The organism is Shewanella sp. Isolate8 (assembly GCF_022398495.1).
GTDB classification, from domain to species: domain Bacteria; phylum Pseudomonadota; class Gammaproteobacteria; order Enterobacterales; family Shewanellaceae; genus Shewanella; species Shewanella aquimarina.
The window spans coordinates 1-57,671 of sequence record NZ_JAKEVI010000004.1; the positions used below are offsets into that span (position 1 = coordinate 1).

Consider the following 57,671-nt stretch of genomic DNA (forward strand, 5'->3'; position numbering starts at 1 on the left):
ACCTAGGTACATCCAATCGCAGAAGGTCCGAAGATCCCCTCTTTTCCCCCGTAGGGCGTATGCGGTATTAGCAGTCGTTTCCAACTGTTATCCCCCTCGACTGGGCAGTTCCCTAGGCATTACTCACCCGTCCGCCGCTCGTCAGCAAAGTAGCAAGCTACTTTCTGTTACCGCTCGACTTGCATGTGTTAGGCCTGCCGCCAGCGTTCAATCTGAGCCATGATCAAACTCTTCAATTAAAAGTTTTTTGTGGACCTAAGTCCGACTCAATGAATTCTGATTCATCACTTAGACTCGGAAGAATCTAAGGATGCTTGTACATATTGCTATGGACTCTCATCATTGCATTGAGATTTAAATCGTTTTCGATTAACTCAATACCTGTGAGTGTCCACACAGATTACTTGATAAATTGTTAAAGAGCATTTGCACATCTCGGTAGTTCCGAGTGGCTAGGGCTGCGTATTCTACGCAATCCCTTGTTCGCGTCAAGCAGTTTTTGCAAACTTTTTGAGGCTTCACTTTTCAGTGACTGACCACCCTATCGCCTTAGCTACCAAGTGTTTCGACGCCGCGTTATCTGCTTTGCCGTGTCAGTGGATGCGCATTATAGGCAGTTCTGANTCAATACCTGTGAGTGTCCACACAGATTACTTGATAAATTGTTAAAGAGCATTTGCACATCTCGGTAGTTCCGAGTGGCTAGGGCTGCGTATTCTACGCAATCCCTTGTTCGCGTCAAGCAGTTTTTGCAAACTTTTTGAGGCTTCACTTTTCAGTGACTGACCACCCTATCGCCTTAGCTACCAAGTGTTTCGACGCCGCGTTATCTGCTTTGCCGTGTCAGTGGATGCGCATTATAGGCAGTTCTGATTTGGGCGCAAGGGCTTTTTTAAGAAAAATCAGACTTTTTTCGATCTTTTTAGATAGTCACATCATACACACCATTTACCCCCAAAGTTATCCACAAGTGTCGCTATTTAGGCGCCATCTTCGCCTTAGAGGAAACGGATTTCGGGGATCAAAAAAGCCATCCTAAGGATGGCTTTTTAATATGCATGGCTAAGTTCAGCTAACCACTTACTATACTATTAGCTTAACTTGCCGTGGCACTGCTTATACTTGCGACCCGAACCACAAGGACAAGGATCGTTACGGCCAACCTTCTCACCTTCACGTACTACAGGCTGAGTCGCGGCCAAGGCTTGTGCCTCTTCTGCACCGACGAGGGCTTCCGCTTCTGCGTGCTGATAGTCGCGACGCATCTTAGCTTCTTCCTGGCGACGACGCTCTTCCATCTCTTCGACATCAGACTGAGCCTGAACCTGTACCTTAGAGAGAATGCTGATCACATCATGCTTCAAAGATTCCAACATCTGCTGGAATAGCTCGAACGACTCACGCTTATATTCCTGCTTAGGATTCTTCTGCGCATAGCCACGCAGGTGGATGCCCTGACGCAGATGATCCATTGCCGCCAGATGCTCTTTCCAGAGACCATCTAGCGTTTGCAGCATGACGGCTTTCTCGAACTGACGTAGCACCTGAGCGCCAACCATCTCTTCTTTTGCCTTATATGCCTTCACCCACATCTCGACGATACGCTCACGCAACGTCTCTTCGTGTAGATCGTCTTCCTTATCCAACCACTCCTGGACAGGCATTCTTAGGGCGTACTCTTGCTCGAGACGCGTCTCGAGACCGGCGACATCCCATAGCTCTTCGACAGACTGTGGTGGAATGTACTGGTCGATGAGACCGTTAACCACATCAGCCTGGATATTAACGATAGTATCTTGAATGCTCTCGGCATCCATCAACTCGTTACGCTGGGCATAGACTACCTGACGCTGATCGTTTGCCACATCATCGAATTCAAGCAGCTGCTTACGAATATCGAAGTTACGGGCCTCAACCTTACGCTGAGCATTCTCGATAGCACGTGATACCCAAGGGTGCTCGATAGCCTCGCCCTTCTCCATACCAAGCTTCTTCATCATAGATGAAACACGCTCAGAGGCGAAAATACGCATCAGGCTGTCTTCCATCGACAGATAGAAGCGTGATGAACCGGCATCACCCTGACGACCTGAACGGCCACGAAGCTGGTTATCGATACGACGCGACTCATGACGCTCGGTGCCTAGGATATGCAGACCGCCCGCGGCAACCACTTCGTCGTGGCGCACTTGCCAATCGGCCTTAATCTTAGCCTTCTGTTCGGCGGTTGGATTGTCGAGCGCGTCGATCTCCATGTTCCAGTTACCACCTAACACGATATCGGTACCACGACCGGCCATGTTAGTTGCGATGGTTACTGCACCACTGCGACCCGCCTGAGCAACGATCTCTGCTTCGCGCTCGTGGAACTTAGCATTAAGTACCTCGTGAGGGATCTTAGCCTTCTTCAGCAGGCTATGAAGCAGTTCAGACTGTTCGATAGATACAGTACCTACCAATACTGGTTGGCCACGGTCACGACAATCTATGATGTCTTTAATGATGGCATCGTATTTCTCTTCCGCCGTCAAATAGACAAGATCCGCGTGATCTTTACGCACCATAGGACGGTTAGTCGGGATCACCACGGTATCCAGACCATAGATGTGTTGGAATTCGAACGCTTCGGTATCGGCGGTACCCGTCATACCGGCCAGTTTCTCATACTGACGGAAGAAGTTCTGGAAGGTGATAGACGCCAGCGTCTGGTTTTCATTTTGAATATGAACCCCTTCTTTGGCTTCTACCGCCTGGTGCAGACCTTCTGACCAACGACGACCCGGCATAGTACGACCCGTATGTTCATCGACGATGATCACTTCGTTGTCTTGAACTATGTAGTCAACATCTTTTTCAAATAGGGTATGAGCACGTAGCGCCGCGTTAACATGGTGCAGCAACGAGATGTTAGTTGCCGAATAGAGTGAGTCACCCTCGGCCAGCATACCGCGCTCGGTCAGCAGAACTTCAACTTTCTCCTGACCACGCTCTGTCATGTGGACCTGCTTGGCCTTCTCATCGATAGAGTAATCGCCATCGCCGATCTCTTCCTCGGTATCTTCCTTCTCCTGACGGATAAGGTGAGGGATAAGAGTGTTGATCTTGATATACAGCTCAGAGCTGTCTTCGGCGGCGCCCGAGATGATCAGTGGCGTACGCGCCTCATCGATCAGAATCGAGTCGACCTCATCGATCAGTGCATAATGCAGTGGACGTTGCACGCGCTCATTAGGTGAGAACGCCATGTTGTCACGCAGGTAATCGAAGCCAAACTCGTTGTTAGTACCATAGGTAATATCTGACGCGTAGGCCATCTTCTTCTCGGCCTGACCCATACCGGCGATATTCACGCCGACAGTCATGCCCAGAAACTCAAATAGGGGACGGTTGTTTTCCGCATCGCGACGGGCAAGGTAGTCGTTCACTGTGATCACGTGAACCCCTTTGCCGGTCAGGGCGTTCAAATAGGCGGGGAGTGTTGCGGTCAGCGTCTTACCTTCACCGGTACGCATCTCTGCGATGCGGTTACTGTCGAGCACCATACCACCAAGCAGCTGCACGTCGAAGTGGCGCATCTCAAACACACGCTTAGAGGCTTCGCGTACCACGGCAAAGGCTTCCGGCATGACATCGTCCAGCGTCTGGCCCGATTCCAATCGCTCCTTAAACTCGGCCGTCTTGGCCTTGAGTTCCTCGTCGGATAACTTCTCAAAATCCGCTTCGAGGGCATTAATCTTTGTGACAATCTTACCGAGAGTTTTTAGGGTGCGATCGTTACGACTACCAAATATTTTTGTCAGTAATTTACCAAACATCTGAACCACTTTTATGTTGTTGGCTAAGTCCCTGTCGAGTCTAAAAGCCTATTTTAGTTTAACCTGCCTTGCGGTAGACATACTTCTTAGGATCTATCTGCTGTCCACCACGCAACACTTCATAATGCACATGGGGACCGGTCGAACGACCCGTACTCCCCATTTTGGCAATACTTTCGCCTTTTGCGACCACATCACCTACAGCTACTGACAAAGACTTATTGTGTCCATAGCGAGTTCGCAGACCATTGCCATGATCTATCTCGACCAACTCACCATAACCAAACATATTGCCTGCCCATGTTACGACGCCGCCCGCGGTGGCGACAACATCGGCTCCCTCTTTGCCGGCAAAGTCTATGCCTTTGTGCATGGTTCTGCGGCCGTTAAAGGGATCATTGCGTAAACCGTAGGGCGAAGATAACCAACCTTTCTGGATGGGACGCCCCGAGATATAACGTTCTTCATCTATATGGAGATTAGATGTCACCGTTTCAAGTAGTGATAATTGAACATTATTGTTATCTATTCGTGACACTAGCCTATCCATGTCCTGGATAAGCTGATCGAGTTCGATGTTGCTGCCCAGTTCGCTCAGGCCGCCAACACCGACTTCAGAAGAGAAATCGAATTGATCTTCGAGTTTGTAATCTTTTGCAACTTGCTGGCCCAAGGCCTCGAGACGAGCCACCTTAGCCTGCATCTTTGCTACATGGGTAACCAAAATCGCCAATTGCGATTCGGTCGCGCCTTTAAGTTCGATAAGCTCGTTTTTCTGCTCTTCACGAGCGACACGTTCGTTATCGACGCTGGCCTGCTGTTGCTGAATTTGTTTGGCGTTATGCTGATATAAGCCAGTGCCTGCGGCAATAAGCAAAACCGGTAATAATAGCCAACGCTTACCCGGCTGCCAGCGCGTCGCACCATTCCGACCTTGAATAAAAACTGTTACACTCATAGCCTCATTAAGCCATTTTATTATGTTATGAAAAAGCCCCCGCAGGACCTCAGTCAATTACTGCTTCAGCAGGGTCAATTGCCCTCTATCGCCGAAAAAGCAGAACTACTGCTTCACCTAGATCACTATGTTAAACAGGTGATCACCGGTCCTGTCTCGGAACAACTAAAAGTCGCCAACTTCCGTCAAGGTGTGCTCGTTATCGAAACCAGTACCGCCGCATGGGCTGCGAGAATAAACTTCCAAAAACCCAAACTTTTACAGCAGTTACAAGCCGAAACGCTCCCCATGCTGTCCGCTATCGAGGTTAAAGTCAACCCAAGCCTGAAAATGTATGAGACAAAATCAAAGCAGGCTCACAACCAGATAAGCGAAACCGCTGCGGCGCATATCGACGCCTTGGCCGAGCATATAGAAGGTTCCCTAGGCCAAAAACTAAAACGGCTGGCTGCTTTAGCCAGCCGTTCAAGGCAATCCAAATAGGCGTTACGCCAATACCGCACCGGCTGGCACAGCGAAACTGACTGGTACCTCTTCTTCCTTTTCGAAGCTTACCAATTCCCAAGCATCTTGCTCGGCTAACAGGGCACGAACCAGCTGATTGTTCAGCGCGTGGCCTGTCTTGAACGCACGGAATTCACCGACGATAGCGTGGCCGGCGACATAGAGATCACCGAACGCATCGAGAATTTTGTGCTTAACAAACTCGTCCTCATAACGCAGACCATCGGGGTTGAGGACGCGATATTCATCAAGCACAACGGCGTTTTCCATGCTGCCACCTAATGCCAGGTTGTTGGCGCGCAGATATTCGATGTCGCGCATAAACCCGAAGGTTCTGGCACGGCTGATATCACGCACGAAGGCAGAAGAGGAAAAATCCATCACCATATGCTGCTGACTTCTGGCGATCTCAGGGTGGTTAAAATCGATCGCGAAATCGACTCTGAACCCCTTGAATGGACGCAGTTCGGCCCACTTATCACCGTCTTCAACACGCACGGGGCGCTTGATTCTTAGATATTTCTTTGCTGCGGTTTGCTCCTGAATACCGACTGATTGCAGCAGGAAGACCCATGGGCTGGCGCTGCCATCCATAATAGGGATCTCAGGGGCATCGACTTCGATTGTCGCGTTGTCTATGCCTAAACCTGCCAATGCGGCAAATAGATGCTCAATGGTCGAGATACGAACACCTTCGTCATTCACAAGCGCCGTACACATGGTCGTCTCACGCACTTGATCCGCCTTGGCGGCAATGGCCACGCTTGGCGTCAAGTCGGTACGTACCAACACGATCCCTGTATTAACTGGCGCGGGTTTGATCGTCAAAGTCACCTTGTTACCGGAATGCAATCCGACACCGGTGGTCTTAACCATTTCTTTAACAGTTCTTTGAAAAATCATTTAGTTACCCGTTATATCACAACAAAAAAGCGTTTATTTCTGCACAGCAAAGCGGCGCACAAGGGCGCAGCAGGTCGGACATGCTAGCATATCTTTGCCAATTCACCAAAATTTTACCGACGAAAATCGTCGTACCACATCCTGGTATATGGCGCCGACTAGCACGCTCGTACCCGAAGACTAGTCAGCTTGCTTACGCAAAAATGCCGGTATATCTAAGTAATCAAGGTCACTCTTAGGCGCGGCAGCCGCAGCAGGTTGTGCCACCTGCACAACATTGCCCGCTCCCATCGCCTGTGGGACAGCTTCTTCCACTGGAAGTTCAATCTTGACCTCAGGTGCTGGCGCTGGCTCAGGACGTGGCGCAGGCTTAGAAACCAATTGAATATCAGGCTTCTTCTCGGCGCCGATACCGGTTGCCACAACCGTTACACGCAGCTCATCGCTCATCTCTGGGTCGATGACCGCCCCCACAACCACAGTCGCATTGTCTGACGCATAAGCCTTAACATGGTTACCCACTGTCTCGAACTCTTCGATGCTCATGTCCATACCGGCTGTGATGTTCACCAATACGCCACGGGCACCAGCCAGGTCGATATCTTCCAGCAACGGGCTGGCCACGGCAGCTTCGGCGGCTTCTTCGGCGCGATCTTCACCGCTGGCGACGCCTGTACCCATCATGGCATTACCCATCTCAGACATCACAGTCTTAACGTCGGCGAAGTCGACGTTAATCAGACCCGGACGGGTGATAAGCTCGGCAATACCTTGTACCGCGCCGAGTAGCACGTTGTTGGCCGCCGCAAACGCATCTAACAGCGAAGTACCACGCCCCAGGACCTTGAGCAGCTTCTCGTTTGGAATGGTGATCAGCGAGTCCACATGCTTAGCCAGCATCTCGATGCCCTGGTCGGCATAAGCCATACGCTTCTTACCTTCGAATGGGAACGGCTTGGTCACCACGGCAACAGTCAGGATCCCCTCTTCACGGGCGATCTCGGCCACGACAGGTGCGGCACCTGTACCCGTACCACCACCCATACCGGCGGCGATAAAGATCATGTCCGAGCCCTTAATCGCGCTGCGGATGTTCTCTCTGTCTTCTTCAGCCGCCAGACGGCCGATCTCTGGGTTGGCGCCTGCGCCAAGGCCCTTGGTGACATCACGACCCAACTGAATGGTGGTGCCCGCCGCCGATTTGCGTAGCGCCTGGGCATCGGTATTGGTTGCAACGAACTCAACACCCTCGATATTGTGTTTCACCATATGCTCGACGGCGTTACCACCACCGCCACCGACGCCGATGACCTTGATCACCGCCTCATCGGAATGACTATCCATGATCTCAAACATGGTCTTTTCTCCGTTTTAGTCTGCGTTATTAACCTTAAAACTCACCCTTAAACCAGCTCTGGACCCGATTCCAAAGACTGGTCACCCCTTGGCGCTCTGGGCGCTCGAACTGTCGCTCGAGCACTCGTCTTGCACCATAATGTAACAACCCAACACCCGTGGAGTAGATGGGTTGGTTCACATATTCAAATAATCCTTTCACCGGCAACGGCTCAGCCACCCTAACCGGCATACCAAAGGTCGCCTCTGCGACGTCTACCGCCCCCTCGATAGAGGCTGTGCCACCTGTCAACACGATACCGGCGGCGACCTGATCTTCCAGGCCGCAGTCTCGCAACTCTTTACGCACCAGCTCGAACAGCTCCTGATACCTTGGCTCAACCACCTCGGCCAAGGTATGGCGCGACATGGTGCGCGATGGGCGTCCGCCCACTGATGGCACTTCGATGCTGTCTTCGCGGCTCACCATGGCGCTTCTGGCGCTGGCGTACTGCACCTTAATCTGCTCGGCGTGTGACAACGGCGTGCGGAAGATCTTGGCGATATCGCTGGTTACCTGATTACCCGCCACAGGCACCACGGCACAGTGACGCAGGGCGCCATTGGTGTAGATAGTGATATCTGTGGTGCCACCACCCATATCTACCAGACAGACACCCAGATCTTTCTCATCATCGGTGAGCACGGCATCTGCCGAGGCGATCGCCGAGAACACCAGGTCATCTACCTTCAGGCCGCAACGCTCGACGCTCTTGGTAATGTTCTTGGCCATATCATTGGCGCAGGTAACGATATGCACCTTGGCTTCCATACGCATACCCGACATACCTATTGGGCTGCGGATTCCGTCCTGAACATCGATGGCGTACTCTTGTGGCAAGACGTGCAGAATACGACGCTCCGTCGGGATCTTCACCGAGCGGGCGGTATGGATGACGTTGTCCACGTCTTCCTGAGTTACCTCTTCGTCGTTAATCGACACCATGCCGTTTTCGTTCTGACACTGGATATGCTTGCCCGAGATCCCCAGGTAGACCGAGGCTACCTGGCAGTCGGCCATCAACTCGGCCTGATCCAGTGCACGCTGCACACTACGCACGATAGAGTCGAGATCGTTCACCCCGCCCTTATCCATGCCGCGAGAGGGGTGACTGCCGAGGCCGACCACACTGATCTCGCCATCGGGTAATACCTCACCGATGATCACAGCAACTTTGGACGTTCCTATGTCTAATCCAACGATCAGATTTCTATCTTGATTCTTGGTCATTAATTAACGGCTCTCATCTTGTGCTTCATCCCAACCTACGGCCAATCCGGTATCGTAGCGCAAATCGACTCGGGCAACGGGCTTATCCTGTTTCACCAATGTGGGATACACATGGATAAAGCGCTGCACCCTTGCCATCTTATCTTCCCTTCCCAGCTTCAACTCTATGCCGTTGGCCAGCACGGCTAGCCAGGCATGTCTGGGGCTTAACTCTAAACGGGCCAAATCGAACCCGTTGATCTTCAATAATTCACTCACCTGGCGATAGTTAGTCAACACTGACTTCGCCTGGTCTTCCGGGCCGACCAGATTGGGTAACTGGCCTATACCCTCACGCAGCGGCGCCTTAAACACCTGCCCCTGCTCGTTGAGCCAATCTGTCTCGTTCCAGTGGGCGACCGGCGTCTGCTCCACCAGATACACCTTCAACTTTGCAGGCCACTCGCGCCGTACCGAGGCGTGGTAGACCCAGGGCAGATTCTCCAGCGCCTGCTGCACCTGGTTCACATCCGCCGAGAAGAAGCTTCTCTGCATCAGATCCTGCAGCGCACTGCGTATCTCGGCATCGCTGGTAAACTGCCTGTCACCCTTTATCGCCACCGCCTCGATAGGCAGGGCATCGGCATCGTTCAACACCAGGTGTAGCTTCCAGCCTCCCATCGACAAGCCACACAGCACCAGGAAAAGAAAAATCAAGCCGAAACACAGGTACCAATCGACCTGTCCCAACCTACTTTTCCAACGGCTACCTAGCTCTCTTAAGGACACTGCTTATCGCCCTAACGCATCATTTAATGTATAAAAATCAATCAACTTACTACCAGAGGGCAGTCGTAAGGAACCGGCCATTATAACTACCTCACCTCTAGCGTCAAAAGCTTCATCGAGGCCAGGGCAAGATGCCCTCAACCTCATTGGTTTTCCGACTCAAACTGCAACCCGGCATCGGCCAGTTGACGACTCACCGCGCCGATATTGCCGGCCCCTTGGGTCAGCAGCAGATCGCCCTCTTGCAACACACCAGGCAGAATGGTCTGCAGCTGCTCAGGTTCGGCCACGAAGATAGGATCTATCTGGCCACGCTGACGAATCGAGCGGCACAGGGCACGACTATCCGCCCCCGGCACAGGCGCCTCTCCGGCACTATAGACATCGAGTAACAGCAGGCAATCTACCTGGGCCAACACCTCGACAAAATCATCATAGAGATCTCGGGTGCGGCTATATCTGTGGGGCTGATAGATCATCACTAGACGTTTGTCTGGCCAGCCGGAACGTGCCGCCTTAATGGTTGCCGCCACCTCGCTAGGGTGATGACCATAGTCATCGACCAGCATCACCTCGCCTGCGGCCGTGGTAAATTCACCCAGCTGCTGGAAACGACGACCTATGCCCTGAAACTCATCCAGGGCACGGATGATCGCCTCATCTTCAATCTCATCTTCTGTCGCCACGGCAATCGCGGCCAGGGCGTTGAGCACATTGTGACGACCGGGCAGGTTAACCCGCAGTTCCAGATCCGTCATGCCTTCACGGCGCACGGTAAAGCGTGAACTGTAGCCCTGCTGCTCGAAGTTAAGCGCCTGCACATCGGCATCATCGCTGAAACCATAGGTCACGACCTTACGACCGATGCGTGGCAGTATCTCTCTCACCACAGGATCATCGATACAGGCCACGGCCACCCCATAGAAGGGCAGGTTATGCAGGAAATCGACAAAGGTGGATTTCAGCTTCTCGAAATCTCCCTCATAGGTATCCATGTGGTCGGCTTCTATGTTGGTCACCACGCTCACCATGGGCTGCAGATGCAGGAAGCTGGCATCGCTCTCGTCCGCCTCGGCGATTAGGTAACGGCTCTTACCCAGGCGGGCATTGGTACCGGCACTGTTAAGCAGGCCGCCGATCACGAAGGTAGGATCCCGCTCGGCCTGACCATAGACGCTGGCGATAAGGCTGGTCGTAGTCGTCTTGCCGTGAGTACCGGCCACCGCCACACCATGACGATAACGCATCAGCTCGGCCAACATCTCTGCCCGGCGCACGATAGGGATGCGTCGCTCCTGCGCCGCTAAAATTTCTGGGTTACTGGCATCGATAGCCGTGGAAACCACCACCACATCGGCACCCTCAACCTGATCGGCATGGTGACCGATGAAGATCGCCGCGCCGAGTCGTTTAAGACGCGCCGTCACGGCGTTCTCGGCGATGTCGGAACCACTAAGACGATAACCTTCGTTTACCAATACCTCGGCAATACCGCCCATACCCGCGCCGCCGATCCCCACAAAGTGGATCCGCTTGACGCGACGCATCTCTGGAATGATGGTTCTTAATTGGGCGTACTTCTCTTCGGTTTTAATCATCTTTTTCCTTACTTGCCAGCGCGATACACACATCGGCGACCCGCTCTGTGGCATCTAACACAGCAACACTCTTGGCCAGCTGCCCCATCTCGATGAGGGCCTTACGGTCTGATGCCAAGATCTGCAACTTGCTGATCAACTTCTCACTATCTAATACTGTCTGCGGCAGCAAAAATGCGCCGCCCGCTTCCACCAAGACCTGGGCGTTCTTGGTCTGGTGATCGTCTACCGCATGGGGGTAAGGCACCAAGAGACTCGGTAGCCCCACCGCCGCTACCTCTGACACCGTCAGGGCGCCCGCACGGCACAAGATCACGTCGGCCCAGCGATAGGCCGCTTCCATATCATCGATAAACTCGGCCACCTTGACGCTGCCGGACTGCCCCAGCTGCAGATATTCCGCCTCCACCTGCGCCTGGTTGCCCTTGCCCACCTGATGCCATACCGTCATCGAATGGTGCTGAGCCACCGCCGCCGTCACGCTCGGCATCAGGTCATTAAATACCTTGGCCCCCAGGCTGCCACCGACCACCAAGACCCGCAGCGCATCGTCTTGAACACTTGTCTGCTCGCTACGCCCCAGGGCAATCAGCTCGCTGCGGATCGGGTTACCCACCACCTCGGCACCGCCCTCGAAGGTGTTTTCGAAGGCGCACAGCACACGGCTGGCGATACGCGACAACAACTTGTTGGTCATGCCAGGGATGGCATTTTGCTCGTGCAGCACCAAGGGAATACCGCTTAGCTTGGCGGCAACCCCACCCGGGCCACTGGCAAAACCGCCCATGCCCAGCACCACATCGGGCTTAAACTCTTTGATCACCTCACGCGCCTGCATGATGGAACGCAAGATCTTAAAGGGCGCCGCGAGCTTACGGATAAGGCCGTTGCCACGCACCCCCTTGATATCGATGAATTCGATATCGAAACCATGTTGAGGCACCAGACGCGCCTCCATACGATCGGCGGTGCCCAGCCAGCGTACCTGCCAGCCCTGTTTGGCTAACGCTTTGGCCACGGCCAGCGCCGGGAACACGTGTCCACCCGTGCCGCCTGCCATGATCAAAATACGTTTCTCTAGCGCCATCTACTTCACCTTGCCTTGTACCGCCTGAATCAGGCTTAATCTTCTCTCATGATCGATACGGATCAATATCATTGCCGCCGCCGTCATCACCCACAGGCTACTACCACCGTAGCTGATAAAGGGCAGGGTCAAACCTTTAGTCGGCAACATGCCTATGCTGGCGCCTACGTTGACCACGGTCTGGAAACAGATCCAGATGCCGATGGCATAGGCCAGATAGCCCTCGAATGCCCTGTCACCGAGCAAGCACAAGTTGCCCAGCTTTATCGCCCTCAGGGCGACAAACAGCAAAACCGACAACACGGCAATAATGCCGAGGAATCCAAGTTCTTCACCGATCACGGCGAAGATAAAATCTGTGTGGGCCTCGGGCAGGTATTCCAGTTTCTGAATACTGTTACCCAAGCCCTGCCCTAACCAGTCGCCGCGGCCATAGGCCATCAGCGATTGGGTAAGCTGATAACCGCTACCGAAGGGATCCTGCCAGGGATCCAGAAACGAGGTCACCCGTCGCATACGGTAAGGCTCCAGTAATACCAGGCCGACGAAGGCCATGGCCCCGGTCAAGATCAGCGCGAAGAAGTCGAGCAATCTTGCACCGGCTAAAAACAACAGACCCACAGTCCCGACAAACAGCACCACCACAGTGCCAAGATCCGGCTGCAGCAGGATCAGGAAGGCATACACGGCAAACACGGCAATCGGCTTATAGAAACCCTTGGCGTTTTCCCGCACCTCCTGATGACGACGCACCAGATAGCCAGCCATATACACGGCAAAGACAAATTTGGCCAACTCGGCGACCTGAATACGAATAGGGCCAACCGACAACCAGCGGGTCGCGCCGTTTACCGTGGTCCCGACGATCGGCACCGCCACCAACATGATTCCCACGACCAGCAGCATGATCGGGCTCAGCTGCTGCCAGCTATGCATCTCTATCTGTAACACCACGGCGGCAATCAGGGCGCAGCCCACCAGGTAGGCCACATGGCGCCACACGAAGTGATAGGGATTCCCCGTCAGACTCGTGGCCTCGGGCATAGAGGCCGACATCACCATGATGAAGCCGAAACTTATCAGAGAGATGACCGCAAACAGCAGGGCTCTGTCATAGAGCTGCATGCCCGGCGCCTCGCGTTGACTAAACAGGTTCGGCAGCGACCAGCTAAGGGAGCTACCAAACAGGCTTAGTTGACGCTCGTCGCTACGCATGCATCACCTCTTGGGCCAACGCGGCTACCTGGGCACGAAAATCATCGCCCCTGGCCATGAAATTGGCGTACATATCTAAACTGGCGCAGGCCGGTGACAGCAACACGAGGTCGCCAGCCTTGGCCAAGCTGGCCGCCTGAGTCACCGCCTCTTGCATCGACTCGACGCGAATGGCGCCATCAAACTGCTCGGCGATCCTGTCACCATCCTTGCCCAAGGTGATCACCTGAGCCACATCCAGCAGCACGCCATGCAGCGCCGAGAAGTCGGCGCCCTTGCCGTCACCGCCGGCGATTAAAATAATCTGCCCCTGATGCTCACTCAGCCCCTGCAGGGCCGCTATGGTCGCGCCCACATTGGTCGCCTTGGAATCGTTGACATAACTTACGCCCAGGTGTTTGCCCACCAATTCGCAGCGATGTGCCAGCCCCTTAAACTGTTTTGCCACCTCGACCATGGCCGCCTTCTCCACGCCAGCGCTATCGGCCAACGCCATGGCAACCAGCAAGTTGGCCTGATTGTGACTACCTACCAGCGCGACCTGATCGGCGGCGACATATTCGGTCGAGCCATGGACTAAGATGCCATGATTAACACCCCACTCGTCGCCCTCGGGCAGAGAGAGGCCGAAACTGTTCTGGTTCATCGGCTCGTTGGGGCGGGTCAGCAGATCGTCACGATTGAAGATGGCCAGCTTGGTCTGGTCATACAGACGCAGCTTGGCCTGACGATAGCTCTCGAGATCCGAATACCTGTCCATATGATCTTCGCTGATGTTCAGACAGGTGGCACTGATGCAGTTGAGGCTAGCCGTGGTCTCAAGCTGAAAACTCGACAGCTCAAGCACGAACAGCTCATTATCACCCTCGAGCAGATCCAGCACAGGCACACCGATATTGCCGCCCACGGCCACCTTGATGCCCGCCTTAGCCGCCATCTCACCCACGAGCGTGGTCACGGTCGACTTGCCGTTAGAGCCGGTAATGCCTATGACGCAGGGCTCACGGCCCTGCAAGGCTCTGGCAAATAGCTCGACATCGCCGACGATATCTATCCCCATGTCCACTGCCGCGCGCACCTCGGCGGTATCCAGCGGGATGCCTGGGCTAACGACTATCTGACTGGCCTGCACCAGGTAGCGACAATCGAAACCGCCGGTGAGCAGTAGCACCTCGGGAAACTCCTGACTCAGGGTCTCGCGACCCGGCGGATTCTCGCGGCTGTCCATCACCAGTGGCGTGATCCCCTGCTTAATGAGATAACGCACCACCGAGAGCCCTGTGGCCCCCAATCCTAATACTATGTGCGTGTACTGACTCGCCATGGCGTATTACCTTAACTTTAAGGTTGCTAGGCCTAGCAACACCAGGAAGAGGGAGATGATCCAGAAACGCACGATCACTCTAGGCTCAGGCCAACCTTTCAGCTCGTAGTGGTGATGAATAGGCGCCATCCTGAAGATACGTTGACCGCGCAGCTTATATGAGCCGACCTGCAGGATCACAGAAACTGTCTCCATCACAAATACGCCGCCCATGATCACCAGTAAGATCTCCTGACGCACTAACACGGCGATGGTGCCCAGCGCCGCGCCCAGAGACAGCGACCCCACGTCGCCCATGAAGACCTGAGCCGGATAGGTGTTGAACCACAAGAAACCTAAGCCTGCGCCGACGATGGCGGTGCAGACGATCACCAGCTCACCCGAGCCTGGCAGATAAGGAATATGCAGATAGTTAGCAAACTGCACATGGCCCGACAGATAGGCAATCAGCGCAAAGGCCGCCGCAACCATCACGGTAGGCATAATAGCCAGACCATCCAGACCGTCGGTCAGGTTCACCGCGTTGCTCGAGCCGACAATGGTGAAGTAGGCCAGCAGAATGAAGAAGGCACCCAGCTGCGGCATCACATCTTTGAAGAAGGGCAGCACCAGTTGGGTCTCACCTTCACTGCCCGCCGAGGCATACAGATAGAAGGCGATCGCCAGAGCCGCCAGGGACTGCAAGATATACTTCCAGCGCGCAATAAGCCCCTTGGTGTCCTTGCGCACCACCTTGCGGTAATCGTCGATAAAGCCGATCAGGCCAAAGGCGCCCAGCACGAAGAGCATGACCCACACATAGCGGCTACCCAAGTCGCCCCACAGCAACACGCTGATGAAGACGCCAGCCAAGATCAACAGGCCGCCCATGGTTGGCGTGCCGCGCTTGGCAAAATGCGACTCGGGCCCTTCGTTGCGGACCACCTGACCTATCTGCAGCAGTTGCAGACGCTCGATCATCTTAGGCCCCCACCACAGGCTAAACACCATGGCGGTCAACAGCCCCAGGATAGCCCTGAAGGTCACATAAGAGAAAACGTTAAACCCAGAATAAAACTGGGTTAGATAATCAGCCAGATAAACCAGCATTAAAACAACTCCTTGCGCTCAAAGGCGGCAATGAGGGCCTCGACAACCCGCTCCATCTTGGCGCTTCGAGACCCCTTAACTAACACAGTCACCTTGCCGGTTAACTGGTTAAAATAACTAACTAAATCAACAACCAATGCATCTAAGTCGGTGAAGTGCTTGCCGGCGAAAGCCTCGCTACTCGCCCGACTCAACTCTCCCAGTGAATACAAGGCATCGATCCCCTGCTGCTTGGCCTTCTCGCCCAGCTGCCGATGTAAAAGGGACGCATTGTCACCTAATTCGCCTAAATCGCCCAGCACTAAACAGCGATTTCCTTCAATTTCTTGAAGCCAGTCGATTGCCGCCCCCACAGAGGCCGGATTGGCGTTATAGGTATCGTCAATCAGCAAGAAGCGTCCCAGACGGGTCGGCTGCATACGGCCCTTCACGGGTTGCAGCTGCATCAGTCCTTGAACTATCTCATCCAGTGACAATCCCAGCGCCAAACAGATGCTGGTTGCCGCCAGGGCATTGCTCACCTGATGACGACCAGACAGCGGCAGGCTGACCTGACGCCGCTCGCCTCGGTAACTGAGCCAAAAGCGATAACAGCCCAAGGCATCAGCTCTGAGCTCGTCGGCGCTGACATCTGCTGGATTCCCCTGGGATGAAAAACTCAACTGGGTATGGCTAGCGGCCGCGCGGCGCATCACATCGGCAAATGCGTCGTCGGCATTGATCACGGCGACACCATCCTTAGCCAGGTGGAGGAAGATCTCCGACTTGGCCTTAGCCACGCCTTCCAGCGAGCCAAATCCCTCGAGATGCGCCGAGGCGACATTATTAACCATCGCCACATCGGGTTGCACTAAAGATGAAGTGTAATTAATCTCACCGAGATGATTGGCGCCTAATTCGAACACCCCGTATTCGTGTTGCGGCTCGAGACGCAGCAGGGTTAAAGGCACGCCCACTTCGTTGTTGAAGTTGCCTGCGGTATAAAGCACCTGATGCTGGGTCGACAATATGGTCGCCACCATCTCCTTGACGCTGGTCTTGCCATTGGAGCCGGTGAGGGCCACGCTCTTAGGCGCGACACACTGCTTCACATAGGCACCTATCTGGCCCATGGCCTTCTGGCTGTTGGTGACAACAAGCTGAGGCGCCGCGATCGGCAGCTCACGCTCGACCAGTAGGGCGCTGGCGCCATCAGCCACCGCCTTGCTGGCAAAATCATGGGCATCGAAACGCTCACCCTTGAGGGCGACGAACAGGGTTTGAGAGTCCACCACACGGCTATCGCTAGAGACCTTGCTTACGCTAAGATCGTCGCCGATATGCTTGGCATTCAGTACCTTGGCGAGCTCTGACAGTCGCAGTGGAATCATTTGCCGCCCCTCGCAATGGCTGCCGCTAGGGCACGTTCATCATAATCCAGGCGTTTGCCGGCGATCTCCTGATAGGTCTCATGGCCCTTGCCGGCCAGCAAAATTAGATCGCCGCTGGATGCCAGGGTCACCACCTCGCGGATCGCCTTTTGTCTATCGACTTGAGTCAAGGCTACCTGCGGCTTGTTTAGACCGGCCAGCACATCATTGATGATCACCATGGGATCTTCGCTACGTGCATTATCGCTGGTGACCATGACGCAATCGGCATTGTCTTCGGCGGCGCGGGCCATCAGGGGACGCTTGCCCTTGTCACGGTCACCACCACAACCGAAGACGCACCACAACTTACCGCGGCAATGACCGCGCAGGGCCTTAAGCGCCTGCTCTATGGCATCCGGCGTATGGGCATAGTCCACCACCAGGGTGACGCCGTCTTGAGTGGTGAAACGCTCCATGCGTCCCGCCACAGGTTTAAGGCTGGATACCTGAGTCAGCAGCTGCGCCATCGAATATCCGCTCAGATAGAGTGCCCCCAGGGCCGCCACCAGATTAGACAGGTTAAAGGTGCCCAGTAGCGGCGAGTCGATTTTCGCCTCGCCTTCGGGCCAGACCAGCGTCGCGCTGACGCCCTGAGCATGTTGCCTGACCGCTTTGGTATAGATAGAGGCGTCTTCCTGGCCCTGAATGCTAAAGCCCACCAAGCCCTTGCAGCGTTTATCCTGGATCCACTGACGCCCAACAGGATCGTCTAGGTTGATCAGGCCGTGGCTCAGTGAGCTGAATCTAAACAGGCGCTGCTTGGCCGCACCATAGGCATCCATAGAGCCGTGATAATCCAGATGATCCCGGCTTAGGTTAGTAAACACGGCCACGTCAAAGGGCACGGCATCGACACGTCCCTGCACCAGGCCATGACTGGAGACCTCCATGGCACAGACAGCCGCGCCCTGTTGGTCAAATTCGTTGAGCTGACGCATCACAGTGATCGGGTCGGCCGTGGTGTTGCCGCTATCGACCAGCTGACCCCACATGCCGTTGCCCAGGGTGCCCATGACGGCGCTCGGCTGGCTCAAACCTTGGCTCAACTGAGCGATCAGTTGGGTCACCGATGTCTTACCATTGGTGCCCGTCACGCCGATCAGCTTGATTCTGTCCCGCCCCAGCACATAGAGTTGGGAGGCGAGTGCCGACAGCTGCCGTTGCAGCTGAAAAAAGTAGATCCTTAGGCCGTTTTCTTGACTCACCTTGCCATGCAGCGCCGGATCGTCGGTATGAATCAGCGCCGCCACGGCTCCCTGTGAAAGGGCGGCATCGACAAAGTCCCGTCCATCGACGCTGTGGCCCGGCACGGCAACAAACACGCTGCCTTGGCCTATCTCTCGACTATCCAGCGTCAGATGACTGAGTGAATCACCGCCGGCGTAGTGAAACCAGGGGGCAAGGAGATCGCACAGCTGCATTATTCGCCCCTCCTGACATTACCGGCCAATTGAACTTTTTCTCGAGCACTGATCGGCTCAACATTTAACATCTGTAGTGCCCCTGACATCACTTTGGCAAACACGGGAGCGGCCACATCGCCGCCATAATAACGATCGCCCTTAGGCTCATTGACCACCACAACCATGGCGAGTCTTGGATTGTGCACAGGCGCGACCCCAGCAAACAGGGCGACATAATCTTCGCCATAGCCACCGGCCACGGCCTTACGGGCGGTACCCGTCTTCCCCGCAACCGGATAGCCGTCGATATGGGCCTTCTTGGCGGTACCGCCAGGCTCGGTGACACCGATCAGCATCTGCATCACGCTGCGAGCCACCTCGGGCGAGATCACCTGATCCCCCTCGGGCGCCTTCTTAAGCTTGAGAATCGAAGAGGGATACAACACACCACCACTGCCCAGCATGGCGTACATGCGGGCGATCTGCAGCGGTGTCACCGTCAGGGCATAACCAAACGACAAAGTGGCCCGCTCGAAATCGGACCAACGACGACGATCATGGATGAGACCGGCACTCTCACCTGGCAGGTTGATGCCCGAATAGTTACCCAGTCCCATGGCCTGGTAGTAACCCAGCAGCTCCTGTACCGGCATCGACAGGGCGATCTGCGTCATCCCCACGTTACTGGAATGCACCAATACATCACCCAGGGACATATCGCCGTAGTTACGGCCGTCACGCACTATCTTGCCGCCGATACGCACGCGGCCCGGATGTGTCTTAAAGATCTGATCTTCCTTGATGGTGCCGGCCTCGAGCGCCGCGGCGACCACGAAGGGCTTGATGGTGGATCCCGGCTCATAGGCGTCGGTCAGGGCACGGTTACGCATACGATAGCTTTGCAGGTTATCGCGGGAGTTGGGGTTATAGCTTGGGGTGTTCGCCATGGCCAACACCTCGCCCGTATGCACGTCCAGCACCACGATTGAGGCTGAGGTGGCCTGGTTGATCTCTGTGGCACGCTTAATCTCGCGATAGGCCAACTGCTGGATGCGCTGATCGATACTCAGCACCAGATCGTTAGAGCTCTCGCCGGTTTGCACCGTATCCAGGCGCTCCACCACGTGACCATCGCGGGACTTACGCACCTTGTGTTTGGTCGGCGTACCGGTGAGCCAGTCGTTATAGGTGTTCTCGATCCCCTCGATACCCACGTCATCGATATTGGTCAGGCCCACCAGCTGGGCGCTGATCTCACTGGTAGGATAGTAGCGACGTGATTCGGCCTTAAGATAGACGCCGGGCAGCTTAAGCTGCTTGATATACTCGGCCACCGCCGGAGTAACCTGGCGCTTGAGGTAGGTAAAACGTTTCTTGGGGTTAGACTGCACCCGCGCCAGGATCTCCTCCTTGGGCTCGTGCAGCACATCGGCCAGCGCCTGCCAGCGACGCATATCGGCGAAACCGTTGCGATCATGCACCACCTTAGGATCGGCATACACAGCCTTGACCGGCACACTGACCGCCAGCATCTCACCGTTGCGATCGGTGATCATGCCGCGATGCACCTCGTTACTCGTGGTGCGCAGGGTGCGCATGTCACTCTCGTGACGCAGCTTTTCCGGCTCGATGATCTGAATATAAGCGGCTCGGCCCACCAGGCTGGTAAACAGCAGACACACGAAACCAACCACGACGTAGAGACGCCAGTGGATCAGCTGTGGTTTCTGTTTACGTTTCGCCTGCTTGCTCATGGTACTCTCACCACCACTTCTTCATTGGGTAACGGCCGCTTCATGTCCAACTCTTTCGTGGCAATCCGTGTCACCCGACTGTGTTCCGACTGCGACTGCTCTTCCAGCAACAGGTTGCGCCATTCGATATCCAAGCGGTCGCGCTCTTGCAGCAACTGATCCCACTGGCTGGTGTATTTGCGACTGGAATGGCTGGTGTAAACCACCAAAACTGCATTCGCGATCACAATAAAAGCCATCAAGAGCACCCACTTGTGATGCCAAAGATCGAGTAATACGATACGAGTCAGGTTAAGTTGTGACTTACTCACTAGCGTTCCCCTAGTCTCTCACGTCTGCTCGACAGGATTAGTACTCTAATCGCTCGGCAATCCGCAACACTGAGCTACGCGCCCTGGCATTACGGTCAATTTCTTCGGCCGATGGCTTAATCGCCTTACCCACGGCCTTGAGTAATCGTGTCTTATTAATTTCCGCCTCGGTGAGCGGCAACCCATGGGGTACCGACTCACCTTGGCTATGGCGGCGAATGAAGCGCTTCACCATGCGATCTTCCAGCGAATGGAAGCTGATCACCGACAGGCGTCCATGAGGAGCCAACACGGTCACCGCGCCTTCCAGCGCCTGATCGATCTGCTCCAGCTCGCTGTTGATATAGATACGGATCGCCTGAAATACGCGGGTGGCCGGATGCTTGTTGCGCTCCTTGCTCTTGCTCACCCTGGCAATCAGATCCGCCAGCTCCTTGGTACGCAGGAAAGGCGTCTTGTCTCTGTCGGCGGCGATGCAGCGGGCAATATGGCGAGCGTTCTTCTCCTCGCCATAGGTCTTAAATACCCAGGCCATATCTTCTATCTCGGCGCGTGCCAGCCACTCGGCGGCCGTCTCCCCCTGGGAGTTATCCATGCGCATGTCCAGCGGACCGTCACGCAGGAAGCTAAAGCCACGCTCGGCATCGTCTAGCTGAGGGGAAGAGACACCGAAATCGAACAGTATGCCGTCGATCTTGCCTCTCAGGCCCAGATCGTCGACATATTGGGCCAACTGGCCAAATCCACCGTGAACGATAGAGAAACGCGCATCATCGGCAAATTGCTCTGCGGCAGCGATCGCCTGAGGATCGCGATCTATGGCAACCAGGCGGCCATTGGGGCCAAGTTGCTTGAGCACTTCGCGCGAGTGCCCGCCGCGACCGAAGGTGCCATCGATATAGATGCCGTCAGGCTTGATGTTGAGTCCGGCTACCGTTTCCGTCAGCAGCACGGATAAATGCGCAAATTCTTGAGTCATCGCTCTCTTCTTTAACTTATGGTTATTCTCTTATCACAAAGAGAAGTCCGCCAAACGCTCGCTGTTGGCAAAGGCATCGCTTTGAATCGTTTCACGGCTAAGTTCAATCTGTTGCTGCCAGGCCGCCTCATCCCACAGCTCAAACTTATTCAACTGGCCCACCAGCATCGCATGCTTTTCCAGGTTGGCGTATTGACGTAGCGGTGGGGGAAGTAAAATGCGACCATTGCTATCTAACTCGCACTCATGGGCATAACCGAGTAGCAACCGCTTCATGGCGCGCTCGGGTCCCTGGGTATCTGACAGCAATAACAGCTTGGCTTCTATCTGCTTCCAAGCCTCGAGTGGATAGATGAGTAAACAGGCGGCATCGAAGTCGACCGTGATCACCAGCTGGCTATTAAATTCGACGTGCAGGCTTTCGCGGTATCGCTTGGGGATCGCGATCCGGCCTTTGGCGTCAAGATTAATAGCACTCGCTCCACGAAACACGTTAGCTCGTCCTTGTTTTTTTGGTTAATAGATCCACAAATATCCACAATTTCCCACAAATGCTAAGTTTAGAGATAGTGTGCAAGCATTGTCAAGGGATGCAACCATTTATAAAGCCAGTATTCAAGCGGGTTAGCAGCCAGTTTGTAAATTTGTAACTACAGTCAATCCAGGGGAGATTTGTGGGAATTTCGAGGACAAATATGTTGAAAAAACAAACAGAAGTGGAGGACCTACAGGCTTTAGTGGATCGATAAGTGGATCGCCGTCCCAAATTAAGGCCATGATCGCCAAGATCCGTCTGGGCTGATGAAACGTGTATGCCTGTTCGACCCTAAACGATTGGACTCAGACCCATTATGGCTTGCTCAAACACCGCTTGATCCCTATGATGGCCAATAAAAACACAAAATTATGCTGACTCCTAAACAAGGCCGCTGGCTTCGAAAATCACACAAATGGTTGACCCTCTTTCTCGGGGCACAACTGCTCATCTGGTTAATTTCCGGTCTCTACATGGTGCTGATGGATATCGACTATATCCATGGCGATCATCTCGTCGATGATTCCAGACTCACGTTAGATGCCAGTCAGCTAACCATATCACCCGAGACGATCCTCTCGCGTTATCCCGAGGCAACCAGGCTAGAGCTGCTGCCTACCGCGCTCGGCCCCGTCTATAAACTCAATCTAACAGGTAAGCCCCTGTACCTCTCGGGACGAGATGGTGAGCCGCTTGAACCATTAAGCCAGCAGGCGGCCATGAAGATCGCCGCCCGCCTCTACCCTGGCAACTTATCCGGCGCCAGCGCTGAGCTGTTAACCGAATCGGCACCAGCCGAAGTCGGCGGGCGACACCTGCCTCTGTGGCAGATAAACCTAAACGATGCCTTCGACTCACGCCTCTATATCTCGGCCAGTAGCGGTGAGTTGGTCACCAAGCGCCACGACTTCTGGCGCCTGTTCGATGTCATGTGGATGCTACACATCATGGACTATGACACCCGAGAAGATGTGCATAATCCATTGCTGACCGGCTTTAGCCTGCTGGCGCTACTCACAGTGCTTTCCGGTGCCCTGCTTCTGCTCATCGCCTTTAAACGGGGCGAGGAGGAGTGCGCATGAGTCTAAATACGATTAACGCGAGAAGCATACATCGCATCCTGGGCCTCATCGTCGGTGCCCAGCTTCTCATCTGGACCCTGACCGGCCTGGCATTTAACCTGATCGACGATCCATTGCTAGATGCCAACGCCCTGCGCGCCAAGCCCGAAAAGGCCCTATTGATTTCCCCCAAAGTGACGCTTGCCGAGATAACGGCGCAGCTCACTGGCAGTGGCACCAAGCAGATAGACCTTAAACGGGTCGAGCTCAATACACTACTCGGTCGCCCCATCTATCGCATCAAGACAAGCAGCGGGAGCCACGCCTTTTGGGCCGATACCGGCGAGGCGGTAAATCTCAATAGGGAGCAATTGACGCGACTTGCCAAGCAGAGTTACCGGGGAGAGGCGGTCTTATCCGAGCCGATACTCGATGAGGCAGCGGCGCAGCGCTATGGGGGCAATCCGGCCTTCTACCGCATCGACACACATGATGAGCGGAGCACGCAGATCTTCATCGATGGTCAGAGCGGCCAGGTCAAGGCCCATGAGAATTTAGGCTCAGAATTCAAGCAGCTACTCTTCATGCTGCATTTTATCGACTATTACCCCGACAATGGCGTGAGCTTCAATCATCTCGCCACCCAGCTGATTGCCTTCGCCGCCCTGCTACTCGGACTCAGCGGCACCTGGGTACTGGTACGTAAACTTGCCGCAGGCGACTATATCAGTTGGCAGCTAATTAGCCGCGCAAGCAAGAAGGAGAGTAGATTGACGCTACTCTCCCCCGATGGAGAGCTACTTGAAAACATCATTCTGGCGCCAGGCAATCTGCTGGATAACCTCAATTACGACCGAAATCGGATCGCCAGTCAGTGCGGCGGTGGCGGTCATTGTGGCATGTGCCGCGTGCGCTTTGTGGACCAAGCTCCCAAGGCCACTCCAGAGGAGCGCGCGCGTCTCAAGGAAGAGCTATTGGCTCAGGGGATTCGCCTCAGCTGTCAGCATAACGGCCACCAAGGCAAACTCGCCCTCACCAGCCGCGCCCAGCTAAGATACTGGCAAAAAGCGCAGGCAGAGGCCAAACCCGCCTTAAATCCGGCCCAGGCCAAACAGCCCTCTTGAGTAAAAACGGCTCTCTGAACAAAAATAACAAACAGGTGTCTAAATTTTAAGCAAATGCAGCCGATAGATAGGTTAGAGGAGTTACACCTAACCTAAAAAGGAGGAGAGATGCTTTCCCTAGATAGCCTGTACGCCATGTTAGCCAGACCGGTACAACGTGTGGTAACACGTAAGCGCGTGGTGGATCAGACTGAGCACATAGATGCCATCCATGCCGACAGTCATGAGGCGCCCCAGTCGCAGCTGCCGCCCCATCTGGAGCGTCGTCGTCAAACTGATAGACGCATCAACCCCAGACCCGGACGCGACGATCGACGCGGCCAGGCGAGACGCCTACAGGCGCAGAAACAAGCCGAAGAAGAGGCCGAAAAAGAAGCACTAAACTCACCACTGCCCCATATCGATATCGACGTCTAATATTCCTAGCTCAGTGACTCGCTGGTCACCTGGGCAACCGCGCGTTTCCAGCCCAGATACAAGGCCTCACGTTCTTCTTCCGCAATAGCAGGATTAAAGCAGCGCTCGACACCCGCCTTGTGTTTTAATTCGGCCGTCGATTGCCAGAATCCTACGGCTAGGCCCGCCAGGAATGCCGCGCCCATGGCCGTGGTTTCCGTCACCTTAGGTCGCTGTACCTCGACATCGGTAATGTCCGCCTGGAACTGCATCAGAAAATCGTTGGCCACGGCACCACCATCGACCTTGAGCTGTTTCAACTCGACGCCACTGTCTTTGGTCATGGCATCGAGCAGATCCCGACTCTGGTAGGCGATCGCCTCGAGTGCGGCGCGAATGATATGGTTACGATTGGCGCCTCTGGAAAGGCCGACCAAGGCACCGCGGGCGCTGGCGTCCCAATAAGGCGCCCCGAGTCCCACGAAGGCCGGCACCAGATACACGCCATTGTTGTCATTGACCTTGAGGGCAAAGTATTCGGTGTCCTGGGCATCGCGAATCAGCCCCAGTTCATCCCGCAGCCACTGAATGGTAGCGCCCCCCATGAATACCGAGCCCTCTAGGGCATAATTAACCTCACCCTTAGGTCCCACGGCTATGGTGGTCAACAGGCCATGGTTAGACTGCACCGCCTGCAGACCTGTGTTCATCAACAGGAAACAGCCTGTGCCATAGGTATTCTTGGCCATCCCCTCGTCGATACACAGCTGGCCAAAGAGGGCCGATTGCTGATCCCCCGCCATGCCAGCCACGGGGATCTCGCCCCCCTCCCCGGCGATACGTGTCTTGCCATACACGGCGCAAGAAGGCTTCACCTCGGGCAGGATACTCGCGGGAATATCCAACGCCTCGAGCAGCACAGGATCCCAGGCCTGCTGGTGAATGTTATACAGCATAGTGCGCGAGGCATTGGTAGGGTCGGTGACATGCACCTTACCCTCGGTGAGTTTCCACACCAGCCAGGTATCTATGGTGCCAAATAGCAAGTCACCAGCCTCGGCCTTCTCTCTGGCGCCTTCGACATTGTCTAAGATCCAGCGGATCTTGGTGGCGGAGAAATAGGGATCTAATACCAGACCGGTATTTTGCCTGATGTACTCCTCATAACCCGCCTCTCTCAGAGACTCGCACAGAGGCTGACTGCGACGACACTGCCAGACGATGGCGTTATAGACAGGTTTGCCTGTGGTCTTGTCCCACAGGATGGTGGTTTCACGCTGATTGGTGATGCCGATGCCAGCCACCTCATCGCTGTGGATCCCCGCCCTGGCGAGAGCCTCGATCAGGGTCGAGCTTTGAGAGGCCCAGATCTCCATGGGATCGTGTTCCACCCATCCCGCCTTAGGGTAGATCTGAGAAAATTCTCGTTGGGAGATGGCCACGACATTGGCGTCATGATCGAAGATGATGGTACGTGAACTGGTCGTGCCCTGATCGAGCGCGATAACATACTTCTGCTGCACGAACGCCTCCGCTACTGCTGGCTAGGCTGATTCGGATCGACCATAGGTGCAGGCTCAACTTCCTGTACGGCCTCGAGCTGCTCGTCACAGGCGTGGGCGGGCAGATACCAGAATTCGGCGATCTTACCGTCCTGCACGCGGAAATTCCCTATGCTGCATTGACTGAGTTGCTCACCATCGTTTTCCCAGGTCACACGCTCTACCGTGCTGACAAAGTGAGACGATTCGATCAGCTCGATGATGCTGGCCTGGGCGCCGGTGAGGGTCTCGAAATAATCTGTCATGGCGGCGCCGAACTGCGCCTTATCCGAGGTTTCCACCTCTATCTTGCTGCCAGAGATATGCATCCAGCGCACATCGTCCGATACATGGGTCAGCATCTGCTCGACACTGTGTTGGTTGTAGGCGTCGATAAACCCTTTCACCACTTGCGTCGCACTCGGGTCGGCCAAGGCCGACAGTGGCAGTAACGCTATGCTTGCAGCCAGAAGATAGGGTTTCATGGGACACCTCTTATTGTTGGTTATCGCACCTATTGCCCCAAGAGCCTCAGCCGAGCGGCAATCAATGAATGCAATTAAGCTAAAAAAATGTTGATAATTAGACGAATATAATCCGATGAAGTTCAGATAGCCAATAAATATTCAGATAAAAAAATGCCTCACACAGGTGAGGCATTTCGGTTTTCGTTCTATAACCCGTAGGCGAGTTACATCTTATAGCTTAGCTGAGCACCTACCAGCCAGACATCGCCACCCGCGTCACCGCTAAAGCTCACCTGAGCAAGATTCATCAGGTTCATGGTCTCGTTGATCGGTGCATCGCCGTGGGCCTTGATGTAAGTCACGGCAAAATCCAGCGTCAGGTTCTTAGAGGCTTGGTAGCCAGCGCCTGCACTGAACCACAGACGATCAGAATCAGGGATGGTGATGGTGCGATACTCATCTTCTACCGCCGTCTTGTCCAGCGCTACACCGCCACGGACCAACCACTTATCGTTTAGCTGATAACTGGTACCCAGGGCGAAACGCCAGTTGTCTTTGAAGTTCTCGACTTTCACCAGGTCAGACTCCAGGCCACCCACTGGCTTCTGCTCGCCAGGGAAATAAGCCACCAAGCGATCGAACACGCTCCACTGGGTCCAGTTCACACTGGCATGCATGGCCCAGTTTTCGGTCAGCTGATGGAAAGAGGCAAGCTCGGCGAAGGCCGGTAGTTCGAGCGGCATGTAACCCTCGATCTCCACATCCTGACCACCGTTGTAGATCAGGCCAGAGGCGTGACCATCAAGCTCCAGCTCGACACCACTGTGATAGGCCAGACCGATACGGTGCGCCGGGTTGATCTGCCAGCTGGCACCCAACTGCCAACCATAGCCGATATCATCGCCTTCCATCGATTTCAGGCTAGTGCCACCCGGTGGTAGCGCGCCGGCCACCTCGGCGGGCAGCGTAGGTATCGCCTTGATACCATCAACCCAAGCCGGTGTCGAAGCGCCAATCTTACCTTCGCCATAGACGATACGCAGACCCGCGCCCACAGAGAAGGCGTCAGAGATCTTATAAGCCAGGTTAGGATTAAACTCGACTGTGGTTACAGAGGTCTCTTTACCGAAGATCGCGGTAGGATGTGTACTCGGCACCTCGGTCGCCAGACCATAGTTAGAGTTAACGGCTAAACCCCAGGTCCACTGATCGTTAAGCTGATTCGAGTAGTAGAAGTTGGGGACCAGCGCGTCGCCCGCCACGTCTAAGGCATCGGCGTTCATAGTGACAGGCTGTGGCCCGAGTACCGGCGAAGCCAGGGTGACGTCACCCTCGACATCGACGTTTGGCATGACATAGATACCACCCAGTGATAGCTGACGTCCCTCGAGGTAGGTCAACATCGCAGGGTTACGCGCCTGCGCGGCGGCGTTGTCGGCCATGGCCGCCTCACCCGCAAATGCACGGCCTAGACCCGTGGCAGAATATTCGGCAAGTTGAAATCCAGCGGCCTGAACTTGAGACAGCGGTGCAGCGATAGCGGCAACAACAGCTAAAGATAAAATATGCTTCTTCATCATGGCTCTCTTGTTATTATGACAACCTAGAGCAAAGGCTCCAGTCATTGAGTGAGCCGCAGTCTACTGATGCAGAATATCTTTACAAGCAAATAATCAATTTAAGCGAATTATGCTGACCGAGGCGCTTAAATAGCATACAAAAACCGACCGCAACCGATTTTTAAACACTCATCAAAGCGTAAAAATGTGATCAACGTTCACTTAATGGGATTCAAGCAAATCAAGAAAAACAGACAAATATAAATAAAAACAAACAACTAAGTACAAAACATTAAAATGACACTTGTACGCCTGAAAACAACAAAACCACCAGCATAAATCACTAGGCTGTTGAACACCTAGCAATCTCACGACAAAAGCCAAACATAAACACCTGAAATTTAAGTGCTTAATAAGATTCACCGCCGCTAATGTAAACAAAAAGCCGACCGCAGAAAACTGCGATCGGCTTGATTCATATCCTCTAAGGTACAGATGTACGCCAACTGGCATGAGCCCGCTATAACAGAAGCTATAACCGACTCACCTTTTCTGGTTTTAGGCACTAAACATTAGGCACCAGACACTAGAAGTTAGGCACGCCAGCTTGGGATCTCTGCCTCATAACCTGCTATTGCATCGGCATAACCCAGGCTGATGCCTATGGCATCTAGGCCGTTGAGCAAATTATGGCGCGCCGATGGAGCGATCTCGAAGCTAAAACTGGCTCCCGAGGGTGAGGTCACCGTCTGCGCCTGCAGATCAACGCTCACCTGCGCCCCCTCTTCGCCTTCAACTTCCTGCATTAGCTGCACCACCTCCGCCTCGGTCAGGCGAACCGGCAACAGGCCGTTGTTGATGGCGTTGCCATAGAAGATATCGGCAAAGCTAGGCGCGATAATCACCTTAAGGCCAAAATCCGCCAGCGCCCAGGGTGCATGCTCGCGGCTCGAGCCACAGCCAAAGTTCTCCTTGGCCAGCAAGATGGAGGCGCCCCGATAGCGCGGCTGATTCAGGCTGAACTCTGGGTTAGGCTGATCGCCGGCATCATCCAGATAACGCCAGTCATGGAACAGGTGAACCCCAAAACCGTCACGGGTGACCTTAGAGAGAAACTGCTTAGGGATGATCTGATCCGTATCGATATTGGCACTGTCGATGATCACCGCAAGCCCTGTGTGTGTAGTAAATGGTTGCATCGCTCCCTCCTAGTATGGCTTGCGAATATCGACAAAGTGACCGGCAATCGCCGCAGCGGCCGCCATCGCAGGACTCACCAGATGAGTGCGACTACCGCGTCCCTGACGCCCCTCGAAGTTACGGTTACTGGTGGAGGCACAGCGATCCCCCGCCTCCAGCCTGTCATCGTTCATCGCCAGACACATGGAGCAACCCGGCAGGCGCCATTCAAATCCGGCGTCGATGAAGATCTTATCCAGACCTTCCGCCTCCGCCTGCTCTTTTACCAGACCAGATCCGGGTACCACGATTGCCGTGACGCCCTCAGCCACCTTACGCCCCTTGGCTTGGTGAGCCGCCGAGCGCAGATCTTCGATTCGCGAGTTGGTACAGGAGCCGATAAACACCTTGTTGATGCTGACGTCTGTCATCTGAGTACCAGGAGTCAGCGCCACATAATCGAGCGCCTTCTCGATACTGGCCTTAACCGTAGGATTCGACTCATCTGCGGGGTTAGGCACACTCTCATCTATGGCCACCACCTGGCCCGGATTGGTACCCCAGGTCAGTTGCGGGGCGATATCGCTCGCCTCCAACACCACATGGGCATCGAACACGGCATCATCATCAGACTTCAGCGCCTGCCAGGCGGCGACCGCCTGCTGCCAAGCTTCGCCCTTAGGGGCAAACTCACGGCCTTCGAGGTAATCGATAGTGGTCTGATCCGGCGCTATCATACCCGCCTTGGCCCCCATCTCGATCGCCATGTTACAGACGGTCATGCGGCCCTCCATCGACAGGGCGGCAATCGCCTCGCCGCAGAACTCCACCACATAACCCGTGCCGCCATCCATGCCGATCTTGCCTATGATGGCCAGCACGATATCTTTGGCGGTGATCCCCTCGGCCACCTGGCCGCGCACCTCGATCTTCATGGTCTTGGCCTTGAGCTGACGCAGGGTTTGGGTGGCCATCACATGCTCCACCTCTGAGGTGCCGATGCCGAAGGCCAAGGCGCCGAAGGCGCCATGGGTCGCCGTGTGCGAGTCGCCGCAGACAATCACAGTGCCCGGCAATGTGATGCCAAGCTCGGGGCCCATCACATGGACAATCCCCTGATTCTTATGATGAATATCGTATAAACGCACACCAAACTCTTTACAGTTTTGTGCCAGCGTCTCCACCTGAGTGCGCGCCATGGGGCTGAGTGCATCCAGGCTGGCGCTCTTGGTCGAGGTGTTATGATCCATGGTGGCAAAGGTCTTCTCTGGCGCCCGTAATTTACGGCCGGCGACTTTCAGGCCGCTGAAGGCCTGAGGCGAAGTCACCTCATGCACCAGATGGCGATCCACATAGATAAGCGGCGCCTCCCCTTCGGGGGCGGCTACGATATGGCTGTCCCATACCTTTTCATACAGTGTCTTCGCCATTAGTTTGCCTCTCTGACTGCTTGGGCAATATAGTCGCCCATCTCGCGGGTTGATTTTGCCTTGTCACGCTGAGCTGCGGGCAAGAGTTCTCCAGTTAAATAGCCATCGCTCAATGCCTTGGCGACCGCATCTTCAATCGCCTTGGCTGCCGCTTCCTCCTTGAGGCTGTGGCGCAGTAACAGCGCCGCAGACAGGATCTGCGCAATCGGGTTGGCAATGCCTTTACCAGCGATATCCGGCGCACTGCCCCCGGCGGGTTCATAAAGGCCGAAGCCATCGCTGTTGAGGCTCACCGAAGAGAGCAAGCCCATGGAGCCGGTCAGCATGGCGATCTCATCTGAGATGATGTCGCCAAACAGGTTAGAGCAGAGCATCACATCGAAATCGAAGGGACGACGCAGCAGCTGCATGGTGGCGTTGTCGATATAGATGTGTTCCAGCTCCACATCGGGGAACTCCTTGGCCACCTCTTCGACCACCTCACGCCACAACACTGAGCAGGCCAGCACGTTGGCCTTATCCACAGAGGTCACCTTCTTACGACGACCGCGAGCCGCCTCGAAGGCTATCTTGGCGATGCGGCGCACCTCGCGGCGGCTATAACGCATGGTGTCGAAGGCTTCCTCTTGCTCTCCCTCGCCCTGACGCCCCTTTGGCTTGCCAAAATAGATGCCACCGGTTAGCTCGCGCACGCACAGCACGTCGAAGCCCTGGGCCGAAATATCGCTCCGTAGTGGCGACATATGCTCCAGTCCGCCATGCAGCTTGGCCGGACGCATGTTGCAGAACAGCTCAAAATGCCCCCGCAGCGGCAGCAAGGCACCACGCTCTGGCTGATCGTTAGGCGGCAAGTGTTCCCACTTAGGGCCACCTACCGAACCAAACAAGATGGCGTCGGCCGCCTCACAACCCTTTAGGGTCGACTCGGGTAACGGACAACCATGATTGTCGATGGCCGCACCGCCCACATCATACTCACTATACTCTATGTCCAACGAGAAACGCTCTTCTACCGCCTTTAGCACCTTACGTGCTTCGACCATGACCTCGGGACCTATCCCATCACCGGCCAATACCGCGACTTGATAACTCATACCTCAAGTAACTCCCTGCAATTAATTGTCTTTATACTGTTAAATTTGAAATTTGTTATACGCCGCCCAACTCGGTGCGCGCCTGTTTTAGCTTATGCTTGTTCTCGGCCACCTTGTCGGCACGCCAGGTGAGATTCATCACGTGAATAAGTGCTGCCGCCGAGGCCTCGACCACATCGGTCGCCAGGCCGACGCCGTGGAAACTCTGCTCATGGTAGTTGGCGGTGATATCCACCTGCCCCAGGGCGTCTTGGCCCTCGCCCTTGGCGCTGAGCTGATAGCTGCTGATGTTAACTTCACAGCCACTGGCGCGGGCAATCGCCTTGTAGGCCGCATCGACCGGGCCGTTACCTGTGGCGGCCTCGGTCACCGACTCGCCGTCGATGCTTAAGGTCACTGTGGCGGTTGCCTGCCCCTGGGTAGAATCCGAATGCACCACCAGCTGCTGCAAGCCATAGTGGTTTTCATCTTCCGCCTGAGCCTCCACATACACCAGTGCCTCTAAGTCATAATCGAATACCTGGCCCTTCTTGTCGGCCAACTTCAGGAAGGCCTCATACAGGGTGTCCATGTCGTAGTCTTGCTCGCCATAGCCCATCTCTTCCATGCGATGTTTGATCACGTGACGGCCGGAGCGGGAGGTCATGTTCAGGTTGTTGCGGTTAAGGCCGATACTCTCTGGCGTCATGATCTCGTAGGTGTTTTGCGACTTCAGCACGCCGTCTTGATGGATACCCGAGGAGTGCGTAAAGGCATTGGCGCCGACGATCGCCTTGTTGGCCTGGACCGGCATGTTACACAGCTGGCTCACCAGGTTAGAGGTACGGTGGATCTCTTTGGCATTGATTCCCGTCTCCAGCCCCAGGCTGGCCTTGCGGGTGGCGATGATCATGGCGATCTCTTCCAGGGAGCAGTTACCGGCGCGCTCGCCGATGCCGTTGACGGTACACTCAATCTGACGTGCCCCGTGCTGCACCGCGGTGATGGAGTTAGCCACTGACAAGCCTAAATCGTCATGACAGTGCACCGAGATCACCGCCTGGTCGATGTTAGGCACACGGTTAAATAAGTTTTGAATGATACCGCCAAACTCGCTCGGCACCGTATAGCCAACGGTGTCGGGAATGTTGATGGTCTTAGCGCCCGCCTTGATAGCGGCCTCGACCATGCGGCACAGGTTATCTATGGGGGTACGACCTGCGTCTTCACAGGAAAACTCCACATCGTCGGTAAAACGGCGGGCATATTTCACCGCGCCGACCGCCATATCCAACACCTGGTCGAAGGAGCGTTTCAACTTACTCTCCACATGTATGGTAGAGGTAGAGATGAAGGTATGGATACGGAACTGATCCGCCACAGACAGAGACTGGGCCGCGGCGTCGATATCCTTTTCCAATGCCCTGGCTAAGGCGCAGACTCGGCTATTCTTGATGGTGCGGGCAATGGTCTGCACCGACTCGAAATCACCCGGCGATGAGACGGGAAAACCCACCTCCATCACATCCACCCCCAGACGCTCGAGTGACAGTGCTATCTGTAGCTTCTCCTTAACCGTTAAACTCGCCGCTAATGCTTGCTCACCATCTCGTAAGGTCGTATCAAATATTATCACTCGGTTAGACATCTGGTTTCTCCATGGTACGTCTAGGCTCTAATTTTGGGTGTTCGTCGAATCCATAAACAAAAAAACCCCGCGTTGTTGGGCGCGGGGTTTATGAATGCTGGGTGTGTTATTAAGCGTGCAACACTACATTCTCCGCGCAGGACCTGCGAGAATGAGAATAAGGAGGCTGAGGAGTGCACGGTTAATAGTCGTCATTGTATTCAATAAAAGTAATTAATTATTCGTTTCGCTTCGAAAGATTGATTAATATTTAACGTGTGTCTGTTCAATAGTCAACCCCATATTTTTCATGTTTGCCACATTAGACCAGATAAAAATCTTGATTAACTGCGCAAATCTAACCATTAATTTGCTCACAAGAGTGACTAAGTGATTAAATTCAGCATACTAGGTCATTTGTCGAGCATTCCCTCTGATTCCAACCGCGGGTACTATTTTTTATGCAATTGCTGATGAAAAATCAGTATAATGCCGCCAATGGAAACAGATATAGCACACTCGTTCCGGAGCTTTTAAAAATGGATTTTCGTCTCATAGTGTTAAGTCTCAGCCTGTGGCTGATCCCCGCTTATGGGGACACTATGACAGAGTTAGATGAGTTGGCCCAAACCGTCTACCAATATCCCAACAAGACACTGACACAGATCTCGGCGCTGGAACAACGCCTGGATCAGGAAGACACGTCTGACGAAAATCGTCTCAGGCTCGCGCTGCTCAAGTGTGAGGCCTTCGTCCAGCTGGGCGAAAACGAGGCCGCCATCAACCTGGGCCGTATGAGCGAAGCCAAGGCTAAGTCCCTAAAGCTCAACCAGCTCAGCCCCTATTTTCTCAACTGTATGGCCGCGGCCTATATCGATTATGGCGACCTCAGACAGGCGCTGACTCTTCTGGACTCGGCCATCTACCTCTCTCGCGAACAGCAGCAGCCTCAGTCCTTAGTCAACGGCCTGATGCTACGCGGTAAGATAGATACTCATATCGAGAGCCAGAGCAGTGCCCTGGAAGATCTGCGCCTGGCCCAAGATATCTACCCCGATACCGAGAAGCAGAGGCCACAATGGCTTACCCCGCCAAGGCCCTATGTGCAACTGGCCATGGCCGAGTTGCTGAGAACCAAGGGGCTCTATAACCAGGCGTTCAACAATGCCAGAGTCGCGCTCGATAGCGAACAGACCACGGGCAAGGTGCGACTGACAGTGCTGCTCACCCTGGCCAAGATTGCCCACTACAACCAAGAGGTGAAGTTCAGGGATGACATGGTGCTCGAGGCCAAGATTTTACTGCCCGAATTAGCCACGGCGACCGAACTGGCAGAGAGTTACACCCAACTGGCGGAAATAGAGTTTCTCAGGGGAAATGACAAGAGCGCCATCCAGCTACTTAATATCGCCCTCAACACCTTCGACAAGCAGAAGAAGATCAACGACACCCTGAGGGCCAACCGTCTACTGGCCAATATTCAGTTAGCAAATGGCAATCAGGCCCTGGGGACCGAGCTGATGCAAAAGGCGATCGCCATCGGCGAGCGCACTAATCAGTTTGACGAGCTCGTCTACTGCTATGGCAGCCTGAGCCGCTATTTTGCCGACATCGGCCAGTACAAGGAGGCCTATCAGTATCAGCTGAAACGCTTCGAGATGGCCCAGCGCAGCTACGAATTTCTCAAAGACACCCGACTGCTGCAGATCAAGGCGCAGCTGGGACGTTACCAGCAACTTGCCCAGGCCAGTCAACCAAAGCCCATCAAGCTCGACGCCAACATTAGCGACAGCTATGGGTTAATCGGTATCCTGGTGCTCTTCCTGCTGCTGACGCTGTTTATTCTGCTCAACCGTATCAGAATGCCTAAGGCACCGCCGCCGGTGAGCCAGAGAGATGAACCCATGAGCACCCAGGAGAAGATGGAAGCCCTGCTGACCAGTGCCAAACAGATAGGTTTTCCTATCACCATCTTGCTGATCAACCCCAGTCATCTGGCCAAAGCCGATGTGGACAGGCTACTGACCCGCCTGTCACAGAAGATACGTCAGCAGGATATCTTGATGAGCACCAGCGCCGATCAGATACTGATCATGCTACCCTTCACCTCGCTGGCGGGGGCACAGCTCATCGCTCGTCAGCTAAGCGAGATCATCACGCCGCTCCAAAACGGTACCCGGGTCAACATGGGGATGGCAGTGATGCAGCATCACGACACCCTCTCCTCACTGGTTAAGCGGGCCAGTGTCGATCAGTTGAGTAAATACAGCGGCCAGCAGGCACACTGATCCGCGAGCCAGGCAGCGACTTACTTAGCCACGGGTGAGGTAATCGTTGATCTCGTCGAGGAAGTCGCCGCCGAAACGCTCAAGCTTGGTCTCTCCCACGCCGTTGACCGCCAGCATCTCGCCAGGACTGGTCGGCAGCATGCCCGCCATCTCGGCCAGGGTGGCATCGTTAAACACCAGATAGGGCGGTACATCCAACTCTTCTGCCAGGCTGCGACGTAGCTGCTTCAGGCGAGCAAACAGTTTCCTGTCGTAATTGATTGGCGCCCGGCTAGTGCTGCGACGCTTCACATGTGTGGTGATGCTAATACGCGGCTCGGCGAGCTGTAGCGGCAACTCGCCCTTGAGCACGGCCCGCGCCTGGGGATTGAGCTTTATGGCCGAGCCTCGGGTAATATCCTGACTGGCGAAGCCTAGGTGGATGATCTGACGAATGATACTGAGCCAGAACTCATGGCTCTTATCCTTGCCTATGCCCCAGGTCGACAACTTGTCATGGCCACGATCGACCACAGAGGCTGCCTTGGAACCCCGGAGCACCTCGATAAGATGATTCACGCCAAACTTCTGCTGCAGACGGAAGATGCAGGAGAGCACCTTCTGGGCATCTTCGACGCCATCATAGCGCTTAGGCGGATCCAGGCAGATATCGCAGTTACCGCAGGGCTCTGAGGCACTCTCATCGAAATAATGCAGCAGCACCTGACGACGACAGGTTTGCGCCTCGGCAAAGGCCGCCATGGTATTGAGCTTATGGTATTCCACCTGTTGCTGCGGCCCCGGCTCCTGCTGCTCGATAAGATGGCGCACGCGCCCAATATCGGCGGGGTCAAACAGCATGAAGGCCTCGGCATCCAGGCCATCTCGGCCGGCGCGACCTGTCTCCTGATAATAGGCCTCGACGCTCTTGGGAATATCGTAATGCACCACGAAACGCACGTTGGACTTGTTGATCCCCATGCCGAAGGCCACGGTCGCCACCACGATATCCAGTTGATCCTTAAGAAAACGCTCCTGAATATCGGCGCGCTCCTCCTGGGTCTTACCCGCATGGTAGGCATCGGCCTGATACCCCTGCATGCGCAGACGCTCGGCCACTTCATCCACCCTGCGCCGACTGCTGCAGTAGATGATGCCGCTGTTGCCATTCTGTGCCTGAATAAACTGCCTGAGCTGATTGGCGGCATTCAGCTTCTCCGCCACGGTATAACGAATGTTGGGCCGGTCGAAACTGGTGAGCAATTCGAAAGGCGCGATCCCCAGCCGCTGACAGATATCCACCCGGGTCGCCTTGTCTGCCGTGGCCGTCAGCGCCATCATGGGCACCTGAGGAAACAGCTGCTTCAGTCGACCAAGCGCCGCATATTCGGGCCTGAAGTCATGGCCCCACTGAGAGATACAGTGCGCCTCATCGATGGCAAAGAGGGAGAGCGGCAGATTGCGTAACCGCTCGATAAAGCTGTCGGTCAGCAGGCGCTCCGGGGAGACATAAAGCAGCTTGAGCTCGCCATTATGCAGCTGGCGATAGATGGTCAGCGCCTCTTCCCGCGACTGTGACGAGTTAAGATAAGCCGCCGCAACCCCCATCTGTTTCAGGCTATCGACCTGATCTTTCATTAAAGAGATAAGCGGTGACACCACCAGCGTCAGCCCGGGTAAGACGAGTGCCGGTAGTTGATAGCACAGGCTCTTCCCCCCGCCGGTTGGCATGATCACCAGGGCGTCCAGGCCACCACAGACAGTGTCTATCACCTCACGCTGACCCGTCCTGAAGGTGCGATAGCCAAACACCGTCTGCAGGCAGTCGGCGAGCGGATCGCTTTGGGTCACATCGGCAGAGGTTAAGGCTAAGTCCATGGTGCTCAGTAATCAATAATTTGGCCGCTTATTCTAATCAAGGCGGCTCGGCTTGTCTCATCTATCCGGGTATTAATTGTCACCTGGCCCCCATCGATTGCTGAAATTTTGTCCGCAGGCTTGCCTCACCCTGTGCATTAGCGATAGATTAAATGCTCTAGCCATCGTGCTAACGAGTGCCAAATTTAACCCTCTTGTACCCCGCAAGCGGCGTAGGACAAAACAAGGAGTGCCCCTATGACGACGCCCATACAAGCCCAGACCCTGGCTAGCGTAGCCGACATCTTCGATACCAAGGTCCCCTTTCACAACCTGCTAGGCATGGATATCAAACGCTATGATCTTCAGGGCGTCGAGGTCGAGGTAAAGATGCATAAAGACCTCATAGGTAATATCCATCAGCAGATCCTTCACGGCGGCGTGACGGCAACTGTACTGGATGTGGTGGGCGGACTGACGGCCTTCTCCGGCCTGGTCGCCAGCCGCGAAGACTGGCGTCTGGAAGATCTGCAGAAACGCCTGCAAACCTTGGGCACCATAGACTTGCGTATCGACTATCTCAGACCGGGACGCGGCGAGATCTTTACCGGCACGGGCACAGTGATAAGGGCCGGCAATCGGGTCTCCGTCTGCCGTATGGAGCTGCACAACGAGAAGGGCTCTCATATCGCCTTCGGCACGGGCACCTACATGGTGGGCTAGCAGCCTCACCGCCCTGTTTATCCCGTCAAGTTAGCGAGACGCCCTGGCAATGGACCGTACCAGTGCCGGGGCATAAAAGATTGGCGTTCGCCGCTTGAGTCATGCCGTTTAGGCGCCTACAATGCCTCTCCCGCTCTTTTTCTAAATCCTAAACTATGGCCGATATTGAGTATCGTAAAGGGGTAGCGCTCGCCATCTGCGCCTACTGCCTGTGGGGCTTCGCTCCCCTCTATTTTAAGCTGCTAAATCATGTGTCGGCGACTGAGATCCTGCTGCATCGTGTGATCTGGTCCTTCGTATTCATGCTGATCTTGATGCAATTTATCGGTGGCTTTGCCAAGCTGCGCGCCCTGTTTCGACAGCCCAAACAACTTGGCGTGCTGGTGATCACCTCGATTCTAATCGCCGGTAACTGGCTGCTGTTTATCTGGGCAATCAACAACGAGCATATGCTCGATGCCAGCCTGGGCTACTTCATCAATCCCTTGGTCAACGTGCTGCTGGGCATGGTGTTCTTACAGGAACGTCTGCGCAGGCTTCAATGGGTCGCCGTCTCTTTGGCCTGCGCCGGCGTGCTGATCCAATTGATCTCTTTCGGTTCGATTCCTGTGGTGTCGCTGGGGCTCGCCGCCTCATTCGGCGTCTATGGTTTGCTGCGCAAGAAGGTCAATGTCGACGCCAAGACGGGTCTGCTGGTCGAGACGGCCATCTTAGTGCCGGTAGCCCTACTCTACCTGATGACGAATCTTGACGGCACCAGCATCTTGGAAAACAGCTGGCAGATGAACCTGCTGCTGATGGCGGCCGGCATCGTCACCTCGGTTCCGCTGTTGTGCTTTGCCGGCGCAGCAACCCGTATCCCGCTGTCGATACTAGGCTTTTTTCAATATATCGGCCCCAGCATCATGTTTATCCTGGCCGTCAGCCTGTTTAACGAACCCTTCGATCTCGAGAAGGGAGTCACCTTCGCCTTTATCTGGAGTGCGCTGGTGATCTTTACCCTGGACTTAGCCTTAAAGAGTCGGCGTAAGCAGGCTGGCTAACAAGGCCTCCGGCTGCTCTAGGCTCAAGATCAACAGGTAACCCTCGGTGGTTGGCAACACCAGCACCCGCTCTCTGTGGGTGACAGACAGTAGGGCGCTGGCTATGTTTTCGCTGGCTATGTGTTCGCTAACTATGTGTTCACTAGCTACGCTTTCGCTGGCTTCGGCCAGCTTAAACCAGCCCAGGGAATAGCCCGGCATTCCCACACCGTTGCTGCGATAGCTCAGCTTGGGCGCACCGTCTTCATCTAGGTTGAGGATTTTGGCCTCGGACGTCAGTAAGCTCTCCCGTGATAATTCGACCCGATAAAGCGGGATATCGACAAGCATAGTCGTCGGCGAGAGGCGAATACTGGCATCATGGGCCTTGTAGAACACCCAGGAGAGCAATCCCAATACGGCGATAATCATCCCAGAGGCCGCGTATTTCGCCCCCTTAGGTAGAGGCTTCACCTTCAGCAGCAATAGCACCAAGGCCACACCGAGCAGCATAGACAGGAACATAGCGCTCGTCGTCGAATCAAAGGTGGTGAGTTGAAAGACTTGAGTATCCATCTCTATATATCCTCCAGAAAAGATAGGCTTACACCTTCGCTAACAGTTACCGCTTAGTATCTCGGCCTAACCAAGAAGACTCTAGCCGAAAAAAACCTAGTCGAGAAAACCTTGGCCGAGAAAGCCCTAGCCGTGAAGAGCAGGGTGGTTTGTGGACCGTAGCAAAAATCAACAGATAGAGTCTGGTTTTAACGACATATTATGTCAATCTGTTTTTTGACGTTAAAGGATTCATGTAACAAGCCTAATGTCATGAGAATGGTGCCATGAGACTGGTGCTATAAGGCTGATGCTATAAGACTGATGCTCCGAATCGAATGCTACTAGCCTAATGCTCGGTTTCTCTTGCTCTGTCGCTGACGCATTAAAAAGACCACCGCGAAGGTGGCCTTTTACCAGCACTCTCTATCCAGGCGGATTTAAAGATCTAAGGCGAGAATCTTAGATTTACGCTGATAGTTATACAGCTGCTTCTTCTTGTCAGGCAGGGCATCGACCTCGACTATCTGAAAACCATGCTCGAGGAACCAGTGAATGCTGCGGGTCGTCAGGGCAAACAGGCGGGCATAACCACGCACCTTGGCCTGGCCTATGATGTTCTTCAGCAAGATGCTGCCACGATCGGCGTCGCGATAATCGGGATGCACCACCAGGCAGGCAAACTCACCGGCATTGTCTTCCTCGAAGGGATACAGTGCCGCGCAGCCGATCACCAGGCCGTCACGCTCGATCAGCATAAACTGTTCGATCTCCATCTCCAGCTGCTCACGGGAGCGACGCACCAAGACCCCGGCCTGCTCCAGCGGGCGAATAAGATCCAACACACCACCGATATCGGCAATGGTTGCCCGGCGCAGCCGCTCGGCGCTCTCGGTCACTATCTGGGTGCCGATACCATCGCGGGAGAACAGCTCTTGTAGCAGGGCACCGTCATCGAGATAACTGACAAAGTGGCAGCGCGCCACCCCATTACGGCAGGCGTCTATGCTGGCCTGTAAGAAGGCGCGGGTACCCACGCACCAGTTGTCTTCCTCGGTCAGCTCTGAGAGGATCCGCTGGGCATCGGTCGGCATCAGCTCGGCAATCACCTCGCCATTGCCGTCGAGAATCCCCTCCTTGGCGCTGAAGCCTATCATCTTATCGGCCTTGAGCTTCACCGCAATCTGAGTCGCAACCTCTTCGGCGGTGAGGTTAAAGCACTCCCCCGTCACCGATGCCGCCACCGGGCCTAAGAGCACTATGCCGTGATTATCCAGCTGACGTCTGAGGCCCGCCACATCGATGCGTCTTACCTTGCCGCTCAGGCAGTAATCGACACCATTGTCGACCCCTAAGGGTTGGGCTATCACGAAGTTACCGCTCACCACGTTGATCTGCGCCCCCTGCATCGGGGTATTGCTCAGGCTCATCGACAGACGCGCGGTAATATCCAGTTGCAGACCGCCAACCACCTGTTTGATCACCTTGAAGGACTCTTCGTCGCTGATGCGTACCCCGTTGTAGTACTCGGGTGAGAGATTATGCGCCGCCAGCGCCTCATCGATCTGTGGCCTGGCACCATGCACCAGGACTATCTTGATCCCCAGACTGTGAAGCAGGGCGATATCGTTGATGATGGAGCGAAACTGATTCTGTGCCAGCGCCTCACCGCCCAACATGACCACAAATGTCTTCCCCCTGTGTGCATTCACATAGGAAGCAGAATGACGAAACCCCTCGACTAACTCAGTAGTGCGCACGCGCGTAACCCCAATAATAAATATGTAAAAATATCGCCACCAGACGAATAACAAAACGATTTTATTGCATTTAAATTCACATTAAAAGCATTTGTTGTCATCTGATGCGATATTTTTTCATCATGGCAAAGCAGTCTGATTAAGCATAGCAGAACAGCTTAAGATCAGTGGCTTAGGTATTCAGCTGGATGGGGAGAGGAAGTGATTAGCTGGCTAATCAAAAAAAACAGTAAGCAGGCTGACACGCCGCTAAACGAGAGGCAAAAAAAAGCCCCTGCAATGAGGGGCTTTTCAGAAACATCAACCAAGCATTACTTGATTTTTGATTCCTTGTAGATAACGTGCTGACGAATAACAGGATCAAACTTCTTGATCTCCATCTTTTCAGGCATGTTACGCTTGTTTTTCTCAGTCGTGTAGAAGTGACCTGTTTTAGCGCTAGAAACTAGCTTGATCTTCTCACGGTTACCTTTAGCTTTAGCCATGGTTTATTACACCTTCTCGCCGCGGGCACGAAGTTCTGCAACAACAACTTCGATACCTTTCTTATCGATAATACGCATACCTTTAGTAGATACACGTAGCTGTACGAAACGCTTTTCGTCTTCTAACCAGAAACGGTGGTTCTGTAGGTTAGGTAAAAAACGACGACGAGTCGCGTTCTTAGCGTGCGAACGGTTGTTACCAACCATCGGCTTCTTGCCAGTAACTTGGCATACTCTTGACATGTCAATCTTCTCCAAAAACAATTTAACGCTCGAGCATTAATGTACCTCGAATATGGCCGTCGCCCGAGGCACACAAAGAGGGCGCATTTTATACAGGATCTAAAATCAAAGATCAAGGGATATTCAATCTATCCATCCCCTCTCTGCAAACGAAACTATCTCACGATCGCCTACAACCATATGGTCTAGCAGCGAAACATCTATAGTCGCCAACGCGTATTTCAATCGCTCAGTAATTCGCCTATCAGCATGACTGGGCTCAGCCACCCCGGAAGGATGGTTGTGACACACAATGACAGCTGCGGCTTTTTTCTCAAGCACTAGGCTTACCACTTCTCGCGGATAAACCGAGGCTGAATCTATGGTGCCACGGAACAATTCGACGAACTGAATCACCCTATGCTGACTATCGAGCAATAAGATGGCAAACACTTCGTAGGCACGATCCGCTAATTGTCTCATTAAATAGTCCCGAGTTAAATCAGGATCTGACAAAATCTTTCCTCTTTGTAGATTTTCTTTCGCGATTCGCTTGCTTAACTCGATGGCCGCCTGCAATTGGGCATACTTCACTGGGCCAATTCCCTGAATATCACACAGTTCGCTCAAGGAGGCGCTAAAGAGCGGTCTGAGGCCACCAAAATGACTTAACATCACTCGGGCCAGCGACACGGCACTTTGCCCCTTGAGGCCGTTTCTTAGCAACACGGCCAGTAGTTCGGCGTCAGAGAGCTGGTCGACGCCACTACGCAAGAGTTTTTCGCGCGGTCCTTCACCCTGGGGCCAATCTTTAATCGCCATAAACACTCCTTGTCACGGCACTCAGTTCCTACTCAGGCTTTAGAGTATGGTCTAGTTTTTAAAAACTTGTATCCTCAATCCAGAGTCGAGTGTGATATGGTTAGCGGGCAAAATGAAATACTGTTAATGATCACCATGAGTCTAACCAATAAAAAGATACTGCTGGGAATTGGCGGAGGCATTGCCGCCTATAAGTCTGCCGATTTGGTCCGCCGCCTGAAAGAGCGTGGCGCGGATGTTCGCGTCGTCATGAGTCAGGGCGCTCAGGCCTTTATCACCCCTATGACCCTGCAAGCCTTGTCGGGCCATCCGGTTGCCACCGACCTGCTGGATCCGGCCGCCGAAGCGGCGATGGGCCACATCGAGCTCGCCCGCTGGGCAGACTTAGTCTTGATCGCCCCGGCGACCGCTAACCTGATTGCCCGCATCAATGCAGGCATGGCCGATGAGCTCATCACCACCACCTGCCTGGCGACAGAGGCCCCCGTGGTGCTATGCCCGGCGATGAACCAGCAGATGTATCGCAACGCTGCGACTCAGGACAACCTAGATAACCTCAGAAAACGTGGCCTCACCATCTGGGGACCGGCATCGGGCAGTCAGGCCTGCGGCGAGATTGGCCCGGGTCGCATGGAGGAGCCCTTGGTGATCGCCGAACGCGTCGAACACTTCTTTGCCCCCAAGCTACTTCAGGGTGTGTCACTACTGCTCACGGCGGGTCCCACCCGCGAGGCGATCGATCCCGTGCGGTACATCTCTAACCACAGCTCGGGCAAGATGGGCTTTGCCCTGGCCAGAGCCGCCGCCGAGATGGGCGCCAAGGTGACCCTGGTCTCTGGCCCGGTCAATCTCGAGACACCTATGAATGTTAATCGCCTCAATGTCAGCTCGACCCAAGAGATGCTCGACGCCGTGATGCAACAGGTGCATCACAGCGATATCTTTATCGGCTGCGCCGCGGTTTGCGACTATCGCACCATGGATATTGCCGACGAGAAAATCAAGAAATCTGCCACAGAGATGTCACTTGCGCTCATACGCAATCCTGATATCTTAGCCACGGTCGCGGCCTGTGATACACGCCCCTTTACCGTGGGCTTTGCCGCCGAAACCCAAGATGTAGAGCGATACGCCAAGGATAAGTTAACGCGCAAGAAACTGGATATGATTGCCGCCAACGATGTATCGGATCCCGCATTGGGCTTTAACAGCGACGCCAACGCCCTCAAGGTATTCTGGTCGAACGGCCAGTATGAACTCCCCGCGACCGATAAATATACCTTAGCGAAGCAATTACTCACCCTGATCGCACAGCAGATGAAGACAGCATGAAGACGCCCATAGAACTCAAAATCCTCGATTCGCGCATCGGCTCACAGTTCCCCCTGCCCGCCTATGCCACCCCTGGCAGCGCAGGCATGGATCTACGTGCCATGATAGAGACCACTATGGTGATTCAGCCGGGCGAAACCCAGCTAATCCCAACAGGGATCGCCGTGCATGTCGCCGACCCCAGCCTGGCCGCCGTCATCCTGCCACGCTCAGGCCTTGGCCACAAACATGGCATAGTGCTAGGTAATCTGGTTGGCCTGATCGACTCCGACTATCAGGGCCCCCTGATGGTCTCTTGCTGGAACCGCAGCAGCGAGCCCTTCACCTTGGAGATAGGAGATCGCCTGGCCCAGCTAGTGTTTGTGCCCGTAGTACAGGCCGAATTTAAGCTGGTCGATGAGTTCGACACCTCAGATCGAGGCGATGGCGGCTTCGGTCACTCAGGTACTCGATAGCCAGATACGCGAGCACCCGGCACTCACAACCTCGACACGCCACACAGAACAATTAGAGAGCCATGGGCAACACCAGCCCATCGGCTCCTGTAGTAATTAAGTAAAGGACACTTAGATGGCTGCAAGCCCTAAAATCAACCGACGCGAACATATTCTTCAATGTCTGGCCACCATGCTGGAAACCAGCCCTGGCCAGCGAATCACTACGGCAAAACTTGCCGCCGAGGTAGGCGTGTCTGAGGCGGCGCTGTATCGCCACTTCCCCAGCAAGGCGAGAATGTTCGAGGGGCTAATCGACTTTATCGAAGAATCACTGTTGTCGCGCATCAACCTCATCATGGATGAAGAGAAAGACACCATGAGACGCTGCCAATTGCTGCTGCAACTCCTGCTGGTGTTTGCCGAGCGCAACCCAGGGATCTCCCGCGTGCTCAACGGCGATGCGCTGCTAGGGGAAAACGAACGACTGCGTAACCGTACCGGGCAGATCTTCTCCAAGGTGGAGACTCATCTGAAACAGATCCTGAGAGAGAAGACACTAAGAGAAGGCAAAGGCTTTGACTTAGACGAGGCCATCCTAGCCAACCTGCTACTGGCGGTAGCCGAAGGCCGCATCGCCCAATTCGTTCGCAGCGACTTCAAAAACAAGCCCACAGAACACTTCGCAGAGCAGTGGCAGTTTATTCAGCAACAATTACTTCAGAGTTAACAACGGGTAAAGGTAACTTACACCAATCGCACAGCTCGAAGCGCTGGAAGAAGGGTTCAAGAAACACAACTACCCTTATCAAAAACTGGTCATGGACGATGAGGGCCATGGCTTCTATAACGACGAACATAGGGCGAAATACTACCGCCAGATGATGAGCTTCCTCAAAGACAACCTTAAGCTCTAAACCCTTTAAAAACCCCAAAAGCCGATTGCCACAATCGGCTTTTTTGTTAATCCCCTAGTAATTCTGGGTATAAATTACCCGCAATTCAGGGTATCCTCCCTGACCCGCCGCCCTATGTTTACTGGCGCCGGACAGGCTATAATGAATATCTTAAAGGTTAATTTGTTAAAAAAATTAGTAAATTAACCTTACTGAATAGACCACTATCTGATGGTGGAGGACACGATGGCATTAAGTGAAGCAGCACAGCAGGTGCAAACTGCATTATTAGAGCGCGGTCTCGAGACGCCCATGGTCCCGTGCGGACTGAGCAGCGAGGCGCGCAAGGAAAAGATTGAGCACCATATGCGCGAGATCTTAACCTTAATGTCACTGGATCTGCGCGACGACAGCCTGGTCGAGACCCCTAAGCGTATCGCCAAGATGTATGTCGATGAGATCTTCTCGGGCCTGGACTACGAGAACTTCCCTAAGATCACAGTTATCGAAAACAAGATGGGCTTCGATGAGATGGTCAAGGTCAACGACATCAGCCTCACCAGCACCTGTGAGCACCACCTGGTGACCATAGACGGCGTGGCGACCGTGGCCTACCTGCCGCGCAAGAACATCATAGGCCTGTCTAAGATCAACCGTATCGTGCGCTTCTTTGCCCAGCGCCCTCAGGTGCAGGAGCGCCTGACGCAACAGGTTCTGGTGGCGCTGCAGACGCTACTTGAGACCAAAGATGTGGCAGTCAAGATGGATGCGGTGCACTACTGCGTTAAATCTCGCGGCGTGATGGACTCTACCAGCACCACGACCACCACGGCCCTGGGCGGTATCTTCAAGTCAAACCCTGCTACCCGCGCCGAGTTCCTAAGCAATTAAGCCAATGACTTTAAGCGAACTCCACCCAATAAAAAACGCTGCCTAGGCAGCGTTTTTTTGTTTCACGACAATTGATATCGATTAGATACCGTATTGGTCGCGATAGGCGCTTACCGACGCCAACTGCGCTTCCATGCCAGGTTTTTCCGACAAGTAGTTGATCAGATCTTCCAGCTTGATGATAGAGACGATGTTGCAGCCGAAGTCACGCTCGACTTCCTGAATAGCCGACAGCTCGCCCTTGCCTTTCTCCTGACGGTCCAGCGCAATCAACACGCCCGCCAACTCGGCATTGTGGGCCTCGATGATCTCCATAGATTCGCGAATCGCGGTACCAGCGGTGATCACATCGTCCACCAGCATCACACGGCCCTTAAGCTCGCTGCCCACCAGGCTGCCACCCTCGCCGTGATCTTTCTTCTCCTTACGGTTGAAGCAGTAAGGCATGTCGATATCATGGTGATCGCACAGAGCTACCGCCGTGGTAGTCGCGATAGGAATCCCTTTGTAGGCGGGGCCAAACAACAGATCATACTCGATACCCGAATCCACCAGCGCCGCCGCATAGAAGCGACCCAGACGCGCCAGATCACGCCCGGTGTTAAACAGGCCGGCATTAAAGAAGTAAGGGCTAGTGCGGCCTGACTTTAACGTAAATTCGCCAAAACGTAATACCTGACGCTCAAGGGCAAACTCAATAAACTCACGTTGATAGGCTTTCACAATCTCTCCTTTTTAAAATGTAGGGGTACGCTCAATTCGATTTAAAAAAAGGACCCCGTAGGGTCCTGATCAACAAAATAATGATTAACTCAATGCCGCCTTCTGCACATCGACGATCTCGCGAATGCCGTGCTTGGCCAAATCCAGCAAGCTGAGCAACTCTTCATGGCTGAAGGGTTCGCCCTCGGCAGTGCCCTGGATTTCGATGATCTTACCTGTCTCTGTCATCACCACGTTCATATCGGTCTCTGCGGCGCTATCTTCCACATACTCGAGATCGCAGATGGGCTCACCTTTGTAGATGCCCACACTAACGGCGGCAATCAAAAACTTAAGGGGGTTGGTCTTAATCAGTCCCTTACCGCGGGCCCAGTTGAGCGCATCAACTAACGCCACACAGGCACCGGTAATGGCTGCGGTGCGGGTGCCACCATCGGCCTGGATCACGTCACAGTCGATGACGATAGTGTTCTCACCCAGCGCCTTCATGTCTACCGCGGCGCGCAGAGCACGACCGATAAGACGTTGGATCTCCTGGGTACGACCAGACTGTTTACCACGGGCAGCCTCACGATCCATACGGCTGTGGGTCGAGCGTGGCAGCATGCCATATTCGGCGGTTACCCAACCTTGGCCCTGACCTTTCAGGAAACGTGGCACCCCTTCGGTGAAGCTCGCGGTGCACAGCACCTTAGTTTCGCCAAATTCGATTAATACAGAACCTTCTGCATGGGCAGTGAACTGTCGCGTAATGGTTACCGGACGAGATTGAGCTGGGGTTCTGTCACTTGGGCGCATTGGCATTTCCTGTTTGAAATAGAGATAAGCAGATTTGGCTGCATATTATAGGGGCTTGCGCGCTTCGATGCCATGTTAATCATGACCCAAAGCGTAAAGGGAGGAGAGTTTGCTTTAACCCTGCACCTCATCGGACTATAATCCAAGGTCACTAAATCGATTTAAACTATTGGAATTACCCATGATCCAAAGCATGACAGCCTATGCTCGCATCGAGCACAAAGCACAATGGGGCACCGCCTCCTGGGAGATCCGCTCGGTCAATCAACGTTACCTGGAAACCTACCTGCGACTGCCAGAACAGCTGCGCAGCCTGGAGCCTGTCCTCAGAGACCGTCTGCGTAAACGTTTAAATCGCGGCAAGATCGAGGTCAACCTGCGCTACGATCTTGGCGAAGAAAAGAATAACGAACTGCAACTCAATCAGGCGCTGGCCAGCCAGATCATTCAGGCAGCCAACTGGGTCAAGCAGGAAGCCGGTCAAGGCGAGATCAACATAGTCGACGTGCTTCGCTGGCCGGGTGTGATGTCAGGTAGCGAGCAGGATATGGACGCCATCGGCAAAGAGCTACTCTCCGCCTTCGACAGCGCGGTCGATCAGTTTATCGAGGCCCGTGGCCGCGAAGGCGACGCCATCAAGACCATGCTGGAAACCCGCCTGCAGGCCATCGAGGAACAGGTCGCCATCGTTCGCCAGCACATGCCTACCGTGATGCAGTGGCAGCGCGACAAACTCACCAACCGCTTAGCCGAGATCCAGGGCGAACTGGATCCCGCTCGTCTAGAGCAGGAGATGGTGCTACTGGCGCAGAAGATGGATGTCGCCGAAGAGATGGACAGACTCGACGCCCACGTCGCCGAGACCCGCCGCATCCTCAAAAAAGGCGGCGCCCAGGGCCGACGCCTCGACTTCATGATGCAGGAATTCAACCGCGAGTCTAACACCCTTGCCTCCAAATCCATCAGCTCAGAGGTCACCGCCGCCGCAGTAGAACTCAAAGTGCTTATCGAGCAGATGAGAGAGCAGATCCAAAACGTGGAATAATAGTTATAGCAGTATTTTATTGCATTCAAACCATTAAAATACAACAACTTACATTAATAAACTTTCTACCACCGTATTCTTTAATACGCTATTAACCACCGCCAACTGGTGGTTAATGTGGTGGGTGTGATAGACTTACCATAAAGGTAAGTGGTGGGTAAAATAATTATTACCCAGATCATACATGGTTAGAGGTGGGTTATGGGTAAGTTGAATGCTAATAAAGTAAAAGCGCTCATAAAGGCTGGTGGCGATAAAACACAACGCCACGCTGATGGTGAAGGCTTGTACCTTGTGGTTCCGGCATCAGGTACCGCGAGCTGGATGCTGCGCTTTACCTCCAATAAAAAGCGCCGTGAAATGACGCTTGGTAAGGTTAAAGATCTCACCTTATCAGATGCCCGCCTAGAAGCCGCTACCAAAATGAAGCAAGTCCGTGAAGGCTTTGATCCCCTCTTGCAGCGCAAACGTGCCGAACAAGAGAGCATCAAAACCGTTAACGACTTATTTGAAGATTGGTACCCGTCTTTAGTTAAACGTCTAAAGCACCCGAATATCCCCAAACGTATTTACACTAAAGATATCTCCCCACATATCGGTGAAATACCACTCGATAAAATTACGGCCCGAGATATTCGCACAGCAATCACAGCGATTAATGATTCAGGTCGCCCGACCATCGCCAATGACGCTCTAGGTCATTGTAAGCAGCTTTTTAATCACGGGATGAAGTTGGACCTTCTGCAAGGCAATCCGGCTTCTGCTTTTACTGTGAGAGACGCTGGCGGCATAGAGCAAAGCAAAGACCGCGCATTAAGCGAAGAAGAGTTAACATTGTTTTTCCGTATTGCGAGAGAGAACAGCACTAGCTTCAGCCGTGACAACTATCTGGCCTGTGCATTATTGGTTTGTTTAGGGGTGCGTAAATCTGAATTGTGTGAAGCTAAATGGGAAGAGTTTGAGCTAGAGAAAGGCTTATGGCACTTACCAAAGGAACGTAGCAAAACCAATGTAGGCTTTACTATCCCTTTAGCACCAGAAGTATTGAAATGGCTTGAGGAGTTGAAAGTAAGAGGGTTTAAATCTGACTATGTGTTTCCAAGTCGTAGAGCAAGCAAGAGCCCTCACATGGGCGCTGACACGCTTAATAGAGCCATTACCAAGCTCTTTGGCCATGAAGCAGGAAAGAAGAAGCAACCACCTAATTTAATGGGTGACATGCTGCATTTTACCGTACATGACCTACGCCGTACTTGTCGAACGTTACTAGCAAAACAAGGCACTCCCGGCCATGTAGCCGAGAGATGCTTGAATCACAAGTTGAAGGGTGTTGAAGGTATTTATGATCAGTACGACTATCTGGAAGAGCGAAGAGAAGCTTTAGTTACGTTAGCAATTACAATGCACAAGCTCATTAAATCGCTACATTGGTGACATGAAAGGAGGATAAACTCGCCTCATCCTTGCACAAAAGCATGACAGACCTTAAAGGTAATAAATAATTAATCCATTGCTTGTACAGAGTTAGCCAAACGTTTTTCATGCCCTAGAGGTGTAGTGTAAAAACGCTGTTCAATACCGTAGAGCAGGTATTTCAACTCATCGTCAGAGTTGATTTGAAACTTACTGTTTTCTTTATCAAAGGTTAGCTTTTGCTCACAGTAACTATGAATATAGGAGTACATTTGGTCTCGCTCTTCAACTGGTAGCGCCGCAAGTGTATCCATTGCTAGTGCGATGCGTTTACGGTTTGGTTTTGATACCTTTGACGTATCATAGCCATCGGCAAGCTCAATAAAATCCTCTTCTAAGAAAGCTTCAACTTCTTCTCTCGTTGCTTCCTTATAGAGTTCATCGATGCCTTTAAAGATACTGGATATCGTCGCTAGACTCTTAAATACCAATCTGTCTTGCGCTTTAAAGTAGACAGCATCAGCAACTTGATTAACAACCAAACGTTTTTCAGTGTTTTCAAGCTCTGCAGTTTCACCAAATGCAATCATCTTCTTAGTAACAAAAAGGGAAGGCGTTATCTTTTGAAAGTAAAAGTTATCACCCTGAATCGCGTAAAGCTGAGAAATATCCTTGAACTTAGCTTTTGGAAGATCATCATAATTTTTTGAATCAAAATCTTTTTTTAAAATTTCAAGACAGTATGGCTGCTGACTAAAGTGATCAATTTTAAACCACGAATCTTCGTCCAAATTATGGTCGGGAGCATAATCAACACAAGCACCATCAGCCACTTCCAATTCATCGAACAGTGTTACTTCTGACAGCAGTTTAAATACATTCTTTTTACTATGGCCTTTAACTTTAGCAAGAACTGAATCCACGAATCATCCTCGTTCAATAAATGTATAATTATTAATACGGTAAGCTCTATCTATAATGATATCACTAGGCGTTTTGTACCGCTCGCGGCTTATCAGGAAGATTGCTGCGCCGTTTTTCGTTTTGATGTTATAGAACTCAAATCCAAACAATAAAAATAGAGGGTTGAAATAGAGTGCTTGCGAAAGAAAGGTAAACACAAACAATACACCATAAACGAAAACCAAGGTTTCCCAGTTCCCGACACTTAATGCAACAAAAAAGTAGCCTAAATAGCTGGGTAGAAAACTGTTATTTGCATGCTCAATCTCTACGACCTGACCTGCTTTGAACTCATCTTTACCAAGGTATCGGCTAAGATAAATACTCAAACCACTTAACGCTATTGGTACTGAGAGATATAGAATGTATGACATTGCGCTCGGCAATGTGGCTAAGTAGGCACACTGTTCAAAAAAGTAACTTAGAGTGTAGCTCTTTTGCACAACAAAAATTATCAACAACAAAGATGTTGCAGTAACTGTAAGAAGTAGCCGATACACAATATTCATCATTGCACTTTAACTTGACCGTTAACTAGCATTGGTAGAAGCCAGTCTCGAAGCTCAATAAGTTTCTTACTTTCTTGTTGTCTAATTTCAATCATTTTATAAATTAACGCTATCTTTTGATTGAACAAGTCAATCGTTGAAGAGTTTGGAATAACCAACTTAAACCCCTTAACTAAAGAAGCATTTAAATTGTTTATGTTTGTGCCAAGGCATTCATTTTTAATGCTTTGTTGAAGAAAGTTTGATTGAGTATAACCAAAAAGAAAATACCGGTAGTCTTGTTTAGCTACAAGTTTTGCGCAAAACGCTCCAAAAGCCACTTGTTCTTCAAAATAGTAAAGACCGTTCTTACCAATGTGATCGATACTACCACTTGACATAGTAATCAGAATGTCAAGTTTATTTAGAAACTGCTTCTTATCAACCAATCCCTTGTCTACATATACCATATCGTCAGTATCTATTTGGTTACCAGTTATATTGGTAGCTCTCAAAATTGGAACTGCATCGCCATCACAAGAACTTGTGATATCATCTTTATTGTATGTGACACCTCTAACTAGATCAGCGATACTGGAAATTGTACCTATCTCCCAGCCTTTAGGAATTGCACGCTTCAAAATGTCGTTATAAACCATCTTCCCACCAGATGTCTTATATGGATTACCATTATCATCGGGGAAATCAAATTGTACAAACCAGTAGTCGTATAGCATTTTCGCCGATGACTCCAGTTCAGTATTGATGCGTTTATTCAGTTCAATTTTCTGGTTAATCGCGTAGAGTAAATCACCAATTTTTACTTGTTCATCGAACTCTGGAAGTAAAAGATCAAGATATGAAAAGATATCTTCATTTAAGCTTGCTCTCAAAGTCATAACAGCGTTGTTAGTCATAGTTTTTCTAAACAACGAGCTTCTTAAGTAAAAAGCCATAAACTTAGGGTAACTAACGTTGACCTGAGTAGGGCGTAAGCGTTTAAGGAAGCCACTATACGTCGCACTAGGATAATCTTTAATAGCCACTGAGCTCATAGCGAGTTCATCGACAACTTCACTCGTCCTAGTTAAGAAAATGTCCCCTTCTTTTATAGAATACGATTCTTGCTGCTTTTCCGACGCATCCATAAGTTCTGTTAGTTCATCTGGAACAAAGTAGTTATTAAAAACTGCTGAAAAAGACAAAAATGGAGTGCCATGCCCAGCTTGTTCTTTTGTAGAAGAAATGCCCGAAGACATAGTATATAAGTCACTAAACTTATACTTTCTTAGTTTACTCATATCTCAAACCCTTCAAACCCTTCTTAATCTGGGCTTCTAAAAGATCTGATTGGGAGAAAAGGACTTCCAAGCTTGAAGAATAGCTTGTCATCTTTTCTTTAAACTCTTCCTCAGTGATATCTGTATATTCGACTTTTACGTCAAAATACTGACCAGCACTCAGAGAGTAATTCTTAGCTGCAATATCTTCGTAGCTCACAACTACAGACAAATCATCTACGCTCTTTGAATTATTGAAAGCATCAATAATTTGTTTTTCCTCAGAACTACTTAAAACCGTTTTTTGGTTTTTACCCTCTTTGATTTTCGTACCTAAACTAGAAGCATCAACTAAAACAACGTCTCCTTTGTTACTGGCGTCAATAAACAAAATAGAAACATTAGTTCCTGTTGTAGCAAAAATATTCGATGGCATTGATACAACACCGGCCAGCATTTTATTGTCAATCAAGTGCTTTCGGATTTTCAAATCTATCGACTTAGCAGTAATAAAGCCAGTAGGCACAACGACTGCTGCTTTCCCATTTGCTTTCAAAGAGTGGATTATGTGTTGCAAGAACAATTGATAGATTGCCATCTTATCTTTCGCTTTTGCTGGTACTTTTGGCACTCCAGCAAAGAAACGTTTTTGATGCTCTTTACCGCTGAGTTCTTCATGGATTTCACTGAAATCAAGCTTAAACGGAGGGTTAGAAACAATGTAATCAAACTGCTTTAGGCTAGCCCCTTCTTTATGGTGAGGGTGACGCATAGTATCACCTTCAATTACATTAGGGATTGAGTGCACAAGGTTATTCAAAATTAAATTAAGTCGTAGTAAATTCGATGACTTCTTAGAAATATCTTGAGTAAAGATAGAACAGCGACTTTCACCAATAGCATGCGCAACGTTCATTAGAAGAGTACCAGAGCCCGCTGAAGGGTCATAACAACTTACGTTGCTGACTTTCCCTTGCTGCTCTTCTGGCACAAGAATATTTGCCATGATACGAGCGACAGCATGGGGTGTATAATACTCCGCGTATTTACCGCCTGAATTACTATTGTAGTCTTTGATAAGGTATTCAAAGATCACGGCATAGAAGTCGTATTTTTGAATAAAAATACGTTCAAAGCTAAACTCAGCAATGCTATTAATGATTGCGCGGCAGAAATCATCGCGTTTGTTAACTGTCACGTACTCACTGATTGGCTCAAACAGAGCAACTTTTTCACCCGAATCTGTCATTACGGAAAAAGTATCACTGTTGAGCATTGAGATATCACGCAATGTATCATCGAACAACTTAGCAAAATCGGCTTCGTTTTGTTTTGCAAACAACGTTGAAATAAAGTGCTCTTGCTTTAGCTCTGCCGCATCAGCTGGCAACTGCATCGCCAGCATTTCTCGCTCATCATCGCTCAGTGCGACAAAAGCTTGTTCCCAGTTGTCACTACTTGCCAGTTTTGGTTCAATTTGCTTGGTCTCATAAGTGAACTTATCGTTCAGCAACTTATACAAGAATACCTGAGTAATGATCTTGAATTCGCTAGCATCATTACCTAAACCATTCCGCGCACATGTCGATTTTAAATCATCAATTAGTTGCTTTGTTTTACTTTGAAAATCTTGTTCTACCACGGTGTTCTACCATTAAATTCGTTTAAGTACTCACGTACTACCAGAGCATTGATATGCTTAGCTGCTAAAGGAGTTAAATTAATTTTTTGTTCCATTTTGAACTGCTTTATGGTGTTCGGCATCACTGTACGCTCAAAATAGCTCTCATTATTTAATAATTGCTGATTATTCAATACCTGCTCATCGGTTAGTTGCTTTATCGCCGTTAACGCTTCGAAAATGCGACGTTCAACTAAGTTCTCAGTACTCTCAAACAACTTACTATGCTGACTTTCTCCACGCTTACCTTCAAGAAGCCGCTTGTGAGTTCTAGCGTACTTTTCATCCCCTAAGTACTTAGACTTAAGGCGGCTATTTTCAAGATTAAGCACCTTTACTTTCTCATGAATGTTTCGCAGAGCCCCAATGTTTTTGTCCATTTCTTCTTGGCTCACCTCACTCAAATTCTTGGTTTTGAATAAGCGCTCTAACTCTTCTTTTAAAGCAATAAACTTGGGGTCAGCTTGATCTATATTACCCGCTAGCGCTTCACGGGTTTTGCGTAATGTGTTTTTGAGCTCATCCGCTAATTTGAGCTCACTTTCTCCGACTTTAGTGAACATAAACACAACATCTTCTAACGCCGCGTTCAGTAAGTTAGTTGTATCAGCACGGTTCTCTAATTGTTCTTTTAGATTTAAGTTACTCAGATGGTCATTTGTATATCGGTACAATAGGTTAAGCTTTGCAAAATCTAGCTCTTTAAGATGCTCAGCATCTCCTTGAAGGCGGATGAGATTATACAGATCTTTGGCACTCTCTAAGGCTTTTTTTAAGACGAGTATCTGCTTGCGATCTGCGATTTGGCTAATCTGCTGTTGGAACAGCTCTGCATTCTCAGTATCAAATTGAAATAAAACATCTTTTATGTGATCTATTTCTTCATGTATTTCTTCATGACTTTTGAACAGGTTTGAATAACTGTCCATCTCGTCGCCAAGCTCACTTTTTAGTTCATCAAAATAGGCTTTATTAGTCGCATCAAATTCAGCGCTAATGTCTGCAAAGTCGACGACGTAACCATAACGGAACTCTTTGTAGGTACGATTCACTCGAGTCAATGCTTGAAGTAGATTATGCTTTCTGATAACTCGCCCAAAATACAGCTTTTTCAATCTCTTAGAATCAAACCCCGTAAGCAGCATGTCGTAAACAAATACAAAATCTATTTCGCCTGCTTTATATCGCTCGACCCAGTCGTCACGCTCTTTCTTATTGCCAAAATCATGTAAAATCAAAGCTGCTGAATGTACCTGGTTATCTCGCTTTAGCTCTTCTCTGTTGCTGATTTTTGACTCATAAAAAGCACCTGCTTGCGATGCAACCTCCTCTATTGTCTTTGAGGTTACAGGTAGAATCGGCTTAGTGGCGTAAGTAGCATTAAACTGCTTGAACAACTCTTTGGCTTGATCAGAACTATCACAAATAACCATGCCACCAATACTATTGTCCCCCCAGGAAGAGCGGCTTTTCTCGAAATCTTCTACTATGTATTTGAGCATTGGTTTTACAAACTTCGGATGAGCATAAGCTTGCTTTTTATCGATACTGCCCTGCTGTACCTCGACTTCCTGTAGGGCTTGGCGCATTGCCATTACATAGTTGCTAGCAATTTCTTCTCTAATCAAACGTAATGTATAGCCATCTGCAATTGATGCGTTGTAGTAGTACTTATGGATGTAGTTACCAAAAATCTGTTTGGAGCTAAATGCTTTTGACTCTTTCGTAGGATCCTTATCTTTTTGTTCTAGCAATAACGGAGTGCCTGTAAGACCAATCTTAATTGCATTGGGATCTGATTGAGTTAGGTTGGCTAAAAAACTACCTTTAGGATTGTAACTGCGATGTACTTCGTCCAAAAAGTAAACGCGTTGGATACTGATGTCATAATCGACCGTTCGCATAACACTGGGGTCATCTTCAAACTTATGAATATTGACAACAGTGATCTCTGGCTTCCCTGAATCGTTATGAATAACTTTGGTTGCTTTGATACTTTTCGCAAACTCTTCTTTAGAGTTAACCATATGCACCATCAAACCGCGACTCGTAAATTCTCTACGTGCCTGATTAAGCAAATCAATCCGGTCTACAATGAAGTAAAACTTAGGAATAATGTTTTGCTTTTGATAGTAATCGGTCAAGTATCTTACATTGTAATAAGCGAGTGCTGTTTTACCGCTTCCTTGAGTGTGCCAGATAATACCTTTCTTAACACCTTCACTTAACTTACTTTCAATCGCTTTAGTCGCAAATAATTGCGGATAGCGCATCAC

The 57,671-nt window shown here is 52.3% G+C and carries 50 protein-coding genes, 1 rRNA gene and 1 pseudogene (1 of these 52 running past the window's edge); 14 read left to right on the forward strand and 38 right to left on the reverse strand.

Features of this window, described 5'->3' with window-relative positions:
• From L1D43_RS16295 to L1D43_RS16305, 3 genes are all read right to left on the reverse strand, one after another.
• Positions 1-239: ribosomal RNA gene (locus L1D43_RS16295) — 16S ribosomal RNA — on the reverse strand; the annotation flags it as partial.
• A gap of 852 nt (positions 240-1,091) precedes the next feature.
• Positions 1,092-3,815 (reverse strand): preprotein translocase subunit SecA, encoded by a 2,724-nt coding sequence (secA, locus tag L1D43_RS16300; RefSeq protein ID WP_239853271.1) that lies wholly within the window; start codon positions 3,813-3,815, stop codon positions 1,092-1,094.
• A gap of 58 nt (positions 3,816-3,873) precedes the next feature.
• The gene (locus L1D43_RS16305) at positions 3,874-4,773 is read right to left on the reverse strand and encodes a M23 family metallopeptidase (protein ID WP_041509014.1); all 900 of its coding nucleotides are present in this window, start codon (positions 4,771-4,773) and stop codon (positions 3,874-3,876) included.
• Between the two features lie 27 nt (positions 4,774-4,800).
• Here L1D43_RS16305 and L1D43_RS16310 point away from each other — a divergent pair, with 27 nt between their 5' ends.
• On the forward strand, positions 4,801-5,256 hold the full coding sequence (locus L1D43_RS16310) for a DciA family protein (protein ID WP_144201747.1): 456 nt from the start codon (positions 4,801-4,803) through the stop codon (positions 5,254-5,256).
• A gap of 3 nt (positions 5,257-5,259) precedes the next feature.
• On the opposite strand, the gene lpxC is transcribed toward L1D43_RS16310, so the two are convergent.
• From lpxC to mraZ, 15 genes are all read right to left on the reverse strand, one after another.
• Positions 5,260-6,180 (reverse strand): UDP-3-O-acyl-N-acetylglucosamine deacetylase, encoded by a 921-nt coding sequence (gene lpxC, locus L1D43_RS16315; RefSeq protein ID WP_160798857.1) that lies wholly within the window; start codon positions 6,178-6,180, stop codon positions 5,260-5,262.
• A 180-nt stretch (positions 6,181-6,360) separates the two neighbouring features.
• Complete coding sequence (gene ftsZ, locus L1D43_RS16320) at positions 6,361-7,536, reverse strand: cell division protein FtsZ (RefSeq protein WP_239853272.1); 1,176 nt, start codon at positions 7,534-7,536, stop codon at positions 6,361-6,363.
• Positions 7,537-7,570: 34 nt separating this feature from the next.
• Positions 7,571-8,806, reverse strand: a complete 1,236-nt coding sequence (gene ftsA / locus L1D43_RS16325; RefSeq protein WP_011867246.1) for a cell division protein FtsA — start codon at positions 8,804-8,806, stop codon at positions 7,571-7,573.
• A 3-nt stretch (positions 8,807-8,809) separates the two neighbouring features.
• Positions 8,810-9,574, reverse strand: coding sequence for a cell division protein FtsQ/DivIB (locus L1D43_RS16330; RefSeq protein WP_239853275.1), 765 nt, complete (start codon positions 9,572-9,574; stop codon positions 8,810-8,812).
• Positions 9,575-9,717: 143 nt separating this feature from the next.
• The gene (gene murC, locus L1D43_RS16335; RefSeq protein ID WP_239853277.1) at positions 9,718-11,172 is read right to left on the reverse strand and encodes a UDP-N-acetylmuramate--L-alanine ligase; all 1,455 of its coding nucleotides are present in this window, start codon (positions 11,170-11,172) and stop codon (positions 9,718-9,720) included.
• Positions 11,165-12,259, reverse strand: coding sequence for an undecaprenyldiphospho-muramoylpentapeptide beta-N-acetylglucosaminyltransferase (gene murG, locus L1D43_RS16340; RefSeq protein ID WP_239853279.1), 1,095 nt, complete (start codon positions 12,257-12,259; stop codon positions 11,165-11,167). Before murG ends, murC begins: the two co-directional genes overlap by 8 nt.
• Positions 12,260-13,474, reverse strand: a complete 1,215-nt coding sequence (gene ftsW / locus L1D43_RS16345) for a cell division protein FtsW (RefSeq protein ID WP_041509007.1) — start codon at positions 13,472-13,474, stop codon at positions 12,260-12,262.
• Complete coding sequence (murD, locus tag L1D43_RS16350) at positions 13,467-14,798, reverse strand: UDP-N-acetylmuramoyl-L-alanine--D-glutamate ligase (RefSeq protein ID WP_239853281.1); 1,332 nt, start codon at positions 14,796-14,798, stop codon at positions 13,467-13,469. Before murD ends, ftsW begins: the two co-directional genes overlap by 8 nt.
• A gap of 6 nt (positions 14,799-14,804) precedes the next feature.
• The gene (mraY, locus tag L1D43_RS16355) at positions 14,805-15,887 is read right to left on the reverse strand and encodes a phospho-N-acetylmuramoyl-pentapeptide-transferase (protein ID WP_239853282.1); all 1,083 of its coding nucleotides are present in this window, start codon (positions 15,885-15,887) and stop codon (positions 14,805-14,807) included.
• A complete protein-coding gene (gene murF / locus L1D43_RS16360; protein ID WP_239853283.1) occupies positions 15,887-17,257 on the reverse strand; it encodes a UDP-N-acetylmuramoyl-tripeptide--D-alanyl-D-alanine ligase in 1,371 nt (456 codons plus the stop codon). Before murF ends, mraY begins: the two co-directional genes overlap by 1 nt.
• Complete coding sequence (murE, locus tag L1D43_RS16365; protein WP_239853777.1) at positions 17,254-18,723, reverse strand: UDP-N-acetylmuramoyl-L-alanyl-D-glutamate--2,6-diaminopimelate ligase; 1,470 nt, start codon at positions 18,721-18,723, stop codon at positions 17,254-17,256. Before murE ends, murF begins: the two co-directional genes overlap by 4 nt.
• Positions 18,720-20,456 (reverse strand): penicillin-binding transpeptidase domain-containing protein, encoded by a 1,737-nt coding sequence (locus L1D43_RS16370; RefSeq protein WP_041509002.1) that lies wholly within the window; start codon positions 20,454-20,456, stop codon positions 18,720-18,722. Before L1D43_RS16370 ends, murE begins: the two co-directional genes overlap by 4 nt.
• Positions 20,453-20,767 carry a cell division protein FtsL gene (gene ftsL, locus L1D43_RS16375; protein ID WP_041509001.1) on the reverse strand — a complete coding sequence of 105 codons (315 nt, stop codon included), beginning with the start codon at positions 20,765-20,767 and terminating at the stop codon, positions 20,453-20,455. The genes L1D43_RS16370 and ftsL overlap by 4 nt, the downstream gene beginning before the upstream one ends.
• Positions 20,768-20,804: 37 nt before the next feature.
• Positions 20,805-21,746 carry a 16S rRNA (cytosine(1402)-N(4))-methyltransferase RsmH gene (rsmH, locus tag L1D43_RS16380; RefSeq protein WP_239853287.1) on the reverse strand — a complete coding sequence of 314 codons (942 nt, stop codon included), beginning with the start codon at positions 21,744-21,746 and terminating at the stop codon, positions 20,805-20,807.
• 33 nt (positions 21,747-21,779) lie between these two features.
• Positions 21,780-22,238, reverse strand: a complete 459-nt coding sequence (gene mraZ, locus L1D43_RS16385) for a division/cell wall cluster transcriptional repressor MraZ (RefSeq protein WP_033539377.1) — start codon at positions 22,236-22,238, stop codon at positions 21,780-21,782.
• Positions 22,239-22,652: 414 nt separating this feature from the next.
• Between mraZ and L1D43_RS16390 the strand changes: the two genes are divergently transcribed.
• From L1D43_RS16390 to L1D43_RS16400, 3 genes are all read left to right on the forward strand, one after another.
• A complete protein-coding gene (locus tag L1D43_RS16390; RefSeq protein ID WP_239853289.1) occupies positions 22,653-23,363 on the forward strand; it encodes a peptidase in 711 nt (236 codons plus the stop codon).
• A complete protein-coding gene (locus tag L1D43_RS16395; protein WP_239853291.1) occupies positions 23,360-24,466 on the forward strand; it encodes a PepSY domain-containing protein in 1,107 nt (368 codons plus the stop codon). The genes L1D43_RS16390 and L1D43_RS16395 overlap by 4 nt, the downstream gene beginning before the upstream one ends.
• A gap of 108 nt (positions 24,467-24,574) precedes the next feature.
• On the forward strand, positions 24,575-24,883 hold the full coding sequence (locus L1D43_RS16400; protein ID WP_239853293.1) for a hypothetical protein: 309 nt from the start codon (positions 24,575-24,577) through the stop codon (positions 24,881-24,883).
• 5 nt (positions 24,884-24,888) lie between these two features.
• Here the strand turns inward: L1D43_RS16400 and glpK are convergent, their stop codons facing one another.
• From glpK to leuA, 7 genes are all read right to left on the reverse strand, one after another.
• Positions 24,889-26,385, reverse strand: a complete 1,497-nt coding sequence (gene glpK, locus L1D43_RS16405; RefSeq protein WP_239853295.1) for a glycerol kinase GlpK — start codon at positions 26,383-26,385, stop codon at positions 24,889-24,891.
• An 11-nt stretch (positions 26,386-26,396) separates the two neighbouring features.
• A complete protein-coding gene (locus tag L1D43_RS16410; RefSeq protein ID WP_239853297.1) occupies positions 26,397-26,888 on the reverse strand; it encodes a nuclear transport factor 2 family protein in 492 nt (163 codons plus the stop codon).
• Between the two features lie 206 nt (positions 26,889-27,094).
• Positions 27,095-28,447, reverse strand: coding sequence for an outer membrane protein transport protein (locus L1D43_RS16415; RefSeq protein ID WP_239853299.1), 1,353 nt, complete (start codon positions 28,445-28,447; stop codon positions 27,095-27,097).
• Positions 28,448-29,022: 575 nt separating this feature from the next.
• A complete protein-coding gene (gene leuD, locus L1D43_RS16420) occupies positions 29,023-29,628 on the reverse strand; it encodes a 3-isopropylmalate dehydratase small subunit (protein ID WP_239853301.1) in 606 nt (201 codons plus the stop codon).
• A 9-nt stretch (positions 29,629-29,637) separates the two neighbouring features.
• Positions 29,638-31,038, reverse strand: a complete 1,401-nt coding sequence (gene leuC / locus L1D43_RS16425) for a 3-isopropylmalate dehydratase large subunit (RefSeq protein WP_239853302.1) — start codon at positions 31,036-31,038, stop codon at positions 29,638-29,640.
• Entirely contained in the window at positions 31,038-32,132 is a 1,095-nt protein-coding gene (leuB, locus tag L1D43_RS16430; RefSeq protein ID WP_239853304.1) for a 3-isopropylmalate dehydrogenase, read from the reverse strand. The genes leuC and leuB overlap by 1 nt, the downstream gene beginning before the upstream one ends.
• Positions 32,133-32,187: 55 nt before the next feature.
• Entirely contained in the window at positions 32,188-33,759 is a 1,572-nt protein-coding gene (leuA, locus tag L1D43_RS16435; RefSeq protein WP_239853306.1) for a 2-isopropylmalate synthase, read from the reverse strand.
• Between the two features lie 581 nt (positions 33,760-34,340).
• Here leuA and L1D43_RS16440 point away from each other — a divergent pair.
• On the forward strand, positions 34,341-36,026 hold the full coding sequence (locus L1D43_RS16440) for a histidine kinase (RefSeq protein ID WP_239853308.1): 1,686 nt from the start codon (positions 34,341-34,343) through the stop codon (positions 36,024-36,026).
• Between the two features lie 24 nt (positions 36,027-36,050).
• Here the strand turns inward: L1D43_RS16440 and recQ are convergent, their stop codons facing one another.
• Entirely contained in the window at positions 36,051-37,883 is a 1,833-nt protein-coding gene (gene recQ / locus L1D43_RS16445; protein WP_239853310.1) for a DNA helicase RecQ, read from the reverse strand.
• 237 nt (positions 37,884-38,120) lie between these two features.
• On the opposite strand from recQ, the gene L1D43_RS16450 reads away from it, so the two are divergent.
• Both L1D43_RS16450 and rarD read left to right on the forward strand, forming a co-directional pair.
• Positions 38,121-38,585, forward strand: coding sequence for a thioesterase family protein (locus tag L1D43_RS16450; protein WP_239853312.1), 465 nt, complete (start codon positions 38,121-38,123; stop codon positions 38,583-38,585).
• 155 nt (positions 38,586-38,740) lie between these two features.
• Positions 38,741-39,628: an EamA family transporter RarD gene (gene rarD, locus L1D43_RS16455; RefSeq protein ID WP_239853314.1), complete on the forward strand. Its 888-nt coding sequence runs from the start codon at positions 38,741-38,743 to the stop codon at positions 39,626-39,628.
• Here the strand turns inward: rarD and L1D43_RS16460 are convergent.
• The 5 genes from L1D43_RS16460 to radC all read right to left on the reverse strand — a co-directional run bounded on the left by L1D43_RS16460 (position 39,599) and on the right by radC (position 43,451).
• Positions 39,599-40,183, reverse strand: a complete 585-nt coding sequence (locus tag L1D43_RS16460; protein WP_239853316.1) for a hypothetical protein — start codon at positions 40,181-40,183, stop codon at positions 39,599-39,601. The genes rarD and L1D43_RS16460 overlap by 30 nt on opposite strands.
• A 419-nt stretch (positions 40,184-40,602) precedes the next feature.
• Positions 40,603-41,922 carry an amino-acid N-acetyltransferase gene (gene argA, locus L1D43_RS16465; RefSeq protein ID WP_239853318.1) on the reverse strand — a complete coding sequence of 440 codons (1,320 nt, stop codon included), beginning with the start codon at positions 41,920-41,922 and terminating at the stop codon, positions 40,603-40,605.
• Between the two features lie 311 nt (positions 41,923-42,233).
• Positions 42,234-42,407: a 50S ribosomal protein L33 gene (rpmG, locus tag L1D43_RS16470; protein ID WP_041508955.1), complete on the reverse strand. Its 174-nt coding sequence runs from the start codon at positions 42,405-42,407 to the stop codon at positions 42,234-42,236.
• A gap of 6 nt (positions 42,408-42,413) precedes the next feature.
• Complete coding sequence (gene rpmB / locus L1D43_RS16475) at positions 42,414-42,650, reverse strand: 50S ribosomal protein L28 (protein WP_011867275.1); 237 nt, start codon at positions 42,648-42,650, stop codon at positions 42,414-42,416.
• A gap of 123 nt (positions 42,651-42,773) precedes the next feature.
• On the reverse strand, positions 42,774-43,451 hold the full coding sequence (gene radC / locus L1D43_RS16480; RefSeq protein WP_041508954.1) for a DNA repair protein RadC: 678 nt from the start codon (positions 43,449-43,451) through the stop codon (positions 42,774-42,776).
• A 126-nt stretch (positions 43,452-43,577) separates the two neighbouring features.
• On the opposite strand from radC, the gene coaBC reads away from it, so the two are divergent.
• The 5 genes and pseudogenes from coaBC to folE all read left to right on the forward strand — a co-directional run bounded on the left by coaBC (position 43,578) and on the right by folE (position 47,004).
• Positions 43,578-44,783, forward strand: a complete 1,206-nt coding sequence (gene coaBC, locus L1D43_RS16485) for a bifunctional phosphopantothenoylcysteine decarboxylase/phosphopantothenate--cysteine ligase CoaBC (protein ID WP_239853319.1) — start codon at positions 43,578-43,580, stop codon at positions 44,781-44,783.
• Positions 44,780-45,238 carry a dUTP diphosphatase gene (dut, locus tag L1D43_RS16490; protein WP_239853321.1) on the forward strand — a complete coding sequence of 153 codons (459 nt, stop codon included), beginning with the start codon at positions 44,780-44,782 and terminating at the stop codon, positions 45,236-45,238. Before coaBC ends, dut begins: the two co-directional genes overlap by 4 nt.
• A gap of 115 nt (positions 45,239-45,353) precedes the next feature.
• Positions 45,354-45,947, forward strand: coding sequence for a nucleoid occlusion factor SlmA (gene slmA / locus L1D43_RS16495; RefSeq protein WP_041508952.1), 594 nt, complete (start codon positions 45,354-45,356; stop codon positions 45,945-45,947).
• A 22-nt stretch (positions 45,948-45,969) separates the two neighbouring features.
• A pseudogene (locus tag L1D43_RS16500) lies at positions 45,970-46,134 on the forward strand (prolyl oligopeptidase family serine peptidase); the annotation flags it as partial.
• A gap of 225 nt (positions 46,135-46,359) precedes the next feature.
• On the forward strand, positions 46,360-47,004 hold the full coding sequence (gene folE, locus L1D43_RS16505; RefSeq protein WP_041508989.1) for a GTP cyclohydrolase I FolE: 645 nt from the start codon (positions 46,360-46,362) through the stop codon (positions 47,002-47,004).
• Between the two features lie 81 nt (positions 47,005-47,085).
• Here the strand turns inward: folE and pyrE are convergent, their stop codons facing one another.
• Together pyrE and rph are read right to left on the reverse strand one after the other, a co-directional pair.
• Positions 47,086-47,727 carry an orotate phosphoribosyltransferase gene (gene pyrE, locus L1D43_RS16510; protein ID WP_160798823.1) on the reverse strand — a complete coding sequence of 214 codons (642 nt, stop codon included), beginning with the start codon at positions 47,725-47,727 and terminating at the stop codon, positions 47,086-47,088.
• Positions 47,728-47,811: 84 nt separating this feature from the next.
• A complete protein-coding gene (gene rph / locus L1D43_RS16515; RefSeq protein ID WP_011867283.1) occupies positions 47,812-48,525 on the reverse strand; it encodes a ribonuclease PH in 714 nt (237 codons plus the stop codon).
• 181 nt (positions 48,526-48,706) lie between these two features.
• Here rph and L1D43_RS16520 point away from each other — a divergent pair, with 181 nt between their 5' ends.
• Together L1D43_RS16520 and L1D43_RS16525 are read left to right on the forward strand one after the other, a co-directional pair.
• The gene (locus L1D43_RS16520) at positions 48,707-49,570 is read left to right on the forward strand and encodes a YicC/YloC family endoribonuclease (RefSeq protein ID WP_239853322.1); all 864 of its coding nucleotides are present in this window, start codon (positions 48,707-48,709) and stop codon (positions 49,568-49,570) included.
• A 201-nt stretch (positions 49,571-49,771) separates the two neighbouring features.
• Entirely contained in the window at positions 49,772-51,004 is a 1,233-nt protein-coding gene (locus L1D43_RS16525; RefSeq protein ID WP_239853323.1) for a site-specific integrase, read from the forward strand.
• Between the two features lie 68 nt (positions 51,005-51,072).
• On the opposite strand, the gene L1D43_RS16530 is transcribed toward L1D43_RS16525, so the two are convergent.
• The 5 genes in view from L1D43_RS16530 to L1D43_RS16550 are tightly spaced (at most 3 nt apart) and all read right to left on the reverse strand, a layout consistent with a single transcriptional unit that may run on beyond the window.
• The gene (locus L1D43_RS16530) at positions 51,073-51,906 is read right to left on the reverse strand and encodes an ATP F0F1 synthase synthase (RefSeq protein WP_239853325.1); all 834 of its coding nucleotides are present in this window, start codon (positions 51,904-51,906) and stop codon (positions 51,073-51,075) included.
• Positions 51,907-51,909: 3 nt separating this feature from the next.
• Positions 51,910-52,455, reverse strand: a complete 546-nt coding sequence (locus L1D43_RS16535) for a hypothetical protein (protein WP_239853326.1) — start codon at positions 52,453-52,455, stop codon at positions 51,910-51,912.
• Positions 52,455-53,735, reverse strand: a complete 1,281-nt coding sequence (locus L1D43_RS16540; RefSeq protein ID WP_239853328.1) for a restriction endonuclease subunit S — start codon at positions 53,733-53,735, stop codon at positions 52,455-52,457. Before L1D43_RS16540 ends, L1D43_RS16535 begins: the two co-directional genes overlap by 1 nt.
• Positions 53,728-55,356: a class I SAM-dependent DNA methyltransferase gene (locus L1D43_RS16545; RefSeq protein WP_239853329.1), complete on the reverse strand. Its 1,629-nt coding sequence runs from the start codon at positions 55,354-55,356 to the stop codon at positions 53,728-53,730. The genes L1D43_RS16540 and L1D43_RS16545 overlap by 8 nt, the downstream gene beginning before the upstream one ends.
• Positions 55,350-57,671: the 3' portion of a type I restriction endonuclease gene (locus L1D43_RS16550; RefSeq protein ID WP_239853331.1), read on the reverse strand. Its footprint extends 858 nt past the window's final position; the window shows 2,322 of its 3,180 coding nt (coding positions 859-3,180); the start codon falls outside the window, past its right edge — the gene reads right to left on this strand; it ends in the stop codon at positions 55,350-55,352. Before L1D43_RS16550 ends, L1D43_RS16545 begins: the two co-directional genes overlap by 7 nt.

What these genes read in the sequence shown, in the direction of transcription:
- mraY (WP_239853282.1), bottom strand. Translation starts at nt 15,887, where the DNA reads ATGCTGGTTTATCTGGCTGATTATCTAACCCAGTTTTATTCTGGGTTT.
- folE (WP_041508989.1), top strand. Translation starts at nt 46,360, where the DNA reads ATGGCATTAAGTGAAGCAGCACAGCAGGTGCAAACTGCATTATTAGAG.
- rpmB (WP_011867275.1), bottom strand. Translation starts at nt 42,650, where the DNA reads ATGTCAAGAGTATGCCAAGTTACTGGCAAGAAGCCGATGGTTGGTAAC.
- leuA (WP_239853306.1), bottom strand. Translation starts at nt 33,759, where the DNA reads ATGTCTAACCGAGTGATAATATTTGATACGACCTTACGAGATGGTGAG.
- L1D43_RS16525 (WP_239853323.1), top strand. Translation starts at nt 49,772, where the DNA reads ATGGGTAAGTTGAATGCTAATAAAGTAAAAGCGCTCATAAAGGCTGGT.
- slmA (WP_041508952.1), top strand. Translation starts at nt 45,354, where the DNA reads ATGGCTGCAAGCCCTAAAATCAACCGACGCGAACATATTCTTCAATGT.
- murD (WP_239853281.1), bottom strand. Translation starts at nt 14,798, where the DNA reads ATGGCGAGTCAGTACACGCACATAGTATTAGGATTGGGGGCCACAGGG.
- dut (WP_239853321.1), top strand. Translation starts at nt 44,780, where the DNA reads ATGAAGACGCCCATAGAACTCAAAATCCTCGATTCGCGCATCGGCTCA.
- ftsZ (WP_239853272.1), bottom strand. Translation starts at nt 7,536, where the DNA reads ATGTTTGAGATCATGGATAGTCATTCCGATGAGGCGGTGATCAAGGTC.
- secA (WP_239853271.1), bottom strand. Translation starts at nt 3,815, where the DNA reads ATGTTTGGTAAATTACTGACAAAAATATTTGGTAGTCGTAACGATCGC.
- ftsA (WP_011867246.1), bottom strand. Translation starts at nt 8,806, where the DNA reads ATGACCAAGAATCAAGATAGAAATCTGATCGTTGGATTAGACATAGGA.
- leuD (WP_239853301.1), bottom strand. Translation starts at nt 29,628, where the DNA reads ATGCAACCATTTACTACACACACAGGGCTTGCGGTGATCATCGACAGT.
- L1D43_RS16370 (WP_041509002.1), bottom strand. Translation starts at nt 20,456, where the DNA reads ATGAGCAAGCAGGCGAAACGTAAACAGAAACCACAGCTGATCCACTGG.
- recQ (WP_239853310.1), bottom strand. Translation starts at nt 37,883, where the DNA reads ATGGACTTAGCCTTAACCTCTGCCGATGTGACCCAAAGCGATCCGCTC.
- L1D43_RS16535 (WP_239853326.1), bottom strand. Translation starts at nt 52,455, where the DNA reads ATGAATATTGTGTATCGGCTACTTCTTACAGTTACTGCAACATCTTTG.
- ftsW (WP_041509007.1), bottom strand. Translation starts at nt 13,474, where the DNA reads ATGCGTAGCGACGAGCGTCAACTAAGCCTGTTTGGTAGCTCCCTTAGC.
- L1D43_RS16400 (WP_239853293.1), top strand. Translation starts at nt 24,575, where the DNA reads ATGCTTTCCCTAGATAGCCTGTACGCCATGTTAGCCAGACCGGTACAA.
- L1D43_RS16520 (WP_239853322.1), top strand. Translation starts at nt 48,707, where the DNA reads ATGATCCAAAGCATGACAGCCTATGCTCGCATCGAGCACAAAGCACAA.
- leuC (WP_239853302.1), bottom strand. Translation starts at nt 31,038, where the DNA reads ATGGCGAAGACACTGTATGAAAAGGTATGGGACAGCCATATCGTAGCC.
- L1D43_RS16460 (WP_239853316.1), bottom strand. Translation starts at nt 40,183, where the DNA reads ATGGATACTCAAGTCTTTCAACTCACCACCTTTGATTCGACGACGAGC.
- L1D43_RS16440 (WP_239853308.1), top strand. Translation starts at nt 34,341, where the DNA reads ATGACAGAGTTAGATGAGTTGGCCCAAACCGTCTACCAATATCCCAAC.
- leuB (WP_239853304.1), bottom strand. Translation starts at nt 32,132, where the DNA reads ATGAGTTATCAAGTCGCGGTATTGGCCGGTGATGGGATAGGTCCCGAG.
- rarD (WP_239853314.1), top strand. Translation starts at nt 38,741, where the DNA reads ATGGCCGATATTGAGTATCGTAAAGGGGTAGCGCTCGCCATCTGCGCC.
- L1D43_RS16410 (WP_239853297.1), bottom strand. Translation starts at nt 26,888, where the DNA reads ATGAAACCCTATCTTCTGGCTGCAAGCATAGCGTTACTGCCACTGTCG.
- lpxC (WP_160798857.1), bottom strand. Translation starts at nt 6,180, where the DNA reads ATGATTTTTCAAAGAACTGTTAAAGAAATGGTTAAGACCACCGGTGTC.
- L1D43_RS16390 (WP_239853289.1), top strand. Translation starts at nt 22,653, where the DNA reads ATGCTGACTCCTAAACAAGGCCGCTGGCTTCGAAAATCACACAAATGG.
- L1D43_RS16450 (WP_239853312.1), top strand. Translation starts at nt 38,121, where the DNA reads ATGACGACGCCCATACAAGCCCAGACCCTGGCTAGCGTAGCCGACATC.
- murC (WP_239853277.1), bottom strand. Translation starts at nt 11,172, where the DNA reads ATGATTAAAACCGAAGAGAAGTACGCCCAATTAAGAACCATCATTCCA.
- coaBC (WP_239853319.1), top strand. Translation starts at nt 43,578, where the DNA reads ATGATCACCATGAGTCTAACCAATAAAAAGATACTGCTGGGAATTGGC.
- L1D43_RS16540 (WP_239853328.1), bottom strand. Translation starts at nt 53,735, where the DNA reads ATGAGTAAACTAAGAAAGTATAAGTTTAGTGACTTATATACTATGTCT.
- L1D43_RS16305 (WP_041509014.1), bottom strand. Translation starts at nt 4,773, where the DNA reads ATGAGTGTAACAGTTTTTATTCAAGGTCGGAATGGTGCGACGCGCTGG.
- murG (WP_239853279.1), bottom strand. Translation starts at nt 12,259, where the DNA reads ATGGCGCTAGAGAAACGTATTTTGATCATGGCAGGCGGCACGGGTGGA.
- murF (WP_239853283.1), bottom strand. Translation starts at nt 17,257, where the DNA reads ATGATTCCACTGCGACTGTCAGAGCTCGCCAAGGTACTGAATGCCAAG.
- L1D43_RS16310 (WP_144201747.1), top strand. Translation starts at nt 4,801, where the DNA reads ATGAAAAAGCCCCCGCAGGACCTCAGTCAATTACTGCTTCAGCAGGGT.
- rph (WP_011867283.1), bottom strand. Translation starts at nt 48,525, where the DNA reads ATGCGCCCAAGTGACAGAACCCCAGCTCAATCTCGTCCGGTAACCATT.
- radC (WP_041508954.1), bottom strand. Translation starts at nt 43,451, where the DNA reads ATGGCGATTAAAGATTGGCCCCAGGGTGAAGGACCGCGCGAAAAACTC.
- L1D43_RS16415 (WP_239853299.1), bottom strand. Translation starts at nt 28,447, where the DNA reads ATGAAGAAGCATATTTTATCTTTAGCTGTTGTTGCCGCTATCGCTGCA.
- rpmG (WP_041508955.1), bottom strand. Translation starts at nt 42,407, where the DNA reads ATGGCTAAAGCTAAAGGTAACCGTGAGAAGATCAAGCTAGTTTCTAGC.
- rsmH (WP_239853287.1), bottom strand. Translation starts at nt 21,746, where the DNA reads ATGACTCAAGAATTTGCGCATTTATCCGTGCTGCTGACGGAAACGGTA.
- L1D43_RS16395 (WP_239853291.1), top strand. Translation starts at nt 23,360, where the DNA reads ATGAGTCTAAATACGATTAACGCGAGAAGCATACATCGCATCCTGGGC.